Raw genomic sequence first — 56727 nt, forward strand, 5'->3', positions numbered from 1 at the left:
GGCAGGTGACCTGCGCTCGCGGGGCCACGATCGCGCTGAGGTCGGCACGGAAGATCGACGTCGAGCAGTCGCTGGTGGCGCACGTGTAGCGCGGCACCGTCAGGTGCAGCCGGGTCGGGTGCCCCACGATCGGCAGATCAGCGACCTCGCGGTCGACATGATCACGCAGCCGGCCCGCCTGCCCGCACGTCGGGCAGGTGTTCTTTGGGTCCAGGAGCTGGCAGAACAGGTGGGTGCGGTCCTCGCCGTCGATGGCGGCATCGGTGATCGTCACACCGAGCTCGATGGTGCGGCAAATCGTGTCGGCAATAGCGCTACGCTGCGTCATGGGTCCTGTTGGTGTGAGCGGTGGTTGTGTAGGAGCTTTCATCCTCACACCACAGGACCCGCCCACATCACGCAGGCTCACACCGCAAATCCGACCTACATCTTGGGGTCAGTAGAACCTGTTTCACGCACCGTCAATCCGGAAGAGCCGGATTGTTGCGCGCCGACCAGTCGTCGGTCCACGTATTGCCGACCCCGCGTGGCGCACCTCGTCGCTCGATTGGCGTCATCGATCGTCTCTTCGCAGCACTTTTGATCTGCTGCGATCACGGACCGCTTTTAGACTGGCCGAAGTCGAATTGAGTAGTTGAGGAGCGCGGATTGACTTGTCAAGTCTCGGCAATCGGTGCGCGATTTCGTCGTATGCCTATCGGGGTGGCCGCGGGTCGGCATTACGGCAGTGTGGTGATGCAGTGCGACGCGGACGACGGCGACACCGTTGCACGAGGCGGGGTGGTCGCGGACCTGTTGCTCGACACGCTGACCAAGCCGCTGTCGGCCGAAGGGTTGGAGGTGACGGTATCGGGCCTGCAGATCGAGTATCTGCTGCCGGTCCCGCTCGGGGTGGTGCTGACCTATGCCGCTTGGCGTACCCAGCGTCTCGGCCTGCAGGTGTCCGCGGCGGTGACGCTCTACAGCGACAGCTGCGTCTATGCACAGGCCACCGGCGACTTCGTCATCACGTTGTCGTAGTGATCACCGATCACGTCGGCGTCTGCGATATTCGGTGGGGTTGGTACCGAACTGTCGACGGAACGCTCGCGTGAGCTGATCAGGGCCGCCGAATCCGAACTCTCGGGCGATCGTCGCGATGGTGACGTCGCTATCGCCTCGCTCGAGCTCACGGGCCACGCCGTGCAGGCGATACTCGCGGATCAGGTTGGCCACCGATGTGCCGGTGCCTTCGAACGCCCGAAATACGCTGCGTGTGCTGACATGCAAGGTTGTCGCAATCCATTCCGGCGAGAGCCTCGGGTTGGTCGACTGTGCCTCGACCACCATCAATACCGCGCGTCGCAGCTCCTGGTCGGCCGTTTCGGATGCGTCGCGCGGGGGCAGGCCGTCGTTGATGATCAGCATCGCGCTCCGAATCGCCGCTCCGTCAACCCAGGCAGCCTGCGTCGCAGGCAGGTCCGCGCAGTGGTGCAGGGCCTCGGTGAGGAATCGAACGCAGGCTTGTGACAGCTCGGACAACGGCCAGCTGTGTCCACTGATGGCGGCGGGGTCAACGCCGCATACATGCAGGTGACGTCGGGGTATGAACACCTCCACGATGTCGAAGTGGCGGTCGGGATGCAGTGGGCGTGAGGTGAAGGGTTCGTCGAACCGGATCGCAGCCGCCTCGCCCGCCCGCACCCGGCAGATGTCGGGGCCCTGGCGCATCTCGAGCCCGCTCCCGGACAGCGGGAAGGTGAGTCGAATCTGCGGTCCGAAGATGTCGTTGAGGTGCTCGGCGCGCCGAGCGGACGATACGGCCGTGCCGACCCAGTGCGAGTAGAGGACCAGGCCCGTGTAGTTGGTCCAGACCGTGGCCTCGAAGTCATCGGACTCACTGGTGAGATCGAAGGGGACCGATGCCGCGCGTAGATCGGCCTCACCGGCGAGACTGACGCCGTTGGCCCATGCGCTGCGTGACCGGAATCGATAGCTGATTACCCGCTGTCCTGAACCCAATTCGATCACCCTCGTGCTGTCGTGGTCCATGGTGTTGCTGGCATGGATGGCCGCTGTAGTGGCGTCCGATGTCGGATACACGATCGCGGACGAAGACTACACTCTGACGATGCCCGTACGCCAGAAGTCCGCGATAACCGAGGCGCAGAGAATGCCACTGATCAGCAGTGAAGGTGTGAATGCCGTGAGTACTCTCGGTGATTCGCCCACGTCTGAAGATTCCTGCGACAGTGATGGTCGCACGAGAAACGAAACCGTCGAGGCGTTGGAAGTCGATTCATCCGATAAAACGGTCTCGGAACGGGAACAATCGCTTCCTGCGGTCGGTGAGTCAGCCGAACCGGAAACGGAGTCGATAGGTGATGCCCGCGACGACGAGATCCCCCTACCCGAAGCCCGACGCCAGGGTTTCTGGACAGCGGGAGGTATAGCGCTGCACGAGGTCGCGGGCCGCTTGCACGGGACCGTGTCACTCGGCGTCGCACAAGCGGCTCCGGATGTCCCTGCCTCGAGCGCGGCCATCTCGGTGTTGATCGACGACTTGCTGGGTGCGGCCGCGTCGGCGGTGGCGATTCCGACGGCCGCGCTGCGTCTCGAGGTCGACTTCATGGCGCCCGTCGCCCGAGGTGAGTCGTTGAGCCTGACCACCTGGATCACGCACTGCGACGAGCGTCGCGTGTACGCCGCCGCTGTGGTGAGCGCGCGGCAGAGGGTCGTCGCGCAGGGCCACGGGGTCTTCTACGGCCACGGAGGCAACGAATGACGGTTACTGCCGAACGGCAGATGGGTGTCCGGGAACCGATCACGACACCCGCCGCGATCGACTACCGAATCCCGAACGGCATTGCGATGGAGCGTATCCACGATCGCCTCTACGGCACGGTGGCGTTCAGTCGGCAACACGAAGGCCGACCGGGATGGACGAACGCCACGGCGGTCGCGGCGCTCCTGACCGAACTGGTACAGGGTGCGGTGCTGCCGCGTCACCTCGACGCCCGTGAAACTCGGCTGGCGATTGACTATTTTGCCCCGGTGCCCGTGCTCGAACGAATTGCGCTGCGCACGTGGATAACACACCGAGCGGGCCGCGAGATCTCTGCGATTGCCACCATGCACATGGGACCGCGGATCTTGGCACATTGTCAGGGATCGTTTTGCATCGACGACGTTGCGGAGCCAGATGTCGTGTCTCGGTGAGATCGAAGAACTGGAATCGTCCCCGCCCGAACCGCCGGTGAATGGTACGACCTCGGAGACCACCTCGGCGGCCTTCCACACTACGCCGACCGGCGTTGCCGCAGGGCGCTACTACGGTACTGCTCACGTGGAATGCGATGTCGCCGAAGCTGAGTCGCCGGCGCGAGATGGCGTCGTCTGCGACTTGCTGCTCGAAACGCTCCGCACACCGTTGTCCGCCGAAGGCCTGACGGCGACCGTGGTGGGCATGCAGGTTGAGTTCCTCCAACCCGTACCGGCCGGGGTGCGGTTGGACTACGTTGCGTGGCAGACGCAGCGCCTTGGTCTGCGCGTCACCTCGGCGACGACACTCTACGGCGGCGACTCGGTCTACGCTCAGGGCACCGCCGAATTCCTCATTGACCAAGCCATCTGAAGCGCGATGCCGCCGATCAGACCTCCCAGCTATGGACGGGCTCGCCCTCGTGCATCAGCGCCACGTAGTCGGACAGCATGCCGCGCAGTGCATCTGGGCGTGACTCGCCGGCCTTCTCGCGCGCCAGTACGGAGCGACGCTGCCACACCGACCCGCTCTGTCGTGTCAGGCACCGGCCCTCGATCACCGACATGTACCGCGCCCGCGCTCTGTCGGAGACGCCGTAGGACCGTAAACCCTTGTCGGCCAACGGCAACAGTCGGCGCAGCGTGAGTTCGTCGGGGCGTACCCAGCCGACGTCGGGCCAGTAGAGCTGACTCTCGAAGCCCGCCCGTGCGCCCGAGTGCAGATTCTCGGCGGCGGCGTTGAACGACATCTGCGACCACAACGGCAGGTCGGATTCGACGAGGCCGCGCACCGCGCCGTAGTAGAAGGCCGCGTTGGCCATCGTGTCGACGACGGTGGGTCCCGCGGGCAACACCCGGTTCTCCACGCGCAAGTGTGCGTGGCCGTCGACGACGTCGTAGACGGGTCGATTCCACCGGTACACCGTGCCGTTGTGCAGCCGCAGTTCGTCCAGGGTGGGGATCTCGCCCGCGTCGAGTTGGGCGAGGGGATCGTCGTCGGTCGACACCGGCAGCAGCGCCGGAAAGTACCGGGTGTTCTCCTCGAAGAGATCGAAGATCGTGTTGATCCACCGTTCGCCGAACCACACCCGGGGCCGCACCCCCTGATTCTTCAACTCCAATGGCCGGGTATCGGTGGCCTGTTCGAACACCGGGATGCGACTTTCGTGCCACAGCGCGGTGCCGGCCAGGAAGGGGGAGTTGCCCGCGATGGCCACCTGTAACCCGGCGATCGCCTGTGCGGCATTCCAGTGTGCCGCGAAGTCTTCGGGCGCCACCCGCAGATGCAATTGCAGCGAGGTACAGGCGGCCTCGGGCAGGATCGAATCGGTTGACGTGTGCAGTCGTTCGGTGCCGTGGTCGTCGCCGAGTGGCACCCCGGTGATGTCGAGCTCGATGTCCTCGCCGCGGGCGGCGAAGATCTGCTGATTGAGCAGGTCGTACCGCGGGTTTGTCGAGATCCATTGGTGCGCAAAGTGTTCGGTCCGCAGTGTGGGGAGCATCCCGATCATCACCAGGTGGTTGTCGGTCTGCGCGGCGCGTTTCTCGGCGCGATTGAGTGATGTGCGCAACGCCTGCTCCAGCGAGATGGTGTCGTCGGTGACGAAAGGCCTTGGGGAGACGTTGATCTCGATGTTGAATTGGCCGAGTTCGGTCTGGTAGTCGGGATCGGCGATGGCATCGAGGACCGTCGCGTTGGCCATGGCCGGGTTCATCGCGGCGTCGATGAGGTTGAGTTCGACCTCCATCCCCAACAACGGTTCGGGGGGTCGGCCGTGATCGGTGAACAGGCCGTCGGCCAGCATCCGCGCGATGGCCTCGGTGCCTCGGGACACCTGCCGCCGGAATCGGACCCGGTCGGCGCCGGTGAACTGCTGCTCTGCCACTTCGGCTCCCATGAATCCATGGTGCATGATGGCGAGCATGCCGGCGCGTAAACCCATCGATCCCGCGGAGGTTCGTGCCGCGGTGCTCGATGTGGCGCCGTGGTTGCGCGACGACTCGTTGCCGGTCCCCCCGCGGCCGGCGCTCGCGGCGGCGGTGCGCCTGACCGCGCGCACGTTGGAGGATCTGGCGCCGGGCAACGCGGTCGAGGTGCGGGTGCCGCCCTTCGTCGCGGTGCAGTGCATCGAAGGCCCGCGGCACACCCGGGGTACGCCACCGAATGTGGTGGAGGCGTCGCCGCGTGACTGGCTGCTGATCGCCACCGGGTTGCGCGAGTTCGACGAGGCCGTCGCACACGGCTCGGTCAGCGCGTCTGGTCAGCGTGCGGGCGAGATCGCCTCGGCGTTGCCCATCGTGCGGGTCGGACCGTTGAATGACCCCCGGTAGGACGACGCACCGGACACGTGTCAGTGTGGGCACTCGTCAGGACGGCCAGTCGGCGATCCGATAGCACAACCACAGGGGGAACGGGCTTGCGATGACGTATCAGCACGGGCAGTCGCGGCAGGACAACCTCCGCCGGGCAAGTCGATCCGACGGCCTGGCGAGGCTGGGCTTGTTCGTCGGTATGTTCTTCGGCCTGGCGGCGGTGATCGCCGCGGGCTTTGTGATCGACGACCCGGCGGCGGTGCCCGCGTGGATCGCGTTGCTGATCCTCGGTTCGATCAGTGCAGGGGGAATCGTCGTGGCGCGCACACAGTTCGCCAAGTCCCGCTACCGGGTCACCGTCGCCTATTCGCCGCTGATTCTGACTGGCGCGTTACTCGGTTTCGCGGTGGTGTTCGGCGGAATCATCGCAGCCTTGCAGGCGAGCGACGCCGCAGCGTCCCGGCCCCTGGGCACGGTGCTGCGTGGAGTGCTGATCTTCGGAGTGCTCGTGATCATCCGTGTGCACGGGGCCAAGGCGACGCTGCTCATGGCGGGCGCGCACGCCATTCGGTTACGCGGGACCACTGCGGTGTGGCCGCAGGTGGCCGGCGTGGTGGTGGTGTCGGGCAGTACACCCGGAACGGTGGAGGTGGGCGTTGCACCCCGGCCCGGTGCGACCCTGCCGTCGATGCCGGTCCGTGCCGGCGAGACCCTGACCGACCTACCGATGCGCGTGGTGATACCCGACTCGCGCCTGGACATGGAGCGGCTTCGCGCCGCCGTTGCCGAATCCGGGCTCGGCATCGTCGTTCACGACCGGCGGGCCCACGCTCCGGCTGTCGCGACCCAGCAGTTCGGGCAGGCACCGCAGTTCGGGCAGGCACCGCAGTACGGGCAGGCACCCCAGCAGTTCGGGCAGGCACCGAAGTTCGGGCAGGCACCGCAGTTCGGGCAGGCACCGCAGCAGCCGCAGTACGGCTGGTCGCCCGCCTACGGTCAGCCGCCCGCGGGGTATCCGCGCCGACCGGATCAAGGGTGGTGAGCGGGCGCCGGCACGCCTGCGGGTGGCACGGGTCACAGCCCGGAATATCCGCGGACGCCGCGCCGCTGCACGAATGGAAATCAGAAGCTACCGGCACGTAAACTCAAGGGCGTTGCCGTAGGCCGCCGATGCGTTGACCCGCCCAGTCTCCAGGGAGCTTGCCGAATGACCGATCTGTCGATCACCAGTCGCAATCTGTTGGCCCCTACCCAGAGCGGCTGCCCGGGAGCGCCGGCGATCGATGAACCCGAGAACGAACCCCGCGAGGAGTGCGGCGTCTTCGGCGTCTGGGCGCCCGGCGAGGACGTCGCGAAACTGAGCTACTACGGTCTCTACGCCCTGCAGCACCGCGGTCAGGAGGCGGCGGGTATCGCCGTCGGCGACGGTTCGCAGGTCCTCGTCTTCAAGGATCTCGGACTCGTCAGCCAGGTGTTCGACGAGCAGACCCTCGGCGCCATGGTGGGCCACGTGGCGATCGGCCACTGCCGTTACTCCACCACCGGATCCACCACTTGGGAGAACTCCCAGCCGATCTTCCGTACCACCGCTGCAGGCACCGGGGTTGCGTTGGGGCACAACGGCAATCTGGTGAACACCGCGGATCTGGCGAGCCGGGCACGCGAACTCGGGGTGCAGAGCACCGCGGCCACCTCCGACTCCGATCTGGTGGGTGCGCTGCTGGCCCACGGAGCCGCCGATTCCACTATCGAACAGGCCGCGATGGAACTGCTGCCCACGTTGCGCGGTGCGTTCTGTCTGACCTTCATGGACGAGCACACCCTGTACGCGGCCCGCGACCCGCACGGGGTGCGCCCGCTGTCGCTGGGTCGCCTCGACCGCGGTTGGGTGGTCGCCTCGGAGACCGCCGCCCTCGACATCGTCGGTGCCTCTTTTGTGCGCGACATCGAGCCCGGCGAGTTGCTGGCCATCGACGCCGACGGTGTGCGCAGCAAGCGTTTCGCCGAGGCCACCCCCCGCGGTTGTGTGTTCGAGTACGTCTATCTGGCCCGGCCCGACAGCGTGATCCATGGGCGGTCGGTGCACTCGACCCGGGTGGAAATCGGGCGGCGGCTGGCGCGCGAACATCCCGCGGAGGGCGATCTGGTGATCCCGGTGCCCGAGTCGGGTACGCCCGCGGCCGTGGGCTTCGCCCAGGAGTCCGGCATTCCCTACGGCCAGGGCCTGATGAAGAACGCGTACGTCGGTCGCACGTTCATCCAGCCGTCGCAGACGATCCGTCAGCTCGGTATCCGCCTCAAGCTCAATCCGCTCAAAGAGGTGATCCGGGGCAAGCGCCTGGTGGTGGTTGACGACTCGATCGTGCGCGGTAACACCCAGCGCGCCCTGATCCGGATGCTGCGCGAGGCCGGTGCCGCCGAGATCCATGTGCGCATCGCGTCGAGCCCGGTGCGCTGGCCGTGTTTCTACGGCATCGACTTCGCCTCACCCGCCGAACTCATCGCCAACGGCATGGATTCCGAGGAACACATGGTGGAGGGTGTGCGCCAAGCGATCGGTGCCGACTCGCTCGGGTACATCAGCATCGACGAGATGGTGGCGGCCACCGAGCAGCCCGCGTCGGCGCTGTGCGCGGCCTGCTTCGACGGCGATTACCCGATCGAGCTCCCCGAGGAGACGTCGATGGGCAAGGCGGTGCTCGAGCAGATGCTGGCCAACACCGCGGTGAGCACGGGAGTGGACCCGCTGACCGTGCCCAACGACAATGTGAGCCCGGTGATGCGGCCCTAGCGTCGCCGGACGTCTCCGGTAGCGTGTGATCCGACCATGGGTCGGGGTCCTGGCCGGACCGCGCCCGCCCAGAATGTGACGAAGGGTGCACCGCCAGATGCCCGAGCAGGATTCGGCTGCCGACGATCGTGACTCCACGCCTGGTGGGGCCTCATACGCGGCCGCGGGAGTCGACATCGACGCCGGTGAACGCGCGGTGGAACTGTTCGCCCCACACGCCAAGCGGGCATCTCGCCCGGAGGTGATGGGCGGGCTCGGCGGATTCTCCGGGCTGTTCGCGCTCAAGGGCAACTATCGTGAACCCCTCCTGGCTGCGGCCAGCGACGGTGTGGGTACGAAACTCGCTGTCGCGCAGGCGATGGGAAAGCATGACACCGTCGGACAGGATCTGGTCGCGATGTGCGTCGACGACCTCGTGGTGTGCGGCGCCGAACCGCTGTTCCTGCAGGACTACATCGCCATCGGCAAGGTGATTCCCGAGGTTGTCGCGGAGATCGTGTCCGGGATCGCCGACGGCTGCGTGGCTGCCGGATGCGCGCTGCTCGGCGGAGAGACGGCCGAGCATCCCGGCCTCATGCAGGCAGATCACTACGATCTGTCCGCGACCGCGGTGGGCGTGGTGGAAGCCGATCGGGTGCTCTCACCGGAGAAGGTCCGTGCCGGTGACGTCGTCGTCGCGATGGGATCGTCGGGTCTGCACTCCAACGGGTATTCGCTGGCGCGCAAGGTGCTCCTCGAGTGGGGTCACATGGACCTGTCCGGCCATGTGGAGGAGTTCGGCCGCACCCTCGGTGAGGAACTGCTCGAGCCGACGCGGATCTACGCGCGGGACTGTCTGGCGCTGGCCGCCGAGGCCGATGTGCGCACCTTCGCCCACGTCACCGGCGGTGGGTTGGCGGAGAACCTGGCCCGGGTGATCCCGGACGGGCTGGTGGCCGAACTCGAACGCAACACGTGGACGCCCGCGCCGATCTTCGCGATGATCGCGCAGCGGGGTCGTGTGCCGCAGGCGGAGATGGAACGCACCTTCAACATGGGTGTCGGCATGGTGGCGGTGGTGGCACCCGAGGACACCGACCGCACACAGGCCGTGCTCACCGCCCGCCACGTTGACAACTGGGTGCTGGGAACCGTCAAACGCTCACCGGAACCCAAGAATCACAGCTTGCCGCGCGTGACTCTCACCGGAGAACATCCGCGCTTCTGAGCGACCGATGGTGGCCATGCTGCCCGGGAGCACCGGGGGGCATGGCCACCATCGAGCAAGAATCAGACTGCTCGTGTGAGTGTCGACACCTGGAATGGTGTGCGAGTCACCGCAGAGACGTGGACGCGCGCGTCAGGCGCGTCGCCACTCCTCGTCATCGGTCCACTCGTCCGCCGGATCCGGGCGGTCAGCCGAATCGTCTACTCCGGACAGCTCGCGCTGGAGGCTGTCGAAGTCGGTATGGGGAGTGGAGTACTTGAGTTGACGAGCAACTTTCGTCTGCTTTGCTTTCGCCCGGCCGCGGCCCATATGGGACCCCCTCGCACAATGACGGGGCGGCCAATCGAGTGGCGGCCCCGTTCTCTAGGTAGTGAATCTGTCGTGGGGACCAGTTTAGCGCGCTCTTCCAAATTCTGTGGATTGCGCTGCTCGCGCCGCGCCGGGAGCGAAGCGAGCGGGCGGAATCGAGTACCGCGCCGGGAGCGAAGCGAGCGGGCGGAATTGAGTACCGCGCCGCGCCGGGAGCGAAGCGAGCGGGCGGAATTGAGTACAGCGCCGGGAGCGAGGTTCACCGCTGAGCGGTGCGTAGCTTCTTGGATGCCTCGCGGCGCACCTTGGGGGCGAGATCGGTGCCGGCGAGAAGCAGTTGCAGCGCGTCGGCGTCGGTCCCGGTGATGAGGTGACGCACCCGGACCCCGTGCTCGGGCCGGTGCATCACCCGGATGGTGTCGCCGGCGCCCACCGTGCCGCTGTGCAGAACCCGCAGATAGGCGCCGACGTCGGCGCGGTCCATGAACCGTTTGATCCACCGGGGTTCCCCGGCCCATGCGGCGAACGTGGTGCACGGGATGCGGGGGATCGTGGTCTCCACCACCAGCCCGTCGTCGCCGATCTCCCAGCGTTCGCCCACCAGGGCGTCGGTCACCGGCAGTCCGCTGACGCGCAGGTTCTCGCCGAACCATCCGTAGGGCAGGTCCCGGCCGAGTTCTTCGGCCCAGCGCCGCGCCTCGGCGTCGTCGTAGGCGTAGACGGCCTGGTCGAGGCCGCCGTGGTGTTTGGTGTCGCAGACGTGATCGGTGCTCAATCCCTCCGGCCCCACCGGCACGCGCCCGTCGTGCGCCCGTTTGTCGATGGCGCTGATGCCGACCCGTCCGCCCAGGTCGACGTCGTGTTCGGTGGCGCAGACGGCGAGTACGCGGCCTGTCTGTGCGCCGGTCATACGGTGCGGCTCGGCTCGTCGGGGTTGCGGAGGCGGTCGATCGCGGCCCGGCCGGCCTGCACCCGGTCGTCGTCTCGTACCGAGTCGGGATCGATGCGCGCGGCGATCGGGTTGGGGCTGCCGACCAGCAGGTCGACGTCGGCGCCGATCCCGCGTTTGACGAGTGCGAGTGCGATGGGGCCGAGGTCGAAATGGTCGACAACGGTGCCGACGCGGCCGACGGTGCGTCCGCCCGCGACGACCGGATCCCCCGGCGTGGGGCGGTCGTCGGCGCTGCCGTCGAGGTGCAGCAGCACCAGCCGACGCGGCGCTTTGCCCAGGTTGTGGACCCGGGCGACGGTCTCCTGGCCGCGATAGCACCCCTTGTCGAGGTGTACGGCACCGAAGACGTCGGGTCCGCCGATCCAATAGACCTCGTGCGGGATGGTGCGTTCGTCGGTGTCGATGCCGAGCCGCGGGCGCAGTGCGGCGACCCGCAGCGCATCGAACGCCCACGTCCCGGCGGGCTGGGCGCCCGCTTCATGCAGTGCATCCCACCAACTCGTCAGCAGGAAGTCGGGGACCACGAGGTCGACCACCGGCAGCGGGTCCCCGCCGTGCGGACCCTGCGGCAGCGGCGGCATCATCCGCCAGAACCCGAGCGGCTCGTCCTCGTGATGGGATTCGGGCAGATCCCCGGCGGTGTACGGCAGCGCGTTCGGGTCGAGTTCGATGAGTTCGGCGATCGGTCCACGCACCACGTCGGGCCCGATCAGGGTGAGCACCGCCATGTCGTGACGCGCGGCCGGCGACACGTCGGACCAGAACACCATCTTGGTGAGGAAGTCGAGGAGCGTCTCACCTCGTTCGCCGTGGGTGTCGATCCAGGTGACCTCGTCGACGTCGGTGAGCACGAAGTGTTCCTCGACGCGGCCGTTCGCGTCGAGTGACAGGCTTTCGGCGCCGGTGCGGTCCGGCAGTTCACTGACGTGCTGACTGCAGATGGTGTGCAGCCAGGAGAGGCGGTCGCGTCCGGGGACCTCGATGACGGCACGGTCGGAGCGGTCGATGATCACGGCGCCCGTGGTGGCCGCGCGTTGTTCGCCGAGCGGATCGCCGTAGTGCCAGGCGACCGTGGTGCGGGCCGCCGTGCGGGTGTCGGGCACCGCGCCCGCGCCGGAATGGCTGGTCAGAATGGGTGATGCGGCCACGGTCCGATTCTACGCACCCGACTCCGATAGCCTCGTCGGCATGTCGGACTCGATTGTGGTGACCCTCGACGGCGACGTCCTCGACCCGGACGCGCCGCTGCTGTTCGCCGACGACCTGGCCGCGGTGCGCGGCGACGGGATCTTCGAGACGCTGCTGGTGCGCGGTGGCCGCGCGCGCTGCGTCGAATACCACCTCGAGCGTCTAACCCGCAGCGCCGCCATGCTCGACCTGCCCGAGCCCGATCCCGACCGGTGGCGTGCGGCGATCGAGATCGCGGCCAAACAATGGACCGCCTCCGCGCCGCACGGCGCCGAGGCCGCGCTCCGGCTGGTGTGTTCGCGCGGCCGGGAGAGCGCGGGAGCCAACGCGGTACCGACCGGCTATCTCACCGTGTCGCCGGTGTCCGACCGGGTTGCGTCCGCCCGCGCCGACGGTGTTTCGGTGGTGACCCTCGACCGTGGGTACTCGATCGACCTCGCGGCCGCCGCGCCGTGGCAGCTCCTGGGTGCCAAGACCCTGAGTTACGCAACCAACATGGCCGCCCTGCGGCATGCCGCCGCCGAGGGATTCGACGACGTCATCTACCTCAGCAGCGAGGGTGCGGTACTCGAGGGGCCACGCTCGACGGTGATCGCCGTCTTCGACAAGACACTGGTGACGCCTCCGACGGAGATCGGCATCCTGCCAGGCACCACGCAGCGGGCCACCTTCGCACTCGCCGAGAAAGAGGGGTGGCAAACCCGGACACGGGTGCTCCGTCCCGCCGACCTGATCGCGGCCGACTCGTTCTGGCTGGTCAGCAGCGTCACCCTGGCGGCTCGGGTCACCGCGCTCAACAGATACGTGACGCCGGTCCCACAACATGCTGACGAATTTGCCGATCTCGTCGACCGGGCGATTTGCGGTGATTCAGAATAGGCTGGTCCGGGGATTTCGTTATGCGAACTTCCCGAACGACGTGAGATGCAGCCCACAGTGGCACCGCCGGTGGCGGGACCAAGGTCGCTTGTCCTAGAGCAACGGCCGCGCGTAGCGTCCCCGGTAGCGGTTACGACGTCACGTAGTACGGCGTGGTGACCTTCCGTACTGGTACGCGGCTCCCAGCCCGGAGTCGCGGCTACGCGATTCGAGGCGCGATGAACGCACTGGATGTCTCCCGGTGGCAGTTCGGTATCACCACCGTCTACCACTTCATATTGGTTCCGCTGACGATCGGGCTCGCCCCGATGATCGCGGTGATGCAGTCGGTGTGGCATGTCACCGGCAACGAGCAGTGGCTGCGGGCCACCAAGTTCTTCGGGAAGCTGTTCCTCATCAACTTCGCGCTCGGTGTCGCCACCGGCATCGTGCAGGAGTTCCAGTTCGGCATGAACTGGAGCGAATACAGCCGTTTCGTCGCCGACGTGTTCGGCGCTCCGCTTGCCCTCGAGGGTCTCATCGCATTCTTCCTCGAATCGACCTTCATCGGGCTGTGGATCTTCGGTTGGGACCGCCTGCCACGACGCGTGCACCTGGCCACCATCTGGCTGGCTGCGATCGGCGTGAACGCGTCGGCGTATTTCATCATCGCGGCGAACTCGTTCATGCAGCATCCGGTCGGTGTCGCCTGGGACGACACCCGCAACCGCCCGGCGATGAACAACTTCTGGGCCGTGATCACCAACAACACCACCCTGGCCGCCTTCCCACACGTCGTGGCGGGTGCCTTCCTCACCGCGGGCACGTTTGTCGCCGCGATCGGATGCTGGTGGATGGCACGCAACATGTATCGCGCCAAGAAGCTGCGGGAGGCCATCGAGACCGGTGACGCCTCGGGCATGCCCAAGACCAGCTCGCCGAGTCACATCGACGCCACGCCCGAAGATCTCGAACGCGACGCCCGCCAGTTGTGGCGCCCGGTGACCCGGTTCGCACTCTGGGTGACCATCGTCGCGGGTATCGCGGTGATCATCACCGGCGACCTGCAGGCCCAGATCATGTTCAAGCAGCAGCCGATGAAGATGGCCGCCGCGGAATCGCTGTGCAACACCGCGGACAATCCGGGCTTCTCGATATTGTCGGTCGGCCGGCAGAACAACTGCGAGAACATCGATCACGTGGTCGAGGTTCCCGGCATGCTGTCGTTCCTGGCCACCCACCGCTTCGGTGAGACGCTGCAAGGCGTCAACCAACTGCAACAGCAGTACCAGGAAGCGCTGAACATGCCGAACCAGAACTTCGCGCCCAACCTGTTCGTGACCTACTGGGGCTTCCGCGCCATGATCACCTGGGCGCTGGGTTCGGTGATCGTCGCCCTCGGCGGGCTGTGGCTGACCCGGAAGAAGAAGGTGGTGGAATCGAGGCGCTTCGGCACCTTCGCGCTGTGGATGATCCCGACGCCGTTCCTGGCGAACTCGTCGGGCTGGATCTTCACCGAGATGGGCCGCCAGCCGTGGGTGGTGGCACCCAACTGGCAGGACAACCTCGATCCGCTCCGGATTCACATGCTGGTGCAGGACGGCGTCTCCAATCACACCGCCCCGGTGGTGTGGGTGACCCTGATCGGCTTCACCGTGCTCTACGGCGCACTCGGCGTCGTCTGGTTCCTGCTGCAGCGCCGCTACGTGATCGAGGGGCCGAGCGCCTACGACGCAACACCCCCATCGGAGCCGACGGATTCCGATGAGCCCAAGCAACTTTCGTTCGCTTACTGAGGAGTGGACCGATGGGACTTCAAGAATTCTGGTTTCTGATCATCGCGGTTCTCTTCGTCGGGTACTTCGTGCTCGAGGGATTCGACTTCGGGGTGGGCATGCTGATGCCGTTCCTCGGGTCGAGCCACACCGGCGGCGACGAGAAGGTGGGCAAGCACGAGGACGCCGCCGACCCCGACAAGCGACGTCGCGTGCTGCTCAACACGATCGGCCCGGTGTGGGACGGCAACGAGGTGTGGCTGCTCACCGCCGGCGGTGCGTTGTTCGCCGCGTTCGGCGGGTGGTACGCCACGATGTTCACCGCGTTCTACCTGCCGCTGTTCCTGATCCTGGTCGGACTGATCACCCGTGTCGTGTCGATCGAGTGGCGCGGCAAGATCAACGACCCGAAATGGCGCACCTGGTGTGACATCGGCATCGGACTGGGGTCGTGGATTCCCGCGATCCTGTGGGGTGTGGCGTTCGCCAACGTGATCCGCGGCATCCCCATCGACGCCAATGCGCAGTACACGGGCGGCTTCTTCAACCTGCTGAACCCCTACGCGCTACTCGGCGGGCTGACCACGCTGCTGGTCTTCCTCACCCATGGTGCGGTGTTCCTCGCGCTCAAGACCGGTGGGGTGCTGCAGCAGGACGCGATGGTCTACGCCAAGCGTCTGGCGATTCCGACCCTGGTGGTGGCCGCGGCGTTCCTGCTGTGGACGCAATTCGCCTACGGCAACGGATGGACCTGGATTCCGGTGCTGATCGCCGCAGTGGCCGCCGTGGGAATGGCGGCCGCCACCCAGGTGGGCCGCGAGGGTATCGCGTTCCTGTGCACGTCGATCGCCATCGCCGGCACCGTCGCGACGCTGTTCGCGGTGCTGTACCCGAACGTGCTGCCGTCGAGCACCAACCCCGCCTACAACCTCACCATCGACAACACGTCGTCGAGCCACTACACGCTCACGGTGATGACCTGGGCCGCGGTGCTCGTCACGCCGGTGGTGATCTGCTATCAGGCGTGGAGCTACTGGGTGTTCCGCAAGCGCATCAGCGTCGATGACATCCCCGCCCCGAGCGGCCTGTCGTCGCTGAAGGTCGACGCGGAGTGACGGACACGGCGCCGACCGACCGGGCCGACCGGGCGGTCGGCGCCGTCGCGTCCGGATCAGGTCCGGGCGACGCCCCGGCCCGGCGCCGTGGGCGACCACCGCTGGACCCGCGGCTGCTGCGTTATTCGCCGACCACCCGCATCTACGTGGTGGTCACGGCGCTGCTCGCCGCGGTCACGGTCGGCGCGGTGATCGTCGCCGCCGCGATGACCGCGTCGATCCTCTCCGAATTGATCACCGACCCGTCCCGGCGCTCCGTCGCGGCGCAGGCCACCCACCTGTGGGTGCTCGGCGCGGCGCTGCTGGTGCGGGTGGCCACGAGCTTCGCGCACGACCGCTACGCGCATCGTGCGTCGGCGGCGACGATCGCCGAACTGCGGGCACGGGCGCTGGCGGTGCTCACCGACCCGGAACGTATACCGCCCCGAGACCTGTTGCGGCGCCGCGAACATGCCACCACGGTGCTGTTGCGCGGCCTCGACGCGCTGCGGCCCTACCTGTCCGGGTATGTGCCCGCGCTCATCGTCACGGTGCTGGTGACGCCGACGGTGGTGCTGGTCATCGGACTGACCGACTGGCCGTCGGCGGTGATCATCCTGGTGACCCTGCCGCTGATCCCGCTGTTCATGATCCTGATCGGGCTGATGACCCGCGACCGCACCACCCGCAAGCTGGAAACGATGAGCAGGCTCACCGCGCAGCTGCTCGACCTCGTCACCGGCCTGCCCACGCTGCGCGCACTCAACCGCGCCAAGGCGCCCGCCGCGCGGGTGGCCGAACTCGGTGCCGCCCACAAACGCAGCACCATGTCGGCGCTGCGGGTGGCGTTCCTGTCCGGTGGGGTGCTCGAGCTGCTCTCGACGCTGTGCGTGGCGCTCGTCGCGGTGGGCATCGGTCTGCGTCTGGTGTACGGCGAGATGAGTTTGTACGCAGGCGTTCTCGCGCTCATCCTGGCCCCCGAGGCCTACCTGCCGTTACGGCAGGTAGGCGTGCAGTTCCACAACTCCAGCGACGGGGTGACCGCCTCGGAGCAGGTGCTCGATCTCATCGAGTCCGGTGACGCACCGGTCGCATCCACCGCGGGCCGCACCCGCACCTGTTCGGTGGCCGGTGAGCCGATCAGCCTCCTCGACGTCGGAGTGCACGGACGCGACGGCTGGGCGCCCTATGCGCTCACCGCGACGGTGCGGCCCGGCGAACTGACCGTCTTCACCGGACCCAACGGCTCGGGCAAGTCGACCACGCTGGCCGCGATCCTCGGCCTGCTCACCCCCGACGACGGATCGGTGCTCGTGGGTTCGATCCCGGTGACCGAACTCGAACCCACCGCCTACTTCGAGCAGGTGGCATGGCTGCCGCAGCAGCCGGTGGTGGTGCCCGGCACCGTGGCCGACAATCTGTCGCTGTTCGGAGTGCTCGGCGAGGACGCACTGCGACGTGCCGCTGCCGCAACGGGTTTCGACGACGTGCTGGCCACGCTGCCGGATGGGCGCGAGACCGTGCTGGGGGCGGGCGGGGTGGGACTCTCGGCCGGGCAGCGTCAGCGATTGGCGCTCACCCGGGTGCTGGCCTCACCGGCACCGCTGCTGCTACTCGACGAGCCCACCGCCCACCTCGACGCGGGGTCGGAGACGGCGCTGCTGGCCGCTCTCGCTGACCGTGCCCGGGCGGGTGACACCGTGATCGTGGTGGCCCACCGCGACATCGCCCGCGACTTCGCCGACGCGGTGATCGAGTTCCCGGAGGTGATCGGTGTCGGCTGAACCGAAGGCCCCCAAGTCCCCGGAGGACCCGCTGCTGCGCGCGCTGCGCTTCCTCGGTCTGCGCGGATGGCCGGTGGCCAAGTCGCTGTTGCTCGGTGTGGCGGGCGCATTGTCGGCGCTCGGGCTGGCCGCATTGTCGGCGTGGCTGATCACCCGGGCCTGGCAGATGCCGCCGGTGCTCTTCCTGTCGGTGGCCATCACCGCGGTGCGCGCGCTGGGTATCTCCCGCGGGTTGTTCCGCTACCTGGAACGACTCGCCACGCACGACCTCGCGCTCGGTGCGATGGCCACCGCGCGCGAAAAGCTCTATCTCGCACTGGCATCCGGTTCGCCTGCATATTCGGTGACGCTGCGTCGAGGCGATCTGCTCACCCGCACCGGCGACGACATCGACGAGATCGGCAACGCGCTGATCCGCGGACTGATCCCCATCGGGGTGGGACTGACCACCTCGGCGGCCGCCGTCGCGATCATGGCGCTCGTCTCCGGCTGGGCGGCGATCGTGCTGGCCGTCGCATTGATCGTCAGTGGTGTCATCGCACCCTGGCTGGCCGCCCGCGGATCGGCCCGCGCTATCGCCGACGGCGCGCAGGCGTCGGCACGCTCGGCCGAGGCCACGTCGGCGGCGCTGTGGCACGCTTCCGAACTCGTCGTGGCGCGTCGACGCACGTCGGTCCTCGATGAGGCGCGCCGGGCCGACCGTGACGCCATCGCCGCCGCCGACCGTGGCGTGCGCACCGAATCGCTGGCCGCCGCCGCGACCCCGCTCTCATTGGGCGCCTCGCTGATCGCCGCCTGCCTCATCGGAATCCATCTGGCGTCGGCGGTACCCGGGTCGCTGGCATCGGTGGCCAGCGGTGAGGGACTCACCCCGATGATCCTCGGCGTGCTGATCCTGCTGCCGCTGTCGGCGTTCGAATCGACCGCACCGCTCACCGAGGCGGGCATCCAACTCGAACGCAGCAGGCAGAGTGCCGCCCGGGTGATGGCGCTGGTCGACGGCGCGCACGATGGGGCCGACGAGCCGGGGACGGACACCACGATCGACGTACCCGTGCACGACGGCCCGGTGCAGATGCGGCTCGACGCACTGCGCTGGGGCTGGCCCGCCGACGGCACTGTGGTCCCACCGGTGCTCGGTCCCGAGGGCGGGGTGTCGGCCATCCTCGAACCGGGCGCCCGGATCGGGGTGATCGGGCCGAGCGGCATCGGGAAGTCGACACTGCTGCTCACCCTCGCCGGACTGCTGGCGCCCCGCGCCGGCGCGATCGAGTGCGTCGACACCGACGCGGCGCCGGTCGAAATGCGTTCGGCAGCATGCTATTTCGCCGAGGAAGCCCACATCTTCTCCACCTCGGTGGGGGAGAACCTGCGGGTGGCCCGCGGCGACGTCACCGACGCGGAGATGCGCGCTGCACTCGCCGACGTGGGTCTCGCGGAGTGGCTCGACGCGCTGCCCGACGGCCTCGACACGGTGCTGACCGGCGGTGCGGAGGCCATCAGCGGTGGGCAGCGTCGCCGGTTGCTCCTTGCGCGAGCGTTGCTGCACCGCGCGCCGGTGGTGCTGCTCGACGAACCCACCGAACATCTCGACGTCGCCGACGCGGAAGCCCTGATGCGACGCATGCTGGCCACCGACGGCGGCATGTTCGGCCGCGACCGCATCGTGGTGGTGGTGACTCACCAACTGCCGCCGGAGCTTCGCCGGAGTCCTCGAGGTGTCACCGTCATCGACCTCGAACCCGCCCCCGCCGCCGGTTGAGCGTCCCCGCTCGCTGGTTGTGCGTGCCCGCCGCTGGTTGAGCGTCCCGACCGCTGGTTGAGCCTGTCGAAACCACCCCCGCCCGCTGGTTGTGCGCCCCCGCCCGCTGGTTGAGCTTGTCGAAACCACCCCGCCGGCATAAATGCGTTGCCGGGTCCCGACCGCGGGCGTACGTTCGTCGGTACACGAGAGAGGAGGTGGTCTGAAGTTGTATGACATACGGACACGTGAGGTGACCATCCGCTGACGCGGACCGCCTGAAAGCACTCGGCCCGTTCGCCTCGGTGAATACCAGGTGGCCACCCGACCCCCGCATCCGACCGTCCGGTCGACGCGCCCGACGCACTCGGGTGATGCGGGGGTCGTTCCGTGTCCGGGGCGCCGGGTGAGTATGCGCGTCCACCCGGGCGCCGTCACCGCCTCAGATGGGGTAGTGCACTACGCATGCCCTTGTCGTCCCTAAGTAATGGAATGGGAACACAGGAATCCAACAGGAGGTTCGGTGATGAGGACCATGACAATGGTGACCCAACGCAGTCGACGGCTGGGGGCCGGCCAGGCCGCGGTGATCCGATCGCGCTTCCTGGCCCCGGGTGATCGGGAATGGACCAACGACGGTGCGGCGAACTGGGTGATCGGTCATGTCTGTGGACTCGCCTACAGTCGCCTCGGCGCACATGACGGTGACACCGGACATCTGGTGCTGCACAACGACAGTGACAGCGACCTCGCGGTGCTGTCGGTGCCGGGCACGGCGGGCACCGAGGGCACCAGGTTCACCTACGTCCCGCGCGGGAGCGCCCGGATTCTCCCGGAGACCGAGTTGCATATCGTCCAGGCCGAACGCCTCAACGGCCACCCGGTCCTGATCGGCGAGATCATCGACGACGACCCGCTGCCCGTGCAATTCCTCTTCGACGGACCCGCGCCAACCCTGCGATGCCGAGACGTGCGCGCGTGCTGACCGGGTGCGCTTATCCGACGTGGCGACGCAGCTTTGCCGAAAGTCGGGGGATGAGGTCGCCGTCGGGGTCCACACGCTCCTCGACGTAGGCGAGGTCGCCGTCGGGCACGATGCCGTAGAGGCGCTTGGCGTTACCCGCATGCCGCGCGGTCTCCGACCGCACCACGGCATCGGTGGTGAGGTTCCACGACGTCTGGTTCAGCGGGCGTCCGTAGAACAACTCCACCCAGCCCTCGGCGTGGGCGAGCAGAAGTTCGATGGAATCGTCCTCGGTGATGCGCCAGTAGCCGGTCTCCCGCAGGTCGGGCCGGACGAACTTGGCGTCCTCGTCGATCACCCACGACCGCGATTCCCAGTTCAGGAAGTCCTGGCCGTCGTGGCTGACCACGATCTGCTGGGCGAAGTGATAGTCCTCGCCGGTCTCCGGATTGTTGGCCTCGCCCTCGCCGCGCCATACCCCCACCAGGGGTAGCAGCGCCAGCAGGCCGGGGTGCAGGTCGGCACCACGACGGAGGTTGGCGGTGTCGGCAGGCAGCGGGAGGTCGTCCCACGAAGGGACGTTGCGCTCGCGGCTGCCGCTCTCGGCGGCGCGTGCCTCGGCCTGACTGATCGCCTCGTCACCAGAACGGCGCGGCTGACCTCCGGGGAAGGCGTCGTCGGACACGTTCTCCTCGGGGGAGGTCACGACTCGTCGGTCACCAGTCGATAGAGCACGTACACGGCGAACCAGGTGATCAGGATCGCCGCCAGGACCAGCAGGATTTCGAAGAAGAGGACCACACCCGGATTCTACAACCAGCACGTCCGGGTTCTCCGGGTGAGGTGGAGATGCACGACGCCGCGACGGGGATCGGACCTTGATTGTTGTCACGACAACCATTAATGTTGTCTCGACAACAACCTGAGGAGCTCGTCATGTACCGATTCCTTGCCGACGCCATCATCGAGGCCCCCCGCGACGCGGTATGGAAGGTGTGGACCGACGTCGATGCGTTTCCCGAGTGGGACCCCAGAGAGCAACGTGCGGCGCTGACCGGCGCGTTCGCGGTGGGCAGCACGATCGATTCGAAGCAGAAGGGCAACCCTGGCGGAACCGCCACCATCACCGAGGTGAGCGCGCCGGCGCGGTGGGTGGCATCGAGTCCGCTGCCCGGCGGCGAACTACGGATCGAGCACGATCTCGAGGAACGCGGAGACGCGACCTTCGTGCGTAAGACCTACACGGTCACCGGACTCCTGCAAGTGCTGTTCCGGCTGTGGTGGGGGCCCCGGGTGATTGCGGCGATGCCCGCCACCTTCGACGCCCTCGAGCGGCGCGCCCACGACGTGTCGGGCACGCGATGAGCCAAACCCCGGTCGGGCCGTCGCCTTCCGGTCCGCGTGGACCGCGGGCGAGTGCGGGTTTCTGGTTGCACCACGCCGCGCTGGCGTGGCGGGCGGCCGTCGATGCCGCGCTGCGCGACGCCGGCCTCACCATGACCCAGTTCACGATCCTCGCGTCGGCCAATTACCTTGCGGCGCAGAGTGAATCGCCAACCCAGCAGGACGTCGCCGACATGGCGGGCGCGGATCGGATGATGACGTCGAAGGTGTTGCGCACGCTCGAGGGGCGGCACCTGGTGCGCCGCGAACCCGCCCCGGGTGATGCGCGGTCGAACCGGATCGTCGTCACCCCGGCCGGATCCGAACTGGTGCACCGCTCGGTGCGAACGGTCGCCGAGGTGGACGCACGCTTCTTCGGGTCCGATCGCGACGACATGCGGGGGCGGCTACGTGAACTCACCGAACGAGCCCGCGTCCCCGACGACCGAGGCCCGGTCACCCACGCGGGGTGACCGGGCCTCGGGGACTCGGTGAGTCGGCGTTATCGCGCGCGGCTCACTTCGCGACGGCGATGTCCTGATCGTGCACGCCGGGGCCTTCCGGGCTGACGGTCTGCTCGCCGTTGCCGACTGAGCTGAGCGCGCGCAGCGTCCAGGTGCCCGGTGCGGCGAAGAAGCGGAAATCGCCGGTGGGGCTGGCGACGACCTCGGCGGTGAACTCGCCGGTCGAATCGAGCAGACGCACGAAGGCGCCGGCCACGGGGTTACCGGAGCCGTCGGTGACCTGTCCGGTCAGGACGGTCTCCTTCTCCACGTCGACGCCCGCGGGCAGTTTCTGTCCCTGTTTGGGTGCAGCACACATGATTACTTTCCTTCTCCCAGCTCGACCGGCACGCCGACCAGCGAACCGTATTCGGTCCAGCTGCCGTCGTAGTTCTTGACGTTCTTGTGGCCCAGCAGCTCCTGGAGCACGAACCAGGTGTGGCTCGAACGCTCACCGATGCGGCAGTAGGCGATGGTCTCCTTCTCGCCGTCGAGACCGGCGTCGGCGTAGATCGCGGTGAGCTCGTCGTCGGAGCGGAAGGTGCCGTCCTCGTTGGCGGCCTTGCTCCACGGCACGTTGATGGCGCCGGGGATGTGGCCGGGACGCTGGCTCTGCTCCTGGGGCAGGTGGGCGGGGGCCAGGATCTTGCCGGAGAACTCGTCGGGGCTGCGCACGTCCACCAGGTTCTTCACGCCGATGGCGTCGACCACCTCGTCGCGGAACGCGCGGATCGAGACGTCGGGGTCGGCGGCCTTGTACTCGGTGGCCGGGCGGGTGACGGCGTCGGTCGACAGCGGGCGACCGTCGAGCTCCCACTTCTTGCGTCCGCCGTCGAGCAGCTTGACGTCCTGGTGGCCGTAGAGCTTGAAGTACCAGTACGCGTAGGCGGCGAACCAGTTGTTGTTGCCGCCGTAGAGGACGACGGTGTCGTCGTTGGCGATGCCGCGCTCGGAGAGCAGCTTGGAGAACTGCTCGCGGTCGACGAAGTCGCGGCGGACCGGATCCTGCAGGTCGGTCTTCCAGTCGAGCTTGACGGCGCCTTCGATGTGGCCGCCGTCATAAGCGCTGGTGTCCTCGTCGACCTCGACGAACACCACCTTGTCGGTGTGCAGATTCTGCTCAGCCCAATCGGCGCTGACCAGGACGTCGGAACGTGCCATTTTTCTCGGATTCCTTCCGGAGATTTTCTCGGTGGGGGATGGATGAAGTGCCGACACGGCATGGCCGAACACTTCGGCAGGTGATGGCGGCAGGTGCATCATCGTGCGAGATCTCGCAGGCAGCGTCCGTGGACGCACAATCCGCACCGGCCGTCATCGAGGTGAACGTGCCGGTACCGGCGACACTCACCCCTCTAGAGACAGCAACAATCGACGACGCGACAGAAGTCGATCGCCCGTCGGCGGGTGAGCATGAACTCACGGCGCGGTTGCATGACCCGAGGGTACAACAGGGCCACCCACACCCCAATCGGGGTGCCGGGTTGCGGTCAGAACGAGTCGGGACGCAGTGTGCGCGGTCCGGTGTCGGCGACCAGCAGCACATCACTGCCCTCGCTGTGCGCTCCGGTCGGCGTCACACCCCAGGGCAGCGGGATCGGCGGCAGCGTGATCGAGAAACGACGCAGCACCGCGGTGCGCAGCGCGTCGTCGCCGCCGGAGACCGCGGGGTCGGTCACGTGCTCCTCCGGGCCGGTGTAGAAGCCGGTGGCCTCCAGATGTAGCCGTCCGTCGCGTACCGACAGGTCGACGTCGACGCTGACCTTCGCGGTGGCGCCGGGATATGCCGCCGCCGACGGGGTGTCGGCGGGAGTCGGGTAACCGGTCACCGGACGGGCCGGTGTCGGCGGCAGGGGGACGGTACCGGTGAGCAGCACCCCGGACGAGCGCCGCAGCAGGCCGTCCTGCGGCCCTCCTGCCCCCGCCCTCCCGGTGGGTGCCGGGGTGTTCACGGTGAGATCGAGGATGCCCAGGAAACGTCCGAGATTGACCGAATCGAGGCGGGTGTAGGCCTGCAGCGACGCGGTGCGCAGTTCATCGGTGGCGCCGATGGACCAACCGTCGGCAACCTCGAACGGTCCGAGCGTCGCCCCCAGTTCGGCGGTGCAGCCGCCGTGGATGTCGCAGCCGGCCACCGAGACGCCGCGTGCGGTGATCACCGCGCCGGGGAAGCTGCCGTCGGCGGCGTGCCGGACATAGGGGAAACCGCGTAGCGTGACCTCCGGATCGAATCTCACCCGCGGCGAGGATTGCAGCGAGCGCGAGAAGCGGTACTCGCCGCCGGCCGCGGCGGCGAAGTCGGCGACGACGACGATCACGAGGACCACCGCGACGGCGACGATGAGACCGCGCCGAACCCGGCGGGAGGGGCGGGCGTCGGCGTCCGCATTCGCCTCTACGCCCTCGGGCGCTGCCTTGTTAACAGCAGAACGCGACATTGGCGCTATTCTGTCATCTATCGCGCACACAACGGTAAGCCGACGTAAACAAAGACGTTCGTCGTCGAGCGCGATGACGACCGGGCGCGGAAGGCGAGTGTCCCGGCGGTACGAGTTCGGGGTGGGACAACGAGATCGGAGTGGTACGTGGATCTCTTACTATTGACAGCCGATCCCAATCCGGAGTCGGTTTTGCCGTCCCTGTCGCTGCTCGCGCACACGGTCCGGGTGGCGCCGACGGAGGTGTCGTCGCTGATGGAGGCCGGAAACGCCGACGTTGCGCTCGTCGACGCACGGACCGATCTGGCCGCCGCCCGCGGGCTGTGCCGACTGCTCGGGAGCACCGGATCGTCGGTGCCGGTGGCCGCGGTGCTGACCGAGGGGGGCCTGGTTGCGGTGAACGCGGACTGGGGATTGGACGAGTTCCTCCTACCTGCCACGGGGCCTGCGGAACTCGACGCGAGGTTGCGTCTGCTGGTGGTGCGCACCCGCGGGGTGACCGCCGAGGAGTCCTCGGGCAAGGTGACGCTCGGTGAGCTGATCATCGACGAGGGTACCTACACAGCGCGTCTGCGGGGGCGGCCGCTCGACCTCACCTATAAGGAATTCGAGCTGCTCAAGTACCTGGCGCAGAACGCCGGCCGGGTGTTCACCCGCGCCCAGTTGCTCCAGGAGGTGTGGGGCTACGACTTCTTCGGTGGCACGCGCACGGTGGACGTGCATGTTCGTCGGCTGCGGGCCAAACTCGGCAGTGAGCACGAATCCTTGATCGGTACGGTTCGCAACGTCGGCTACAAGGCGGTCCGTCCCACCCGAGGGCGTGGCGGCGGTGCCGACAGCGGGTTCGACGAGCTGCCGGCCACCGATGCCGTAGACGTCGTGGGGGGACCGTCCGGCGACGCGTTCGACGACGCCGACGTGGTCGAGGAGATCCGTGCCGGCGGAAGCTGACGCCACACCCGACTCCCCGTCGGTGGTGACGCGGCTCGATGCCGACACGAGACGCCTCGCGCATCGTCTGGTGGAGCAGGCGACGATTGCCGACGGGGTGTCGCCGCTGTCCGAACAGGCAGTGCTGGCCATCGGCTCCGATGACACCGACGTCCGTCATGTCGCCTCCGCGGTCGGCTACGCCAACATCACGGCCGGGCGCGACGGTGAACCGGCGATGATCGAGGCGGTCGTCGACCCTGCGCACCGCCGCCGCGGACACGGACGCCGACTTCTCGACACCGCCTTCGCCGCCGCGCACGATCTCGGCGGCGTCCAGCAACCCCCGCCGCGCGCCTGGGCCCACGGCGATCTGCCGGGTGCAGCGGCACTGGCTGCGGCGATGGGATTGAGTCCGGTGCGCGAGCTGCTGCAGTTGCGCCGCCCGCTCTCGCCCGGCACATCGGTCCCGCTCGAGCCGCTCGTCACCGACCCGTCGATCCGGTTGCGCACGTACTCCGGTCCGGCCGACGACGCGGAAATCCTGCGGGTGAACAACGCCGCCTTCGCCTGGCATCCCGAGCAGGGCGGCTGGACCGACGCACAGATCCGTGAGCGCGTCGAGAGCGACTGGTTCGATCCCGCGGGCCTGTTCCTGGCTTTCGACGCCGCCGACGAATCGACGTTGCTCGGATTCCACTGGACCAAGCGTCAGGACGCCGATCTCGGCGAGGTGTACATCGTCGGCGTCGACCCGCAGGCCCAAGGCCGTGGACTCGGTCGCATGCTGACGCTTGCCGGACTGCACTACCTCGCCGAGCAGGGCATTCGCACCGTGATGCTGTACGTCGAAGGTGACAACACCGCGGCGCTGCACACCTACGAAAGGCTGGGATTCACCCGGTACGCGGTCGACGTCGCCTACGGGTGATCGCCTCGGACGTCAGGAGGATGTCCAATTCATCTTCCGTTCACCTTCGATGCGCGAGGCGTCCACCAGCGAACTTTAGGGTCGGATCGACCGGGCGTCACCCGAGGGGGGAACGCCGTGTTCTGATGCTGTGGAGGAACTTGAAGTGAAATTGAGTCGTACAGGTGCTGTTCTCGCCACGATGGCGGCCAGCTCTTCCCTCGTTCTCGGTGCTTGCAGTAGTAATGCGGACAAGGGTGACACGAGCGCTGCGCCGGCGTCGGCCGTCTCCGACATCAAGTGCGAGGGCAAGCAGTCGCTCAAGGCCAGCGGTTCCACCGCGCAGGCCAACGCGATGAAGATCTTCTCCACCTCGTTCGCCAAGACCTGCCCCGGCTTCGAATTGGCCTATGGTGGCGGCGGTTCGGGCCAGGGTGTGTCCGACTTCATCCAGGGCCTCACCGATTTCGGCGGGTCCGACTCGCCGCTGAAGGGTGACGAGATCTCCAGAGCCGCGCAGCGGTGTGGCTCCGAAGCCTGGCAGCTGCCGCTCGTGTTCGGCCCGATCGCGGTGGCCTACAACGTCGACGGCGTGAGCAACCTGGCGCTGTCGGGTGCCACGCTGTCCAAGATCTTCAGCGGCGAGGCCAAGACCTGGAACGATCCGGCGATCGCCGCGGACAACCCCGGTGTCACCCTCCCGTCGACTCCGATCAACGTGATCTACCGCGCCGACCAGTCCGGCACCACCGACAACTTCCAGAAGTACCTGACGGCAGCCGGCGGATGGACCAAGGGTGCAGGCAAGACCTTCAACGGCGGTGTCGGTGAGGGCAAGCAGGGCAACCCGGGCGTTGGGTCGGCGGTCAAGCCGACGCCGGGTTCGATCGCGTACGTCGAGTGGGCTTACGCACAGTCCAACGGGCTGTCGATGGCGAAGATCATCACCGATCAGGACAAGCAGGGTGTGGAGCTGACCGCCGAGACAGGCGGCAAGACCATCGAGTCGGCCACCCTCAAGAACGGCCCCGACAACCACAACATGGTCATCGACACCGAGTCGTTCTACAAGCCCGCCGAAGCAGGCGCATACCCGATCATGCTGGCAACATATTCCATCGTGTGCTCCAAGTATTCGGACACCGCGACCGGTCAGGGCGTCAAGACGTTCCTGTCGGTGGCCGCGGCCCCGCAGAACCAGGGCCAGGATCTGATCAATGCCGGCTACATTCCCCTGCCGGATCGTTTCCAGCAGAAGCTGCAGGCATCGATCGACGCGGTCCAGTAGCGGGAACCACCCCAACCCCGAGGCGAGATAAGAGATATGTCTGTGGATGACACCACCGGTGTCGGCCGGAACCAGGCGGAGACCCCGCCGGGTTCCGGCCCCCTGCCGGACGAGCCCGACCAGCTGCCACCCGAGCAAGAGCGGGAAATCGACGAACAGATCCATCCCGGCCTGCGCAGTCACCGGGGTGCGACAGGCGACCGCGTCTTCTCCTATCTCGCCCGGGGTACCGGGTTCTTCGTGATCGTGCTGATCGCGGGGATCGGCGTCTCGCTGGTCGTCGACGCCATCCCGTCGATCGCGGCCAACAACGCCAATTTCCTGTTCTCCTCGGAGTGGAATGTCGGCCGGAGCAACTTCGACGACGGCACGGTCCGATTCGGCGTGTGGGAACTGTTCCGCGCCACCGTGCTCACCTCGTTCTTCGCGCTGGTCATCGCCACCCCGATCGCGATCGGCATCGCGGTGTTCCTGGTCGAGTACGCGCCACGGCAGGTCTCGCGGCCGCTCGGCGCGGTCATCGACCTGTTGGCCGCGGTGCCCTCGATCATCTTCGGTCTGTGGGGCATCTACGTTCTCGCGCCGTTCATCGCCCCGTTCGCCGTGTGGCTCAATGACACCTTCGGCTGGTTTTTCCTCTTGAGTTCCGGCAGCACATCGGTCGCAGGTGGCGGCACGATCTTCACCGCGGGCATCGTGCTGGCGATCATGATGCTGCCGATCATCACCTCCATCACCCGTGAGGTGCTGCGGCAGACACCGAGTGGCCAGAAAGAGGCCGCACAGGCCCTCGGCGCCACCAAGTGGGAGGTCATCCGGATGACCTCGTTCCCCTACGGCCGCTCCGGCATCATCGCGGCCGCGATGCTGGCGCTGGGCCGAGCGCTCGGCGAGACGATCGCGGTGATGATCATCCTGAGCGCGGCCGTCGGACGCCTGAAGTGGTCGCTGTTCGAGGGTGGCGACACCTTCGCCTCCAAGATCGCGCGTGACGTCGGCGAGTTCGTGGGCAGCAGAGACACGCAGAGCGCCTACATCGCGGCCGGCCTGGTGCTGTTCCTGCTCACATTTGTGGTCAATGCGATCGCCCGCGCGGTTGCCGGCGGAAAGGTGAACGGATGACCGTCACAGTGGAGGAGGCCGCCGGCGGCGGTCCCGTCAAATCCTCGCCCTCGGCGTTCCGGGAGATCTCATTCAGCCGGAAGTTCCGGAACAACATCGCCCGGGGTGTCTTCATCGCCTGCTTCGTCGCCGGTGTGATCCCGCTGGTCTGGCTGCTGTGGACGGTCATCTCGCAGGGGGTCGGCGCGATCACCGACCCCAACTGGTGGTTCGGCGACGCCTACGGGATCGACACCACCACCCAGTACGGTGCCGGTGTGGCGCCGGCGATCGTCGGCTCGATCATCCAGGCGCTGATCGCCGCGATCATCTCGGTGCCCATCGCCGTGCTCACCGCCATCATGCTCGTCGAGTACCCGACCTCCAAGCTGGTCAAGCCGGTCAGCTTCATGGTCGACATCCTCGCCGGGGTGCCGTCGATCGTCGCCACCCTGTTCATCTTCACCGTGTTCGTGATCGGACTGTCGATGGGGCAGAGCGCCTTCATGGTGAGCCTCGCCCTGATCCTGCTGATGATCCCGATCGTGGTGCGCTCCACCGAGGAGATGCTCAAACTCGTCCCCGACGAACTCCGTGAGGCGTCGTACGCGCTGGGTATCCCGAAGTGGAAGACCATCATGCGCATCGTGGTGCCCACCGCCCTGTCGGGCATGCTGTCGGGCATCTTCCTGGCCATCGCCCGCATCATGGGTGAGACCGCCCCGGTGCTGATCCTCGCCGGCCCGGCGAGTTCGCTGGTGAAGACCAATCCGTTCGAGGGTGGCATGAACTCGCTGCCGCTGTTCATCAAGGACATGTGGTCGGCCAGCCAGCCCGCCTCGTCGTTCTACTACTGGGGCGCCGCGCTCACCCTGATCATCATCATCGCCGTGCTCAACGCGATCGCCGCGCTGCTGGCGAAGTACCTGGCCCCCAAGACCAAATAGAACAGCGAAGGTAGACAGACCATGGCCAAGCGCCTCGACATCAAAGATCTGAACATCTACTACGGCAAGTTCCATGCCGTGAAGGACGTGACGCTGTCGGTGCCGCCGCGCAGTATCACCGCATTCATCGGTCCCTCCGGCTGCGGCAAGTCGACCGTGCTGCGCACGCTCAACCGCATGCACGAGGAGGTGCCGGGCGCCTACGCGGTGGGCAGTGTGCTCCTCGACGGCGAGGATCTCTACGCCAAGGACGTCAACCCGACCGCCGTGCGCACCACCATCGGCATGGTGTTCCAGCGCCCCAATCCGTTCCCCACCATGTCGATTCGCGACAACGTGGTGGCCGGTCTCAAACTGCAGGGCGTGCGCAACAAGACACAGCTCAACGAGGTGTGTGAGCGCAGCCTGAAGGGCGCGAACCTGTGGGACGAGGTCAAGGACCGCCTCGACAAGCCGGGCGGAGGTCTCTCCGGCGGCCAGCAGCAGCGCTTGTGCATCGCGCGCGCGATCGCGGTGTCGCCGGACGTGTTGCTGATGGACGAGCCCTGCTCGGCGCTCGATCCGATCTCCACGCTGGCGATTGAGGATCTGATGGGTGAGCTCAAGAAGGACTACACCATCGTCATCGTCACCCACAACATGCAGCAGGCCGCCCGCGTGAGCGATCAGACCGCGTTCTTCAACCTCGAAGCGGTGGGGCAGCCGGGACAGTTGGTGGAGATCAACGATACCGAGACCATCTTCTCCAAACCCACCAAGCGTGAGACCGAGGACTACGTGTCCGGCCGCTTCGGCTGAGAGACCGATCGAACACGACGACCCGCGACGTCCGACGTCGCGGGTCGTCGTGTTCTGGGGGTCGTCGTGTTCTGCGGGGGTCGGTCACATGTTGATCAGCAAGATGACCAGCAACGCCAGCAGTGAGGCGATCACCCCCGCGTAAACGAGGTATTGCCGGCTGTGTGGAGCATGGACCGGCTCGTCCGGTTCCGCATTGAAGTCCGGTTCCGCCGGATAGTGCACGCCCATGGTTGACCACCATAAACAAACGCGGCCCGCCTGCGCACATCCGTGCGCAGGCGGGCCGCGGCGAACCGACCGAAGGCGTCGGTCAGGAAGCGTCCTGGAACTCCTCGGGGGTCTGGCCGGTCGCCTGGAACACCACACGCCGCCCGATGAGAACGGCGTGGTCGGCGAACCGCTCGTAGTAGCGCCCGAGGAGGGTCACGTCGACGGCCGCGGCAACTCCATGTTGCCAGTCACGGTCCATCAGCACGGTGAACAGGTGCCGGTGCAGGTCGTCCATCGCATCGTCGTCGTCCTGCAGCCGCGCTGCGGCCTCGGGGTCCTGGCTGGCAAGCACCTCGCGGGCGTTCTCGGCCAGTTGCACCGCGAGCCGACCCATCTCGGCGAAATAGCCGTTGACCTCTTCGGGCAGTGCCTTGGCCGGGTGACGGCGCCGGGCCACCTTGGCAACGTGGAGGGCGAGAGCGCCCATGCGGTCGACGTCGGCGACGATCTGGAATCCGCTGACCACTCCGCGCAGATCGCCGGCGACCGGCGCCTGCAGCGCGAGCAGGGCGAACGCCTGCTCCTCGGCACGAGCGGTCAGTTCGCTCATCCGGTCATTCTCCGACAGCACCTCCTCGGCGATGGCGAGGTCGGCTTGCAGGAGAGCCTGGGTGGCGCGGTCCATGGAGGATCCGGCGAGTTCACACATTTCCCCGAGCACAGAGTTCAGCTCATGGAGCTGCTCTTGATAGGCAGTACGCATAGGACAAGATTACTTGGGGTGGGCAAGGTCACTGACCGCTGCACGGTGAACTCCCCGTGAACGAGTGGTTCGGGCGACCCAGTCGGCGCCCATCCGGCCCGGCGAAGCGGCCGCCAGGGTCACGAGCAGGTGGTGTCGCCCGCGTTCGTCACGGCGAGGTCATTGGGGAGATTGCTCGAATTGTTCGCGGGCGGCAACTGCTCGGCCGACAGCGTGGTGCCGGTGGCGGGGGCGGTACCGACCGACCCGGAGAACTCCGAGCCCAGGATCACTTCGACACCCGATTTGACGGTGCGGTCGCTCTGGATGGTCGCGCCCGGGAACATCGCGGCCAGTGTTGCCGCCGAGTCCTGCTCGCCCGGTCCGTAGCGGACGACGGTGTCCGATCGGTTCTCCGAGGCGTCGGCGACGCCGCGGACGTCGAAGCCCTGCGCGACGAGTTGGTCGGACACCTCGGCGGCCTGACCGCCTCTACCGGTCCCGTTGAGCACCCGTACGCCCACGTTGCCCGGATTCTGCGCGGTCGCCGACACCTTGCTCGGGTTCGCGGGGGCGGTGGTCTGGTCACCTGCCGCCGAGGTCTGCTTGCTGGTGGACGAGGACGCCTTCTTCTTGGCGGCCTCACCGGGCAGCGGCTGGTCGTCGATGATGGCGTTGAAGATCGCGTTGATGTCGTCGGTGCGGGGTATCTCGTTGTTGCTGCCGTCGGTGGCGGTGCCCGACGTGGGGATGGTCAGGAAGGTGACGCGTCCCGCTTCGATGCCCTGCATGGAGTCGGCGAGCTTCAGCAGCGACTGGGTGTCGACGCCGTCGACGTAGCTGTACTCGATGAAGGTGTTGACGATGCTGTTGAGCTTGGCCGGGTTGGACAGCACATTGCCCGACAGGGTGGAACGCAGCAGCGACGACATGAACAACTGCTGGCGTTTGATGCGGCCGTAGTCGCCGTTGCCCTCGGTGGAGATCGTGCGGGCGCGCACGTAGTTCAGAGCACGTCGGCCGGTGAGCTTCTGTTTGCCCGGCTTGGACAGGATCTGCCCGAGTTCGTAGTCGTAGAGCGGGGTGGTGGAGCACACCTCGACGCCGCCGACCGCGCGGACGACCTTCTCGAAGCCGTAGAAGTCCATGCCGATGAAGTGGTTGATGTTCAGGCCACTCATCTCGGTGATGACCTTCACCAGGCACTTCGGGCCGCCGTCGGCGTAGACGCTGTTCAGTTTCACGCCCTGGGCGGCGGGCAGGGTGCCGCTGTAGGTGCCGGTGGCGTTGTCCCACTGCTCGCAGTCGGGCCGGTCGACCTGCAGGTCCCGGGGGAACGACACGGCCACCACGCGGCTGCGGTTGGCGGGAATGTTGACCAGGATGACCGTGTCCGACCGGGCTCCGTCGGCGTCGGCGGTGGTACCCGCACCGACCGCGCTGTTCTTTCCGCTGCGGGTGTCGGTGCCGACGATGAGGTAGTTCTCGTCGCCGTACTGGGCGTCCTTGTTGCGAATGTTGGCGTCGTCGGGATCGACGGCGTTGATGGTCCGCCAGTTGCCGTTCACCGACTGCAGGTAGCCCCAGACGAAGCCGGTGCCGACCAGGGCGGTGACACAGGCGATGGCGACCAGGACGCGGCCGGTGACGGTGGCGCTGTTCTTGAGTGACCGGTCACCATTGCGCCCGCCGACCCGGCGCGGGCGCGGCCGTGGCGCCGAGGCCAGCGATCGTGACAGATCCGGGGTGGGTTCGAGGGGCGGACCTCCGGCCGACGCCGCCGCGGTGGCGGGTGCTGCGGCAGTGGGCGCTGCTGCGGGGGCGGGTGGCGAGCCGGGCTCGGCGGCGCCTGCGGGCTCGACGGTGGCGGCCGGCTGTGCCGTGGCGGCCGACTGTGCCGTGGCGGCCGGCGGGGGCTCCGGGGCGTGGCTCTCCTGGGCACGGGATTCCTCCCGCACGCGCTCGGTGGTGGCCGCATCGCTGAGATCGACCGCCGGTGCGGCGCCGACCGTGGGGATCTTCTGGGTGACGTCGTTCGCGTTCCCGGGTGCGGTCGGCCGTTTGGTCGGCCGGTCCGACGCGGCACCCCGGTCGCGCGACTCGGGTGCACGGTCGGACTCGGATACGCGGGGGATTGCCTCGGTGGGTGCGGAGTCGCCATCCGGCGGCGTGGCCGCGGGGGTCGCCGCGGTTTCTGCCCCGGCGTTCATCTGCTCCATCAGCTCGCGCACGGTCATCCGGTTGCGGCCGCGGACGTAGCGATCGGCGGTGTGGGGTTCACGCAGCCGGCCGTGTGCGGGCACATCGTTGGCGGGCGGGGTGCCGAACATCGCGGTGAAATCGGTGGCGGCGCCCTCGCGTCCCGCACGTCGGGACGGACGCGATCCCCCTGCGCTCGCACCGTCAGCACCAGAACCGGACGGTCGCCGGCCGGTGGAGTCGTCGTCGCCCGGCTTGCGGCCGCGCGGCTTCGGTGTCCAACGACTCACGTGTGCAGTCCTCTACCCCGGAGCATCGCAGACCACCCGTCGGGGCTCAACGGTGCGGCGCGCATCACTATATGGATCCCGCCGAGCGGGATCATTCGGTCATAGTACTGACTGCACCTGAGAACACATCTCAGCCACGTGGCGATCTCCCGGTCGGATCATCCGCCCGAGTGCATCACCTCAGCGCCCGCGGGCACCACGTCCTCGAAGGGGTCGTCGAGCCAACCGTCGGGCAACGCCACCTTGGCGGGTGTTCCCTGCCGGCCCCGAGGGCCGTGGCCGTCCTCGGGGAAGGGGGTGTCGGCGGGCAGGCCGGCGACCAGTTCACGCAGTTCGGTGAGTGTGGTGACAAGCGAAAGCCGTTGTCGCAGATCCGATCCTGCGGGAAATCCGCGCAGGTACCAGGCCACGTGTTTGCGGATCTCACGCATGCCCTTGTCCTCGCCGTGGTGCGCCGCCAGCAACTCGCCGTGCCGCACAATGATCTGCGCCACCTCGCCCAGGGTCGGTGCCGCCGGAGTCGGTAGACCGCGCAACTCCGCGGCCAACTCCGCGAACAACCAGGGTCTGCCCAGGCATCCACGGCCGATGACGACGCCGTCGCAGCCGGTTTGTGCCATCATCGCCACCGCGTCGCGCGGCTCGAAGATGTCACCGTTGCCCAGGACGGGAACGTCGGTGACGTGCTCCTTGAGGCGGGCGATCTCACTCCAGTCGGCCTGGCCGGAGTAGCGCTGCGACGCCGTGCGGGCATGCAGTGCAACGGCTTTGGCCCCCTCGGCGGCGGCGATCCGGCCCGCGTCGAGGTGCGTGTGGTGGTCGTCGTCGATGCCGATGCGGAACTTCACGGTCACCGGGATGTCGGTGCCCTCGGTGGCGCGCACCGCGGCGGCGACGATGTTGCGGAACAACGTGCGCTTGTACGGGATCGCCGACCCCCCGCCCTTGCGGGTCACCTTGGGTACCGGGCAGCCGAAGTTCATGTCGATGTGGTCGGCGAGGTTCTCGTCGACGATCATCTTCGCGGCCTCGTAGGTGTAGCGCGGATCGACGGTGTAGAGCTGCATCGACCGCGGGTTCTCGTCGGGTCCGAAGGTGGTCATGTGCATGGTGACCGGATGGCGTTCCACCAGCGCCCGCGCGGTGACCATCTCGCAGACGTAGAGACCCGAGACCGTGCCGGTGCGCGCGAGTTCGAGTTCGCGGCACAGGGTGCGGAACGCGACGTTGGTGACGCCGGCCATCGGCGCGAGCACCACCGGGCTGGCGAGTTCGATCGACCCGATCCGCAGCGGGGCCTGCGACGCCGAACCGGCGCCTCCGTGGAGCTCGGGAGACGCCGGTCGGGTGGTTGGGGTGGTGACGGTGCTCAGGATGCCTGCCGCTCCCGCTTCTTGGCCTCACGGGCGAGAGCGCGGTCGCGCATCTCCTCGAAGCGCAGGGTGTCCTTCTCGAGCTGCTCGAGGAAGGTCGACAGTTCCTCGCGGGTCTGCTCGCCCTCGGGGCCGAAGTCGTCGCGGTTGAACACGTCCCACTTACGCAGCACCGGCATGATGACCTCTTCGAGGTGCTGGCGCAGGTCGTAGATGCCGTGCTTGGCCATCAGCACGCCGTGGCGGCGGAAGTTGGGCATCCCGGCGCCGGGCATCTGGAAGTTGGTCACGATGTCGGTGACCGCGCGCAACGTCTGATCCGGCGACACGTCCATACCCGCTCCGCAGATGTTGCGGTAGAAGATCATGTGCAGGTTCTCGTCGGCGGCGATGCGCTGGAGCATCTTGTCGGCGATGGGGTCGTTGCAGGCCTTGCCGGTGTTGCGGTGGCTCACGCGGGTGGCGAGCTCCTGGAACGTCACGTAGGCGACGGAGTGCAGCAATCCCATGTCGCCGCCCTTGGCCATCATCTCCTCGACGCGGTCGCCCGCGGCGGCCTCCGGCGAATAGCCGTTGGTCATGTGCACCATGCGGTCGGCCTCGAGTGCGGCGGGATCCACACCGCGGGTCACCACGAGGTAGTCGCGCATCACGATGCTGTGGCGGTTCTCCTCGGCCGTCCAGCGGCCCACCCAGTGACCCCACGCCGAGTCCATCGAGAAGTTGTCGGCGATCACCCGGTGATAGGACGGCAGGTTGTCCTCGGTCAGCAGGTTGGTGATCATCGCGGCCTTGGCGACCTCGTCGAGCTGCGACTGCTCGGGGTCGTAGTCCACGCCACCGAGGGCGGCGTAGTTGCGGCCCTCGTCCCACGGGACATAGTCGTGCGGGTTCCAGTCCTTGGCGATTTTCAGGTGCCGGTTCACGTTGTCCTCGGCGACCGGTGCCAACTCCTGGAGAAGTTCGAGCTGTGTCAGTTCACGTGCCATTGATGTCCTCCGAAGTTCTCACATGTCATTCGCGGTGTATCGACCGACATGGATTGATCAGTGCTTTAGGTTACGGCACAAGCCATGCAACCCCAAGTGCTCACCTACGGTGACGTAACCTCGCGCCTCGATGTTACGACCGCGGCCGGTCCCGACCCCTGTTCTCGACGACGTTCTCACCGAACCCGGCCAAATGCTCGGCCGGTGGTCTGCATCCAGGTGTTTGCCGCTGCGTCGAGCGTACCGAGTGCCTGCGCCTTCTGGCACCACCGCATCGCTGCGACGCCGAATTCGAGGGGGTTGTAGACGTCCTCCTCGCACCGCCACAAGCCGTCGCCGGCGTAGGTGAGGATCGTGATGTTGGTGGCGGTGATCACGCTCCCGTCGCCCGGGTCGCGCATCGGATTGTCGATCTCGCAGATCACCCGCCCGGTCGGTGGGTCGACGACGTGCCACAGCGGATCGAACGAGGTCATGTGGCTGCCCGGGAACGTGGTCATGGTGCGGACGATCCACTCGCCGATCTCGGCGCGCCCGTGCATCGTGCCCATCGCGTGCTCGACGTAGACGGCATCGGGGGTGAACAGGTCGGCGAATCGGTCCCAGTTCCTCGACGTCGCGATGCCCGACACGGTGGAGGCGAACTCACCGAACGCCTCGTCGAGCTCGTCTGCCGTGACGTGGGCACCCACGGGGTTCTCGGTCGGCACGAGCCCGATGGTAGAGACCCGACGGGCCGCCGCGATGCGGTTCGGTAGAGATGCGGTTCGCGAGATCGGACGGAACTCGCATGTGCGACCGTGTACTCGGTACCATGCGCGACGAAGCGCGTGGTCGGCGCGGTCGTGGCGGAGAGAGCAGATGTATCAGGTCGGGGATGTGATCGCGGGCTACCGCGTGCTCGCGGTCCTCGGTACCGGGGGCATGGGCGAGGTCTACAAGGTTGCCCACCCGCGACTCCCGCGGGCCGATGCGCTCAAGATCCTGCGCTCCGCGCACGCCACCGACCCGGTGTTTCGTGCGCGGTTCGAGCGCGAGGCCGATCTGGTGGCGCCGCTGCAGCACCCCAACATCGTCGCCGTCTACGACCGGGGAGTGGTCGACGACCAGTTGTGGATCGCGATGGAGTTCGTCCCCGGGACCGACGCCGCGCAGATGGTGGAGGACCACGGGGCCCTCGACCCCCGGCTGGCGGTGGCGATCATCGGCGGGGTCGCCGCCGGACTCGACGCCGCACATCGTCGCGGCGTCATGCACCGCGACATCAAACCGGCCAACATCCTGGTCACGCCCGGGGAGAGCCGCTTCCAACCGGACTCGGTGAAACTCACGGACTTCGGCATCGCGCAGGCCTTCGACGAGGCGACCTCGCTGACCGGTACCGGCACCACGGTGGGCACGCTGCGGTACTCCTCGCCCGAACAGATCGAGGGACGACGCCTCGACGCGCGCAGCGACATCTATTCGCTCGGCGCCACGGCATACGAACTCCTCACCGGCGCGCCGCCGTTCGACGCCCCGACGCTGCACGGCCTGATGAGCGCGCACATCTTCGCCGAGCCGCCCCGGGCGACGACCCGAAACCGAGGGCTGCCGCCCGCGGTCGACGACGTCCTGCGCCGGTCGATCGCCAAGGACCCCGCACACCGGTACGGCAGCGCCCGCGAGTTCGCGTCGGCCCTGCACGGAGCCTTCGACACCCGCGACACGCTCGTGGGCGCCGCCCCGCCGCGCCCGATGACGGCACCGCAGACCACAGCACCACAGACCACGGCACCACAGACCACGGCACCACCGACCATGCACGGTCCGGGGATGCCGGGTCCGGACACGATCCAGCGGGCGCACCCGATGCCGCAACCGCCGCCCCGGCTGATGCAGCATCCGCCGCGGCACCAGCACGTGCCGAACCCTCACCATGAGCCGGCCACAGTTCAGCCGGCCACAGTTCCTCCCGCCGACCGCCCCCGACCGTGGTATCGGCGCGCCGCGGTTCTCGGACCGGTCTTGGTGCTGCTCGCCGCGCTCGTCGGCGTCGGCGCAGGTCTCCTGCAGAACTCCGGCGCGGCGTTGGCCGCGCCCGACCGGCCCGACGCGACGGTGAACAAGCAGGCGGTGGCGCTGGCCTGGAACGCGGTGGACGGGGCCACCGACTACATCGTCAAGCAGAACGACACGGTGATCTACAGCGGTCCGGCCACCTCCTACGCGGTGCCGCTCCCGCTGCCCGGGACGTACTCCTACTCGGTGGCGGCCCGTCGGACGGGAGGTTCCGGTTCGGGCTTCTCACTGGCCTCGGCGCCGGTGACGGTGTTCCTCACATGGCGTGGCCTGCAGTGGATCGCCGACCTCTATCCCGACCTCGTGCCCTCGAGTCCGTTGAGCACCAACGGATTCGACAAGCTGAGCTGCTTCGGCGACAGCGGCTCGCTGTCCTTCGACACCACCCAGCAGTCGATCATCTGCAAGAAGATGGACGGCGATCTCACCACCTACACCGTCACCATCTACGGGTATGCCACCGCCGACGAGACCCGGTCGGCGGCCAAAGTGATGATCGTCGGCAGCAACCCGGGGACGACGTACACCACCTCGCAGGGCACCGTGGGTACCCGCACCCTGCGCCCGATGGTGCAGAATCCCGCGGGCGCCACCGCGGTCTTCACCTTCTCCACCGGTCCGCGCACCCGCACCTACGTCCAGGTGGACCTGGACAAGGGCACGCCCGCACAGGCCGGCGACATCCTGGCGAGGTTGCCGTTCTGATGAGCCATGCCCCTTACCCGTCACCGACGATGACCAGCCCCTCCGCACCGCGTCGTCGGCGTTTGCGGTGGCTGCCGTGGACGCTGATCGCGGCGCTGGCGGTGATCGCCCTGGTGGGCGGCTTCCTGGTGACCCGCAGCCTCGGCGCCGTCGACGCGCCCGCGTCGCCCACCGGACTGCAGCTCACCCGCGGTACCGGGCAGGTGACCGCGACGTGGCAACCCGTCGCCGGGGCCGACGGTTACCAGCTGGTCCGTGGTGACGTCGTGGTCTACGACGGCAAGGACACCAAGGCCGTGGATCAGACGGTCACCGCGGGTGCACACACCTACCGGGTGCAGGCCGTGCGCCGTGACGCCGTGTCGGCGCCCGGTGAGTCGCGCACGATCGACGCCGGGCAGGGATGGGGTCTGTACGCACCGCTGATCGCGGAGTTCCCCGCATTGCTGCCGCAGGCACCCGACGCCAAGGGCTGGGATGACCTGACGTGTTTGTGGATGCTGAACCCGGTGCGAGGGGAACGTGGCCCCAGCGAATCCGGGGTCGGCGAGGTCTGGACCAAGCTGCGTATCCGGTGCGCCGATCCGGGACTCACGATCGCGATGCATGTGTTCTGGTTCGACGACAAGGACGGCCTCGACGGAGCGCTGTCACAGTTCGCCGAGACCGGCACACCGATCAAGTGGAACCAGGGCACCGGTTATGTCGTGCCGGGTGATGGATCGATCTACGTCAAGTTCGACGACCCCGCCCGCCGCCTGGCGGTGATCGCGATGAAGGGTGTGACCTCGACAATGACTTCGAAGGAACTTCTCGACCTCGCCAATTCGTTGCCCCGATAGTCTGCTGGGCGGCACCATGGCCGGGAGCATGATGAATGTGTGGGCGATGGCGCGCACATGTCGTGAGGTGGAGGTTCGTCGATGGAGCGGTTGAGTGGGCTGGATGCCTCGTTCCTCTACATGGAGACGCGCTCGCAGCTGATGCACGTCGTGGGACTTCTCGAAGTCGATCCGTCCACGATCCCGGGCGGCTACTCGTTCGGCAGGCTCCGTGATGAGATGGGCCGGCTGGTGCGGGCCACACCGAAGTTCCGGCGCAAGCTCGACAACTCGTTGCTCAACATCGATCACCCGGTGTGGGTCGAGGACACACACTTCGACATCGATCGGCACGTGCACCGGGTGGCCGTACCCGCTCCCGGCGGCACCGCCGAGGTCGACGAGCTCATCGGTCACCTCGCCGGCCAAACCCTCGACCGCGCCAAGCCGCTGTGGGAGCTCTGGGTCATCGAAGGACTCGCCAATGGCCGCATCATGGTGATGCTGCGCATGCACCACGCCGCGGTCGACGGTGTCGGCAGCGCGGAGGTGTTGGCTCAGCTGTGCTCCATCTCGCCGACGGAGACCGACCTCGATCCCGAACTGGTCCGCAAGAACGCCGGTGGCGGTTCGCACGCCGCGCTCGCCGTCGCGGGGGCGTTGCACTATTTCCTGCAGCGCCCGGTGGCGATGGCCCGGCTGCTGCCGCCGACCCTGGCGATCCCGTTCGAGTGGGCGCGGCGCGCCCGGTCGCAGTCGGCGATGCCCGCGCCGTTCCAGGCTCCGCGCACACGGTTCAACGGGCCGATCACCCCGCACCGGTCGGTCGCGCTGACGCAGGTGTCGCTGTCGGACGTCAAGCGCGTCAAGAACCGTTTCGGGGTCAAGGTCAACGACGTGGTGCTCGCGATGACCGGCGGGGCGCTGCGCGACTATCTGCTGTCCCACGACGAACTGCCCGAGCGGCCGCTGATCGCGATGGTGCCGGTGTCGGTGCACGGATCCGACGAGACCACGATCATGGTGGAGGGCACCAACAAGGTGTCGGGCATGTTCACCCAATTGCCCTCCGACATCGCCGATCCGGTGGAGCGGGTGGAACGCGCCGCGGAACTCTCCCGGCGTTCCAAGGAACATCACGCCGAGATCGACGCCAACATCATGCGTGCGTGGGCGCAGTTCGCTCCCGGCGCCACCATGTCGTCGTTGATGAAGTTCTACGGCGACCGCAAGTTCGCGCTCAAGCATCCGCCCATTTACAACGTCACCGTCTCCAACGTCGCCGGTGCCGACGTGCCGGTGTATTTCTGCGGGGCCAGGGTCACCGCGATCTATCCGCTCGGTCCGATCTTCCATGGGCTCGGACTCAACATCACGGTGTTCTCCGTCGGCGGCATGCTCAACATCGGAATCCTGTCGTGCACCGACCAGGTTCCCGACGTCGCCGCCATCGCGAACGCGTTCGACGAGCAGCTCAAGACACTGCTCGAGGTGTGTGGCGACTGACCCGGACCGCATGGCCATCTAGGCTGAGTGGCGTGTCCATCTACGATCACGGATTCGCGCGCGTCGCCGGTGCGGTGCCGGTCGTCTCGATAGCCGATCCGGCGGCCAACGCGCAGGCCACGATCGGCCTGATGCGCAGTGCCGCGGCGGCCGGTGCCGCACTCGTCGTGTTCCCCGAGATGGGACTGAGCGGCTACAGCATCGACGACCTCGTGCAACAGGACGCGATCATCGAGGCGTCGCTGACCGCTCTGGCCGCGGTGGTCGACGCCAGTCGCGGACTGGCCCCGGTGATCGCGGTGGGGCTGCCACTGGTGGTGGGCAACGGTCTGTTCAATTGCGCCGCGGTGATCCACGACGGCGCCGTGCTCGGGGTGGTGCCCAAGGCATATCTGCCCGAGTACCGCGAGTTCTACGACAAGCGGTACTTCACGGCCGCCCGCGACACCCCGCTCGACACCGTGGCGCTGTTCGGCGCCGACGTGCCGTTCGGCACCGACCTGCTGTTCGAGGCGGGCGACATTCCCGGTTTCACCCTGCATGTCGAGATCTGCGAGGACGGGTGGGTGCCGATCCCGCCGAGCACGTGGGCGGCTCTCGGCGGTGCCACCGTCCTGGCCAATCTCTCCGGCAGTCCGGTCACCATCGGCAAAGAGGCCTACCGACGCGACCTGTGTGCCGGGATCTCCGCGCGGTGCATCGCCGCCTACGTGTACGTCGCAGCCGGATACGGGGAATCCACAACGGATCTGGCATGGGACGGCGACGCGCTGATCGCCGAGAACGGGACCCTGCTCGCACGCAGCGAGCAGTTCGCGCCGAACGAGCAGCTGATCGTCGCCGACGTCGACCTGGATCGCCTACGGCAGGAGCGAATCCGGATGAGCAGCTTCGGTGATCAGGTGGGCGATCATGCGCAGCGGTTGAAGTCGTTGCGCCGCATACACTTCGACTTCGGAAACCTCGGCACCGACGACGAGTTGCGCCGCACGGTACCGCGGTTCCCGTTCGTGCCTGCCGGTGCGGCCGACCGCGACGAACGGTGCCGCGAGGTGCGCAACATCCAGGTGCAGGGACTGGCCGCGCGGTTGCGCGCCACCGGCATCGACAAGGTGGTCATCGGTGTCTCCGGCGGACTCGATTCGACGCTCGCACTGCTGGTGGCGGTGGACACCTTCGATCGCCTCGGCCTGCCACGCGCCAACATCCTCGCCTACACGATGCCCGGATTCGCCACCGGCGGAGCCACTTTGCGCCGTGCGCACGTGCTGATGGATTCGCTGGGGGTCAGCGGCAGCGAACTCGACATCCGTCCGTCGTGCGAGCAGATGCTCGCCGACATCGGGCACCCGTATGCGAACGGGGAGCCGCTCTACGACGTGACCTTCGAAAACGTGCAGGCCGGTGAGCGTACCTCGCATCTGTTCCGTCTCGCCAATCATCACGGCGGCATCGTGCTGGGCACCGGCGACCTGTCCGAACTGGCGTTGGGCTGGTGTACCTACGGTGTGGGCGACCAGATGTCGCACTACAACGTCAACACGTCGGTGCCGAAAACCCTGATCCAGCATCTGATCCGGTGGATGATCACGGTGGGCGAGTACTCCACGGAGACGTCCGATGTGCTCGCCGAGATCCTCGACGACGTGATCACCCCCGAACTCGTGCCACCCGGTGCCGACGGCGTCGTCCAGAGCACCGAGGACGCCGTCGGGCCCTACGAACTACACGATTTCTTCCTGTATCACCTGACGCGCTTCGGTTTCCGGCCCACCAAGGTCGCCTATCTCGCGCGGCAGGCCTGGGGTGATCCGGATCGCGGCCCGTGGTCCGATCTGATCGCCACCGATCGTCGTAACTCTTACGATGCGCAGACCATCGAGCGGTGGCTGTCGGTGTTCCTGAAACGCTTCATGGGCAACCAGTTCAAACGCACCGCCATGCCGAACGGGCCCAAGATCGGTTCGGGTGGTTCGCTGTCGCCGCGCGGTGACTGGCGTTCGCCGTCGGATGCGTCCGCGCGGGCCTGGCTCGATCAGCTGTCCGGGCGGTGAGGCGCGGCGGGGGACTGCTCGGTCCGGATCGACCAGCGCACTGGCACCTCGCCGTGCGACTCGATCACTCCGCGCTCCGCGAGCACGGTGAGGTGGGCGGCGGTCTCCCGCAGCGCCATCCGGCCCAGCCCGATCGACAGTTCCCCGAACGGACGAGACCAGGTGACCGAACGCGTGACCTCCCACGCGGTGGACTCCGGTGACGCGGCGATCGCCTCGGTGATCTCGGTCAGCCGTTCCTCGTGATGGGCCAGTAACGCGCCCACCCGCGTCGCGAGTCCACGGAATCGGTACTCGTGTGACGGCAGTGCCTCGAGGTCGGGCAGATGTTCGGTGTGCGCCAACGAGATCAGGTATTCCGCGAGCGGACTCGGCGAGGAGAACGGGCTCGCCGAGACGTTCGGGCTGATTCGCGGCAGCAGATGATCACCGGTGAACACCACGTTCGCGGCGTCGTCGGCAAAGCAGAGGTGCCCCGCCGTGTGCCCGGGTGTCCACACCGTCCTCAGGTTCCAGCCGGGCAGGTCGAGCGGATCGTCGTCGTCGAGTTCCACGTCGATCCGACGATCCTTGGGAAGCCGGACGAACAGCCGCATGCTGAGGTCGGCCACGTCGGTCGGCGCGCCGAGCATCTCGAGATCGTCAACAGCAGAGGCGATTTCCCGTTCGATCGCGTCGTCGTCACGGTGCTGCAGGTGCCGCGCATCGTTGCGGTGCATGCCCAGGACGGGGTCGGTGTGCTCGAGTAGCCGCGGCACGTTGCCGAAGTGATCGGGATGCAGGTGGGTGATGAACACATGGGAGATGTCGGAGAGGTCGTGACCGGTCGCGTGCACACCGTCGACCAACAGCCGCCAGCCCTCGTCGGTGTTCCATCCGGTGTCGATGAGCGCGAGCGACCCGTCGGGCAGCGCGAGTGCGTAGACGAGGATGTAGCGCAACGGATTTCGCGGCATCGGGACCGGGATCGACCACAGTCCGGGCCGGACCTCCTCGACCGGCGGGAGAACCTTCTGTGCCCACGCCTCGCGCTGGCGGTGTCCGGTGATGTCGATCGCGGCGCTCACCGCCGCACCCACTCGCTCCAGCCCGTCAGGTCGGTCAGCGCGTCGGGGTCGGGGGTGATGCCGATTCCGGGCCCGGTGGGCACCGACATCCGCCCGCCGGCGGCCACGAACGGTGCGGTGATGTCGCGGGCGAAATACCGGTCGGTGCCCGAGATGTCGCCGGGCAGAACGAATCCCGGCATCGCCGCCAATGCGAGATTGGCGGCGCGACCCACCCCGGTCTCCACCATTCCGCCGCACCACACCGGAATGCCGTGTGCCGCACAGACGTCGTGCACGCGGGCCGCCTCGAGGTATCCGCCCACGCGTCCCGGTTTGATGTTCACGATGTCGCAGGCGCCCAGCGTGATGGCCTCGGCCGCCGAGCGCGCGGAGACGATCGATTCGTCCAGGCACACCGGGGTGCGCGACACCTCACGCAGCCGGATGTGGCTGCGGAGGTCCTCCTCGTCGAAGGGCTGCTCGACGAGGAGCAGTTCGAAGTCGTCGAGTCTCGCCAGGTGCCCGATGTCGGCGGGACCATAGGCGGTGTTGGCGTCGACCTGCAGGGCGATCGAGTCGCCGAACCGCTCCCGTACCGCGCGGGTCGGGTCGAGGTCCCATCCGGGTTCGATCTTCAGTTTGATGCGGTGATAACCGTTCTCGATGTGGGTGGAGACCTCGGCGAGCAGGTCGTCGATGCGGTCCTTGATGCCCACCGATACACCCACCGGTACCGATGACGCGGTGGCGCCCAGCCGTGCGGCCAGTGCCATACCGGCCTCTCGCAGTTCGGCGTCGAGGATCGCCGCCTCCAGGGCGGCCTTGGCCATGCGGTGTCCTTTGATGTGTCGCAGCAGCGGGGCCACCTGCGCCGCGGTGATGTCGCCGGCGTCGAATATTGCGGGGAGCAGGAATCGGCGGAGCACGTCGATCGCCCCGTCGGTGTATTCCTCGGAGTAGATCGGATCGTCGATGGTGACGCATTCGCCCCAGCCCTCGGCGGCGTCGGTGACCGCCCGCACCAGCAGCGCGTTGCGGCTGTATTCGATGCCGAACGACGTCCGGAACGGACTGACCAACGGCAGGTCGACGCGGCGCAGTTCGAAGCCGACCGGTTTCATGCCACCGAACCCGCCGTGTCGGTGGCGGCTTCGGGACCGAACACGTAATGGCCCGTGCGCAAGAACCGCACCGGGCGAACACCCGCACCGGCCGGTGCGAGTAGCGGGGAGAGTCCATCTCTCAGCGCACTGCGCCACCGCGACGCCTCGAGCGGATGCCGCCGACGCATCTCCTCGATGTCGGCGGGTACAGCCACCACCACTGTTGTCTCCGGTGCCGCCACCGCGCCGGTGGCCCGCGGGTGCGACGGATCGGTCAGATCGATGGCCTCGGCGGCGCCCTGCGCACGCAGGGTCGAGACATCGGGCGCCTCGGGTTCGCTTGCCGAAGTGTCGTCGAGCTGCCAGTACATCAGCACCCGGTCGGATTCGTCGGTGCCGCCGAGTTCATCGCCGACATCGCCGTAGAAGTCGCGGTAGTAGCGCGTCGGGCGGGCCCCGAGTTTGGCGATGTTGAAGTAGGCGTTGCGGGCGACGAGCGGATCGAAGGTCCAGGTGATCGCACCGATACCGCGGGCACGGGCCCAGTCGCGCTGGTGCATCTTCAGTGCGAACCCGACGCGGTGGCCGCGGCCGAGATGCGACACCCCGGTGATGTGGCTGTGCAGCACCTCGCCCACCGGCGCCGCGAAGAAGGCGACACTGCCGCCGGCCAAACGGCCGCCGACGAACGCGCCCGCCACGTAGTTGCCCGCATGTGACAGCGCCCGCAGCATGTCGGTGCTCACCGGACGATTACCGGGATCGGGATGCCACACGTCGTCGAAGATCCTGCTCAGCGCGACCAGGTCGTCGTTCGTGGTCAGCTCGCGGATCACCACCTCGGGGGACTCCTGCGTCATGACCTCATTGTGGTCCGCGCTGCTCCACGCCGGCGACCCGACCCTGTTGCCACACCGCGAGCAGTTCGTCGAGCACCTCGGTGGCCATGCCGAACGGGCTGAGGTGGCTTTCCCCGTGCAGCGTGAACAGTTTGGCGTCGGGCAGCAGCGACACCACGTGCTCGCCGTGGGCGAACGGCACGATGTGGTCGTGATCGCCGTGCCACCAGCGCACCGGTGTGCTGACGTCGGCGGCGCGAAATCCCCAGTCCCGGGCGAACACGACGACGTCGGTGAACGGGGCCTCCATCCGGTGGCTGCCGCCGTTGAGCAGGTCGTCGAGAAACATGGCGCGAAACTCTGGGCGGGCGAGGAGTTCGCGGTCGGCGACGGGCGAGAACCGGCCGTAGAGCATGATGCACGGCTCGGCGATGGGTCGGGCGAAACGCAGCGCCGTGCTGATCGTCCGGCCCACCGGGGCACCCGCCACCGACACGAGCGGCGCCAGGTGCCGGGTCACGCCCACCACGCCACCGGCGATGGCCTCCGGTCCGACGGTGGGTGCGACACCCCCGACGACGCCTGCCGCGCAGACGCGTGGGCCCAACGCGTGGGCGGTGGCCAGCGCGTAGGGCCCGCCGCCGGACACGCCGATCACCGCGAACTCGTTGACGCCGAGCGCGTCGACGACCTGCGTGAGGTCGTCGACGAAGTCGTAGACGCGTTGGTATCGGTGGGCGGTGGATGATCCGACCCCGGGCCGGTCGAGGCCGATGAGCCGGATACCGCACGTTTCGGCGTGGCGTCGGGCCTCGGTGGGGATCTGCCGGCGGGCACCCGGGGTGCCGTGCAGCCAGACGAACGGACGCCCCGACGGGCAGCCGTATTCCGCGAAGCCGATCCGCCGGTGACCGCCGCGACCATCCTCGACGGCGATCGAGCCCTCGATCTTGGGGCGATCGACCTCAATCATGTGATCAGCATCTCATGATCTGGATCACACTCGATCCCGGTTCGGCGACAACCGGTGTCGGTGGAGATGACCGTCGCCGCGAAAACCGGCAAGGTGGGACTCACCTCGAACCGACGGGAGCACACATGGCGTCAGCGTGGGAGCCGCTCCGGAACGCAACGTTCCGCAATCTGTTCATCGCGCAACTCGTCTCGAACGTCGGGTTGTGGATGCAGACCGTGGGCGCCCAGTGGTTCCTGGTGGAAAACCACGCCGGGCCGACGGCGATCTCGCTGGTACAGACCGCGAGCCTGCTACCGACCCTGCTGTTCTCGCTGCTCGCCGGGGTGCTCGCCGACATCCTCGACCGCAAGTGGCTGCTGGTGGTGATGTCGGTGTACTCGGCGGTGATCGGTGCGGTGATGGCGGTGCTGGCCTGGACCGGGCACCTCGACACCGCCGGCCTGCTCATCCTGACCTTCTTGCTCGGGGTGGGAGCGGCGCTCTCGTCGCCGGCCTTCCAGGCGATCACTCCCGAACTCGTGCCGCGCGAACAGATTCCCGACGCGGCATCGTTGGGCAGCGTTTCGGTGAATGCGGCGCGGGCGATCGGCCCCGCGCTGGCCGGTCTCCTCTTCGCCGCCGGCGGGGCCGGGACCGTGTTCGCGCTCAACGCCGCGTCGTATCTGGCCGTGGTCGTTGCGCTGCTCGCCTGGCACCGGCCGACGGCGCAGTCCCAGGTGGAACCCGAACATCTCGCCGAATCGATGGCGGCGGGTCTGCGGTACGTGGTGGCGGCACCCATCGTGCGCCGCATCCTGCTGCGATCGGCACTGTTCGCGGTGCCCGCGTCGGCGTTGTGGGCGCTGCTGCCGCTGGTGGTCAGCGACTATTTCCACCTCGGATCGACGGGTTACGGCCTGGTCCTGGGCGTGCTGGGGATCGGTGCGCTCGTCGGGGTGGCCCTGATGCCGTGGCTGCGTGACCATCTGGCCCCCAACGTGTTGCTCTCGTCGTCGGCGTTGCTGTTCGGTATCGCCACCATCGGCGCGGTGACCCTTCCGATGTGGGCGGCACTCGTGCTGTTCGTGCCGGCCGGGATCGCCTGGATCGTCACTCTCACCTCGCTGAACGCGGCCACCCAGCTCACCCTGCCGCAGTGGGTGCGTGCCCGCGGGATGTCGGCGTACCTGCTGGTCTTCATGGGGTCACAGGGCATCGGCGCGCTGCTGTGGGGGGCACTCGGCAGCCACCTCGGAACCCGGTGGGCACTGGTCATCGCGGGTGTCGCACTGGTGCTCACCGCGGCCAGCGTGCGAGTGCTCCCGTTGCATCCGGCCACCGGCACCCTCGACCGGGAACTGTCGATGGCATGGCCGGTGCCCACCCTCATCTTCGAGCCGGAGCCGCGCGACGGCCCGGTCGAGGTGATCGCACGCTACGACGTGCCGCCGTCGCGGCAGCCCGACTTCCTCTCGGCGATGCCCGCGGTGGCGCGGTCGCGGCGCCGCACCGGCGCCCGCAACTGGCGGCTCTACCGCAGCGCCGATGAGGCGAACAGATTCGTCGAGCAGTTCATCGTGCCGTCGTGGTCGGAGTACCAGCGCCAGCATCAGACGCGGTGGACCGGCTACGACCACGAGAACGTGGCCCGTGTGCTCGCGATGACCGAGACCGGTGTGCCCGACGAACGGCATCTGTTCAGTACCCCGGTCCGCTGAGCCCAGTCGATGTGACGTGGTCGGCGGGCCGATCGGGCCGTTCGACCCAGCCCGCTCTCAGTCGTCTCCCGTACGGTTGACCTCGTGGGTAGCGACAGGATCGAGGGCGTAGGAGTGTCGCCGGGTCGACGCGCTCGGCGCGCCATCGGGCACGTGATCAAGCCCTACCCGGTCCGCGATCTGCCGGCCGGCGCCATGGTGGAGATCCACGGACGCGGACGCACGTTCGTCACCGATTCCGGCCCGCGCGATGCGCCCGCGGTCTTCCTGCTGCACTCGGTGCTCACCACCGGACTGCTCTGCTGGTATCCGGTGATCCCGCAACTCAACTCGCGCTACCGGGTCATCACGCTCGACCATCGGTGGCACGGCCGGGGAATCCAGGTGGGCGGGTTCGATCTGCTCGATTGCGCCGACGACGTGGTGGGGCTGGCCGACGCGCTGGGCATCGAGCGTTTCGCCGCCGCGGGATTCTCGATGGGCGGCGGTATCGCCCAGCTCGTCTGGCAACGTCACCCCGAACGGGTCTCCGGGCTGGTGTTGTGCTCCACCGGCCCGTACTTCAGCGAACGTGATCGGCAACGCCGCAGCCGCGACGAGCGCATCGGCCGGGTCCTGCGGCCGATCTACGAAGCGCTGCCGCGACCGTCGGACCGCGCGCTCGACGCGCCCGCATCGCATCCCTCCATCTGGGCGATGCGACAGTTCCTGTCCACTCCGCTGTCGCACGCCGGCGACTTCGGCGCCGGGCTCGGCCGCTTCGATTCGCAACCGTGGCTGGCCGACATCGACGTGCCGACCTCCGTGGTGGTGTCGGTGCACGACCGGGTGGTGGAACCCGAGCGACAGCAGTTGCTGGTCGACGGCATCCCCGGCGCGCGCCGGTTCGACGTGGACGGCGGCCACGCCTGCTGCGTGCTGGGCGCCGAGAGGTTCATCCCGCCGTTCATCGAGGCCGTCGACGCATTGGCGCTCCCGGTCGCCGCGTCCGCCCCCGCGTCCGTCGTCGACCACTAACACCTCCACCGGCCTGCGCGCGGCAAGGCGCTTCGTCATGCCGGGAGCGTGTGCGGCATGCTGAGACGATGTCGCCCTGGGAGCTGATAGCGGTAGCCGCCGCAGGTTTCGGCGCCGGAGCCATCAACGCGCTCGTCGGCAGCGGCACCCTGATCACCTTCCCCACGCTGGTGGCCTTCGGGGTGCCGCCGGTGTCGGCGACGATCTCCAACGCCATCGGGCTCGTCGCAGGCGGGGTGTCGGGGACGTGGGGGTACCGAAGGGAGCTCGAGGGGCAGTGGCCGCGGCTGCGCTGGCAGATCCCCGCGTCGTTCTTCGGTGCACTCCTCGGGTGCTATCTGCTGCTGAACCTTCCCGAGAAGGTGTTCGAGTCGGTGGTTCCGGTGCTGCTGGTGGGCGCGTTGATCCTGGTGGTGGCACAGCCCTACATCCAGCGGTGGGCGTTGCGGCGAGCCCTGGGCGGCAAGTCTGCGGACCCGAACCGGTCACTGGCCGAGGCGTTTCCGTTGACGCCGGCCCGCGTCGGGGCGCTGACCCTGGCGACGTTCCTGATCGGCGTGTACGGCGGCTACTTCACCGCCGCCCAGGGAATCCTGCTCATCGCCGCGATCGGGATCATCGCCCCCGACGATCTGCAACGGGTGAACGCCGCGAAGAATCTGCTGTCACTGATCGTGAACGTCGTCGCCGCCGTCACCTACACGATCGTGGCATTCGACCGGATCGTGTGGCCGGCCGCCGCGGTGATCGCGGTGGGCTCGCTCGTCGGCGGCGTGGTGGGCGCGAAGTACGGCCGTCGCCTGTCGCCGACCGCGCTGCGCATCGTGATCGTGGTGGTGGGACTCATCGGCCTGTGGCGGTTGCTGGCCTGACCGATTCGGATGCGGGCACCTCCGGTTGCGTGAATCCGTGACGGCTGCAAGTGGTTACGTCGTACGGTTGGCCAGGGCCGGCGTCGATGCCGGTCACCGGAAGGAGCCACCATGTCCGCTGTGGTCGTCGTCGCCACCATCTCGCCCAAACCCGGACACGAGCAGGAGGTCCGCGACGCCATCCTGGCGGCGATCCCCAAGGTGCACGCCGAACCGGGATGCGAGCTCTACGCCCTGCACGAGGCGACGGGCGACGGCACCGATCTGGTGATGATCGAGAAGTGGGCATCGGCCGACGCCCTCGGTACCCATGGCAAGGGTGCGGCCCTGGCCGAACTCGGCGGTGCCATCGGGTCGCTGCTCGCCGCGCCGCTGGACGTCAAGACGTTCGGCGCGGTGCCCGCCGGCGACGCCGACAAGGGCGCCGTCTGATCCTCGGTATCGGCTGTGCCGTAGATCAGTGTCACCAGGCGGCACCGATCTACGGCAGTAGCTGCCCGCACACCGGTCCGTGATTAGACTCGGCAACGTGCCCTCCTTCAGCCCCCTGGAGTGGCCGGTGTTCCGGCAGTTGCGCACCGGCGACAAGTTCGGTCGTGGTCCGGCCGTGCAGTCGGCCCGCACCCGCGCGATCGAACCCCGCACCGCCACCGCCGACCGTGTGGTGCAAAGCGTCTGCCCGTTCTGCGCGGTCGGGTGCGGGCAGAAGGTGTACGTCACCGACGAGAAGGTCGTCGCGATCGAGGGTGACCCCGATTCACCGATCTCACGCGGCAGGCTCTGCCCCAAGGGGGCGTCGAGCGAACAGCTCGTCAACAATCCGTTGCGCCAGAAGAAGATCCGCTATCGGGCGCCCTTCGCCACCGAGTGGACAGACCTGGACCTGGACACCGCGATCGACATGATCGCCGACCGGTTCGTCGAATCCCGCCGCCGTACGTGGCAGGAGGTCGACGACCAGGGCCGCCGGCTACGGCGGACGATGGGGATCGCCTCGCTCGGCGGGGCCACCCTGGACAACGAAGAGAACTACCTGATCAAGAAGCTCTTCACCGCGGCCGGTGCGATCCAGATCGAGAACCAGGCCCGCATATGACACTCCGCAACCGTCCCCAGTCTGGGGGCTTCGTTCGGACGCGGCGGCGCCACGCAATCACTGCAGGACATGGCCAACGCTGATTGCATCGTGCTCATCGGCGGCAACATGGCCGAGGCGCATCCGGTGGGATTCCAGTGGGTTGTCGAGGCACGCGCCCGGGGAGCCCGGGTGATCCACGTCGACCCGCGGTTCACGCGAACGTCGGCCAACGCCGACAAGCACATCTCGATCCGTGCGGGTTCCGACGTCGTGCTGCTCGGTGGGCTGATCAACTTCATGCTCACCCACCAGAGGTACTTCCACGACTACGTGGTGGCGTACACCAACGCGGCGACCATCGTCAACGACGACTTCCGCGACACCGAGGATCTCGGTGGCCTGTTCTCCGGCTTCGACCCCGAGACCGGGCAGTACGATCCGTCGACCTGGGCCTACGCCGACGCGCAGGACGGAAACATCGACAGCCCACGAAACGAACACGGTGCGTCGGCCTCCGGTCGCGCGGCGGGCGACGAGCACGGTTCCGGCGGTCCGCCGCTGCAGCACGCCGACGTACTTCGCGACGAGACCCTGCAGGATCCGCACACCGTGTTCCAGATCCTCACCCGGCACTTCTCGCGCTACACGCCGGAGATGGTGCGCGACATGTGCGGCATCTCCGTCGACGATTTCACCTACCTCGCCGAGTCGATCGTCGACAACTCGGGCCGCGACCGCACCACGTGTTTCGGCTACGCCACCGGCTGGACCCAGCACACCCTGGGCGCACAGTTCATCCGCACCGCGGCCGTCCTGCAGTTGCTGATGGGCAACGTCGGGCGTCCCGGCAGCGGCATCATGGCGCTGCGCGGCCACGCGTCCATCCAGGGCTCCACCGACATTCCGACGCTGTTCAACCTGCTTCCCGGCTACCTGCCGATGCCGTCGGTCGGGCAGCACGACACCCTCGCCGACTATCTCGGGGCCGTCGGATCCCCGGCGGAGAAGGGGTACTGGGCGTACGCCGACACGTACATGATCAGCCTGCTCAAGGCGTGGTTCGGTGACGCCGCCACCGCCGGGAACGACTGGTGCTTCGACCATCTGCCACGGCTCAACGGCCCCGCGGGCACCTATCAGACGACGGTGTCGATGCTTGCCGACGAGGTCGAGGGCTACTTCGTGCTCGGCCAGAACCCGGCCGTCGGGTCGGCCAACGGCCGCCAGCAGCGGCTCGCGATGAGTCACCTGAAATGGCTGGTGGTGCGCGATCTGAACATGATCGAGTCGGCCACCTGGTGGAAGGAGGGGCCCGAGATCTCGTCGGGCGAACTGCGCACCGAGGACATCGGCACCGAGGTGTTCTTCATGCCCGCGGCCACGCACGTCGAGAAGGCCGGATCGTTCACCCAGACCCAGCGGATGGTGCAGTGGCGACACCAGGCCGTCGCCCCGCCCGGGCAGGCGCAGAGCGAACTGGACTTCTTCTACGAACTCGGCCGACGCATCCGGGCACGGCTGGCCGACTCCACCGACGAGCGCGACCGGCCGCTGCTCGACATGACCTGGGACTATCAGCTCGACGAGCACGGCAATCCCGAACCGGAGTCGGTGCTCGCAGAGATCAACGGATACATCACGTCGGGGCCCGACGCGGGTGACGCACTCACCTCGTACACCCAGATGAAGGCCGACGGCTCGACGGCGGGCGGATGCTGGATCTACACCGGCGTCTACGCCGGCAAGGTCAATCAGGCGGCGCGCCGCGTCCCGCACGGCGGCGATTCGGTCAGTCAGCACGAGTGGGGTTGGGTGTGGCCCGCCGACCGGCGCATCCTCTACAACCGTGCCTCCGCCGACCCGCAGGGACGCCCGTGGAGCGAACGCAAGAAGTACATCTGGTGGGACGCCGACGAGGGCCGCTGGGTCGGCGACGACGTACCCGATTTCCCCGTCGACAAGGCCCCCGACGCGCCAGGGGACCCGAAACTCGGTGGTGCAGAAGCATTGTCGGGCACCGATCCGTTCATCATGATGTCCGACGGTAAGGGGTGGCTGTATGCCCCGAAGGGGCTCGTCGACGGCCCGCTGCCCGCACACTACGAGCCGCAGGAATCGCCGGTCGCCAACGCGCTCTACCCGCAACAGCAGGCGCCCGCCCGAATCATCTTCGCGCGCACCGACAATCTCGACGCACCCAGCGCCGGTGCGCCCGGTGCCGACGTCTACCCGTACGTGTTCACCACCTACCGGCTCACCGAACACCACACCGCGGGCGGCATGAGCCGCTGGTCGCCGTACCTGGCCGAACTGCAACCCGAGATGTTCTGCGAGGTGTCGCCCGAACTCGCCGCGCAGCGTGGGCTGGTCAACGAGGGATGGGCCACCATCGTCTCGCCGCGCGCCGCCATCGAGGCGCGCGTGCTGGTCACCGACCGGATGACGGCGCTGCGGATCAACGGACGCGACGTTCACCAGGTGGGTCTGCCCTACCATTGGGGCGTGGGTAGCGACGCCGTGGTCAGTGGTGACGCCGCCAACGATTTGCTCGGCGTCACACTCGATCCCAACGTCCAGATCCAGGAATCCAAGGTGGGCTCGTGCGACGTGATCGCCGGGCGCAGACCGCAGGGGCAGGCACTGCTCGATCTGGTGCGCTCCTATCAGCAGCGCGCCGGGGTGACCGTCGAGACCGACAACATCCGGATCACCGACCCACAGGCCGAGGGGTATACGTGACGAGCCACCAACTGTCGGGACCCACCGACCCCAGCGGCGACGCGCATTGGGGCGATGCCGAACGCCCCCGCAAGGGATTCTTCACCGACACCTCGATCTGCATCGGCTGCAAGGCCTGCGAGGTCGCGTGCAAGGAGTGGAACCACAACCCGCGCGACGGTGATCTGGAACTGACCGGCATGTCCTACGACAACACCGTCGCCCTCGGCGCCAGCACCTGGCGGCACGTGGCCTTCATCGAACAGGGCCGCGAAAGTATCGACGCGGCACGGGAATCGGGACGCGAGCTCATCGAGCTGGGGATGCCGGGGATGCCGGGGATGCGGGTCGGCGAAGGTGGTCTCGACAAGCTCGACCAGCGGGGGGACACCACGCCGCCCGATACCCCCGAGTTCCGGTGGCTGATGTCCTCGGACGTGTGCAAGCACTGCACGCACGCGGGCTGCCTCGACGTCTGCCCCACCGGGGCGTTGTTCCGCACCGAGTTCGGCACCGTGGTGGTGCAACACGACGTGTGCAACGGCTGCGGCACCTGCGTCGCGGGATGTCCGTTCGGCGTCGTCGAACGCCGTTCAGACGGTACCGTCGAACCCACCACCCGGGAGGGGGAGCGCAAGGGCGAGCAGCCGCCCGTGCCCAAACGTGGTGTGGCACAGAAGTGTACGCTCTGCTACGACCGCCTCGTCGACGACGAGACGCCCGCCTGCGCCCAGACATGCCCTACCACGTCGATCAAGTTCGGCGACCACGACGGCATGGTGGCCACCGCGCGCGAACGTGTCGCGCAGCTGCACGCGCAGGGCATGACCGAGGCCCGGCTCTACGGCGCCAACCCGAACGACGGTGTGGGCGGCACCGGTTCGGTGTTCCTGCTGCTCGACGAACCCGAGGTGTACGGCTTGCCCCCGGACCCGCGGGTGTGCACCGCGGACCTGATGTCGATGTACCGGCGCGCCGGGGTGGCCGCCGCCGGAATGCTTGCCGCCGCGGCGATCTCATTCCTCACCGGACGAGCACGGTGAGGTCGCGATGACGTCCGAGTACGATTCGCTGCGTCCGCCGGAACCGCCCCGGCGTCGCCGCACACGTGGCCGCGGCCGGCGCCGGCCCGGATTTCTGGGCGGTGGCGACGGCAGTCGCGAGATGTCGATGGTGCCCGACGTCGAATTCGAAAGAGTGGAAGGCTATTACGGGCACCCGGTGGTCAAGCCGGCCCCGTGGGGTGACGAGGTGGCCCTCTACCTGTTCCTCGGTGGCGTGGCCGGCGGGTCGGGTATCCTCGCTGCCGGTGCCCAGCTCACCGGGCGGGATGTGTTGCGCCGCAACGCCCGGATCGGTGGACTGGCCGCCACCGGGCTGGGTGCGGTGGCACTCGTCGCCGACCTCGGCCGACCCGACCGCTTCTACAACATGCTGCGCACCTTCAAGATCACCTCGCCGATGAGCGTGGGTTCGTGGATTCTGTCCGCCTTCGGCGGGGGTCTGGGTGTTGCCGCCGCCGCCGATGTCGATCGTCTTCTGCGCGAACGACTTCCACTCGGCCCGTTACGCCCGGTGCTACGTACTGTGGAGCCGGCCGCGGGACTGGCTGCCGGTGCATTCGGATCGCTGCTGGCCGTGTACACCGCGGTACTGCTCAGCGACACCGCCACACCCACCTGGAATGCGATGCACCGCGATCTGCCATTCGTCTTCGTCAGTTCGGCGAGCCTGGCCGCGAGTGGACTCGCGCTGGTGACCACCCCGGTCGAGCAGACTGCTCCCGCACGGACTCTGGCCGTGCTCGGTGTCGTCGGCGACATCAGCGCCACCCGCCTGATGGAACGCCGGATGGATCCGGTGGCCGCCGAACCGCTGCATCACGGCACGCCCGGCACGCTGATGCGCATG

The 56727-nt window shown here is 67.7% G+C and carries 53 protein-coding genes (1 of these 53 only partly in view); 33 read left to right on the top strand and 20 right to left on the bottom strand.

What is annotated here, in order from left to right; genetic code table 11:
* A partial coding sequence (locus ACWDSI_RS00005; RefSeq protein WP_449755253.1) for a transposase family protein occupies window positions 1–328 on the bottom strand: 328 nt, incomplete at its 3' end.
* 362 nt (window positions 329–690) lie between these two features.
* Here ACWDSI_RS00005 and ACWDSI_RS00010 point away from each other — a divergent pair.
* A complete protein-coding gene (locus ACWDSI_RS00010; protein ID WP_449755254.1) occupies window positions 691–1020 on the top strand; it encodes a hypothetical protein in 330 nt (109 codons plus the stop codon).
* A 3-nt stretch (window positions 1021–1023) separates the two neighbouring features.
* Here the strand turns inward: ACWDSI_RS00010 and ACWDSI_RS00015 are convergent, their stop codons facing one another.
* Window positions 1024–2001, bottom strand: a complete 978-nt coding sequence (locus ACWDSI_RS00015) for a helix-turn-helix domain-containing protein (RefSeq protein WP_449755255.1) — start codon at window positions 1999–2001, stop codon at window positions 1024–1026.
* A 13-nt stretch (window positions 2002–2014) separates the two neighbouring features.
* Between ACWDSI_RS00015 and ACWDSI_RS00020 the strand changes: the two genes are divergently transcribed.
* The 3 genes from ACWDSI_RS00020 to ACWDSI_RS00030 are packed head-to-tail and all read left to right on the top strand — an operon-like array spanning window position 2015 to window position 3613.
* Entirely contained in the window at window positions 2015–2764 is a 750-nt protein-coding gene (locus tag ACWDSI_RS00020) for a PaaI family thioesterase (protein WP_449755256.1), read from the top strand.
* On the top strand, window positions 2761–3198 hold the full coding sequence (locus tag ACWDSI_RS00025) for a hypothetical protein (protein ID WP_449755257.1): 438 nt from the start codon (window positions 2761–2763) through the stop codon (window positions 3196–3198). The genes ACWDSI_RS00020 and ACWDSI_RS00025 overlap by 4 nt, the downstream gene beginning before the upstream one ends.
* Entirely contained in the window at window positions 3182–3613 is a 432-nt protein-coding gene (locus ACWDSI_RS00030; protein WP_449755258.1) for a hypothetical protein, read from the top strand. Before ACWDSI_RS00025 ends, ACWDSI_RS00030 begins: the two co-directional genes overlap by 17 nt.
* A gap of 16 nt (window positions 3614–3629) precedes the next feature.
* On the opposite strand, the gene ACWDSI_RS00035 is transcribed toward ACWDSI_RS00030, so the two are convergent.
* Complete coding sequence (locus tag ACWDSI_RS00035; RefSeq protein WP_449745797.1) at window positions 3630–5138, bottom strand: glutamate--cysteine ligase; 1509 nt, start codon at window positions 5136–5138, stop codon at window positions 3630–3632.
* Between the two features lie 25 nt (window positions 5139–5163).
* Between ACWDSI_RS00035 and ACWDSI_RS00040 the strand changes: the two genes are divergently transcribed.
* The 4 genes from ACWDSI_RS00040 to purM all read left to right on the top strand — a co-directional run bounded on the left by ACWDSI_RS00040 (window position 5164) and on the right by purM (window position 9551).
* Window positions 5164–5571 (top strand): sterol carrier family protein, encoded by a 408-nt coding sequence (locus tag ACWDSI_RS00040; protein ID WP_449745938.1) that lies wholly within the window; start codon window positions 5164–5166, stop codon window positions 5569–5571.
* 91 nt (window positions 5572–5662) lie between these two features.
* On the top strand, window positions 5663–6595 hold the full coding sequence (locus ACWDSI_RS00045) for a hypothetical protein (protein WP_449755259.1): 933 nt from the start codon (window positions 5663–5665) through the stop codon (window positions 6593–6595).
* 165 nt (window positions 6596–6760) lie between these two features.
* The gene (purF, locus tag ACWDSI_RS00050; RefSeq protein WP_449755260.1) at window positions 6761–8344 is read left to right on the top strand and encodes an amidophosphoribosyltransferase; all 1584 of its coding nucleotides are present in this window, start codon (window positions 6761–6763) and stop codon (window positions 8342–8344) included.
* A 97-nt stretch (window positions 8345–8441) separates the two neighbouring features.
* Window positions 8442–9551 carry a phosphoribosylformylglycinamidine cyclo-ligase gene (purM, locus tag ACWDSI_RS00055; RefSeq protein WP_449755261.1) on the top strand — a complete coding sequence of 370 codons (1110 nt, stop codon included), beginning with the start codon at window positions 8442–8444 and terminating at the stop codon, window positions 9549–9551.
* Between the two features lie 132 nt (window positions 9552–9683).
* Here purM and ACWDSI_RS00060 read toward each other — a convergent pair whose 3' ends face one another.
* From ACWDSI_RS00060 to ygfZ, 3 genes are all read right to left on the bottom strand, one after another.
* A complete protein-coding gene (locus tag ACWDSI_RS00060; protein ID WP_449745793.1) occupies window positions 9684–9860 on the bottom strand; it encodes a DUF3073 domain-containing protein in 177 nt (58 codons plus the stop codon).
* Window positions 9861–10119: 259 nt separating this feature from the next.
* Entirely contained in the window at window positions 10120–10770 is a 651-nt protein-coding gene (locus tag ACWDSI_RS00065; RefSeq protein WP_449755262.1) for an MOSC domain-containing protein, read from the bottom strand.
* A complete protein-coding gene (gene ygfZ, locus ACWDSI_RS00070; RefSeq protein ID WP_449755263.1) occupies window positions 10767–11960 on the bottom strand; it encodes a CAF17-like 4Fe-4S cluster assembly/insertion protein YgfZ in 1194 nt (397 codons plus the stop codon). The genes ACWDSI_RS00065 and ygfZ overlap by 4 nt, the downstream gene beginning before the upstream one ends.
* A 40-nt stretch (window positions 11961–12000) precedes the next feature.
* Between ygfZ and ACWDSI_RS00075 the strand changes: the two genes are divergently transcribed.
* The 6 genes from ACWDSI_RS00075 to ACWDSI_RS00100 all read left to right on the top strand — a co-directional run bounded on the left by ACWDSI_RS00075 (window position 12001) and on the right by ACWDSI_RS00100 (window position 20237).
* A complete protein-coding gene (locus ACWDSI_RS00075; RefSeq protein WP_449755264.1) occupies window positions 12001–12879 on the top strand; it encodes an aminodeoxychorismate lyase in 879 nt (292 codons plus the stop codon).
* A gap of 218 nt (window positions 12880–13097) precedes the next feature.
* A complete protein-coding gene (locus ACWDSI_RS00080; protein WP_449745789.1) occupies window positions 13098–14654 on the top strand; it encodes a cytochrome ubiquinol oxidase subunit I in 1557 nt (518 codons plus the stop codon).
* A gap of 11 nt (window positions 14655–14665) precedes the next feature.
* Window positions 14666–15748, top strand: coding sequence for a cytochrome d ubiquinol oxidase subunit II (cydB, locus tag ACWDSI_RS00085; protein ID WP_449745788.1), 1083 nt, complete (start codon window positions 14666–14668; stop codon window positions 15746–15748).
* A gap of 101 nt (window positions 15749–15849) precedes the next feature.
* Entirely contained in the window at window positions 15850–17511 is a 1662-nt protein-coding gene (gene cydD, locus ACWDSI_RS00090; protein WP_449755682.1) for a thiol reductant ABC exporter subunit CydD, read from the top strand.
* Window positions 17512–17542: 31 nt separating this feature from the next.
* Window positions 17543–19273, top strand: a complete 1731-nt coding sequence (gene cydC / locus ACWDSI_RS00095; protein ID WP_449755683.1) for a thiol reductant ABC exporter subunit CydC — start codon at window positions 17543–17545, stop codon at window positions 19271–19273.
* 505 nt (window positions 19274–19778) lie between these two features.
* The gene (locus ACWDSI_RS00100; protein WP_449745787.1) at window positions 19779–20237 is read left to right on the top strand and encodes a hypothetical protein; all 459 of its coding nucleotides are present in this window, start codon (window positions 19779–19781) and stop codon (window positions 20235–20237) included.
* 10 nt (window positions 20238–20247) lie between these two features.
* Here the strand turns inward: ACWDSI_RS00100 and ACWDSI_RS00105 are convergent, their stop codons facing one another.
* Window positions 20248–20922 carry an FABP family protein gene (locus tag ACWDSI_RS00105; RefSeq protein ID WP_449745786.1) on the bottom strand — a complete coding sequence of 225 codons (675 nt, stop codon included), beginning with the start codon at window positions 20920–20922 and terminating at the stop codon, window positions 20248–20250.
* A 230-nt stretch (window positions 20923–21152) separates the two neighbouring features.
* Between ACWDSI_RS00105 and ACWDSI_RS00110 the strand changes: the two genes are divergently transcribed.
* On the top strand, window positions 21153–21581 hold the full coding sequence (locus tag ACWDSI_RS00110; RefSeq protein ID WP_449755265.1) for an SRPBCC domain-containing protein: 429 nt from the start codon (window positions 21153–21155) through the stop codon (window positions 21579–21581).
* A complete protein-coding gene (locus tag ACWDSI_RS00115; RefSeq protein WP_449755266.1) occupies window positions 21578–22072 on the top strand; it encodes a MarR family winged helix-turn-helix transcriptional regulator in 495 nt (164 codons plus the stop codon). The genes ACWDSI_RS00110 and ACWDSI_RS00115 overlap by 4 nt, the downstream gene beginning before the upstream one ends.
* A gap of 43 nt (window positions 22073–22115) precedes the next feature.
* Here ACWDSI_RS00115 and ACWDSI_RS00120 read toward each other — a convergent pair whose 3' ends face one another.
* From ACWDSI_RS00120 to ACWDSI_RS00130, 3 genes are all read right to left on the bottom strand, one after another.
* Entirely contained in the window at window positions 22116–22421 is a 306-nt protein-coding gene (locus ACWDSI_RS00120) for a DUF1416 domain-containing protein (protein ID WP_449745783.1), read from the bottom strand.
* Window positions 22422–22423: 2 nt separating this feature from the next.
* The gene (locus ACWDSI_RS00125; protein WP_449745782.1) at window positions 22424–23263 is read right to left on the bottom strand and encodes a sulfurtransferase; all 840 of its coding nucleotides are present in this window, start codon (window positions 23261–23263) and stop codon (window positions 22424–22426) included.
* Between the two features lie 329 nt (window positions 23264–23592).
* Window positions 23593–24540 (bottom strand): LmeA family phospholipid-binding protein, encoded by a 948-nt coding sequence (locus ACWDSI_RS00130; protein WP_449755267.1) that lies wholly within the window; start codon window positions 24538–24540, stop codon window positions 23593–23595.
* Window positions 24541–24687: 147 nt separating this feature from the next.
* On the opposite strand from ACWDSI_RS00130, the gene ACWDSI_RS00135 reads away from it, so the two are divergent.
* The 6 genes from ACWDSI_RS00135 to pstB all read left to right on the top strand — a co-directional run bounded on the left by ACWDSI_RS00135 (window position 24688) and on the right by pstB (window position 30514).
* On the top strand, window positions 24688–25491 hold the full coding sequence (locus tag ACWDSI_RS00135; RefSeq protein WP_449755268.1) for a winged helix-turn-helix transcriptional regulator: 804 nt from the start codon (window positions 24688–24690) through the stop codon (window positions 25489–25491).
* On the top strand, window positions 25475–26401 hold the full coding sequence (mshD, locus tag ACWDSI_RS00140; RefSeq protein WP_449755269.1) for a mycothiol synthase: 927 nt from the start codon (window positions 25475–25477) through the stop codon (window positions 26399–26401). The genes ACWDSI_RS00135 and mshD overlap by 17 nt, the downstream gene beginning before the upstream one ends.
* Window positions 26402–26546: 145 nt before the next feature.
* Window positions 26547–27668 carry a phosphate ABC transporter substrate-binding protein PstS gene (gene pstS, locus ACWDSI_RS00145; protein WP_449755270.1) on the top strand — a complete coding sequence of 374 codons (1122 nt, stop codon included), beginning with the start codon at window positions 26547–26549 and terminating at the stop codon, window positions 27666–27668.
* A 36-nt stretch (window positions 27669–27704) separates the two neighbouring features.
* On the top strand, window positions 27705–28790 hold the full coding sequence (gene pstC, locus ACWDSI_RS00150; protein WP_449755271.1) for a phosphate ABC transporter permease subunit PstC: 1086 nt from the start codon (window positions 27705–27707) through the stop codon (window positions 28788–28790).
* The gene (pstA, locus tag ACWDSI_RS00155; RefSeq protein WP_449745777.1) at window positions 28787–29716 is read left to right on the top strand and encodes a phosphate ABC transporter permease PstA; all 930 of its coding nucleotides are present in this window, start codon (window positions 28787–28789) and stop codon (window positions 29714–29716) included. Before pstC ends, pstA begins: the two co-directional genes overlap by 4 nt.
* Before the next feature lie 21 nt (window positions 29717–29737).
* Window positions 29738–30514: a phosphate ABC transporter ATP-binding protein PstB gene (gene pstB / locus ACWDSI_RS00160; RefSeq protein WP_449745776.1), complete on the top strand. Its 777-nt coding sequence runs from the start codon at window positions 29738–29740 to the stop codon at window positions 30512–30514.
* A gap of 84 nt (window positions 30515–30598) precedes the next feature.
* On the opposite strand, the gene ACWDSI_RS00165 is transcribed toward pstB, so the two are convergent.
* The 6 genes from ACWDSI_RS00165 to ACWDSI_RS00190 form a co-directional block, all read right to left on the bottom strand.
* Window positions 30599–30745: a hypothetical protein gene (locus ACWDSI_RS00165; RefSeq protein ID WP_449745775.1), complete on the bottom strand. Its 147-nt coding sequence runs from the start codon at window positions 30743–30745 to the stop codon at window positions 30599–30601.
* 82 nt (window positions 30746–30827) lie between these two features.
* Window positions 30828–31490 (bottom strand): phosphate signaling complex protein PhoU, encoded by a 663-nt coding sequence (phoU, locus tag ACWDSI_RS00170; protein ID WP_449755272.1) that lies wholly within the window; start codon window positions 31488–31490, stop codon window positions 30828–30830.
* Window positions 31491–31609: 119 nt separating this feature from the next.
* The gene (locus tag ACWDSI_RS00175) at window positions 31610–33958 is read right to left on the bottom strand and encodes an LCP family protein (protein WP_449755273.1); all 2349 of its coding nucleotides are present in this window, start codon (window positions 33956–33958) and stop codon (window positions 31610–31612) included.
* 158 nt (window positions 33959–34116) lie between these two features.
* Entirely contained in the window at window positions 34117–35250 is a 1134-nt protein-coding gene (dusB, locus tag ACWDSI_RS00180) for a tRNA dihydrouridine synthase DusB (RefSeq protein WP_449745934.1), read from the bottom strand.
* A 77-nt stretch (window positions 35251–35327) separates the two neighbouring features.
* Window positions 35328–36320: an acyl-ACP desaturase gene (locus tag ACWDSI_RS00185; protein WP_449755274.1), complete on the bottom strand. Its 993-nt coding sequence runs from the start codon at window positions 36318–36320 to the stop codon at window positions 35328–35330.
* A 176-nt stretch (window positions 36321–36496) separates the two neighbouring features.
* A complete protein-coding gene (locus ACWDSI_RS00190; RefSeq protein ID WP_449755275.1) occupies window positions 36497–37030 on the bottom strand; it encodes a nuclear transport factor 2 family protein in 534 nt (177 codons plus the stop codon).
* A 151-nt stretch (window positions 37031–37181) separates the two neighbouring features.
* On the opposite strand from ACWDSI_RS00190, the gene ACWDSI_RS00195 reads away from it, so the two are divergent.
* The 4 genes from ACWDSI_RS00195 (at window position 37182) to ACWDSI_RS00210 (ending at window position 43467) form a co-directional block, all read left to right on the top strand.
* Entirely contained in the window at window positions 37182–39086 is a 1905-nt protein-coding gene (locus tag ACWDSI_RS00195; protein WP_449755276.1) for a protein kinase domain-containing protein, read from the top strand.
* Window positions 39086–39928, top strand: a complete 843-nt coding sequence (locus ACWDSI_RS00200; protein WP_449755277.1) for a fibronectin type III domain-containing protein — start codon at window positions 39086–39088, stop codon at window positions 39926–39928. The genes ACWDSI_RS00195 and ACWDSI_RS00200 overlap by 1 nt, the downstream gene beginning before the upstream one ends.
* A gap of 81 nt (window positions 39929–40009) precedes the next feature.
* Entirely contained in the window at window positions 40010–41413 is a 1404-nt protein-coding gene (locus ACWDSI_RS00205; protein WP_449755278.1) for a WS/DGAT/MGAT family O-acyltransferase, read from the top strand.
* A gap of 32 nt (window positions 41414–41445) precedes the next feature.
* Window positions 41446–43467, top strand: coding sequence for an NAD(+) synthase (locus tag ACWDSI_RS00210; RefSeq protein WP_449755279.1), 2022 nt, complete (start codon window positions 41446–41448; stop codon window positions 43465–43467).
* Here ACWDSI_RS00210 and ACWDSI_RS00215 read toward each other — a convergent pair.
* The 4 genes from ACWDSI_RS00215 to ACWDSI_RS00230 are packed head-to-tail and all read right to left on the bottom strand — an operon-like array spanning window position 43449 to window position 47431.
* Complete coding sequence (locus ACWDSI_RS00215; RefSeq protein WP_449745766.1) at window positions 43449–44534, bottom strand: MBL fold metallo-hydrolase; 1086 nt, start codon at window positions 44532–44534, stop codon at window positions 43449–43451. The two genes, ACWDSI_RS00210 and ACWDSI_RS00215, sit on opposite strands and share 19 nt — an antisense overlap.
* Window positions 44531–45637 carry an o-succinylbenzoate synthase gene (menC, locus tag ACWDSI_RS00220; RefSeq protein ID WP_449755280.1) on the bottom strand — a complete coding sequence of 369 codons (1107 nt, stop codon included), beginning with the start codon at window positions 45635–45637 and terminating at the stop codon, window positions 44531–44533. Before menC ends, ACWDSI_RS00215 begins: the two co-directional genes overlap by 4 nt.
* A complete protein-coding gene (locus tag ACWDSI_RS00225) occupies window positions 45634–46479 on the bottom strand; it encodes a GNAT family N-acetyltransferase (protein ID WP_449745764.1) in 846 nt (281 codons plus the stop codon). Before ACWDSI_RS00225 ends, menC begins: the two co-directional genes overlap by 4 nt.
* Before the next feature lie 4 nt (window positions 46480–46483).
* Entirely contained in the window at window positions 46484–47431 is a 948-nt protein-coding gene (locus ACWDSI_RS00230) for an alpha/beta fold hydrolase (protein WP_449745763.1), read from the bottom strand.
* A 125-nt stretch (window positions 47432–47556) separates the two neighbouring features.
* Here ACWDSI_RS00230 and ACWDSI_RS00235 point away from each other — a divergent pair, with 125 nt between their 5' ends.
* The 7 genes from ACWDSI_RS00235 to nrfD all read left to right on the top strand — a co-directional run.
* Window positions 47557–49131 (top strand): MFS transporter, encoded by a 1575-nt coding sequence (locus ACWDSI_RS00235; protein WP_449755281.1) that lies wholly within the window; start codon window positions 47557–47559, stop codon window positions 49129–49131.
* 195 nt (window positions 49132–49326) lie between these two features.
* Window positions 49327–50148, top strand: a complete 822-nt coding sequence (locus ACWDSI_RS00240) for an alpha/beta fold hydrolase (RefSeq protein WP_449755684.1) — start codon at window positions 49327–49329, stop codon at window positions 50146–50148.
* 68 nt (window positions 50149–50216) lie between these two features.
* Window positions 50217–51020, top strand: a complete 804-nt coding sequence (locus ACWDSI_RS00245) for a sulfite exporter TauE/SafE family protein (protein ID WP_449755282.1) — start codon at window positions 50217–50219, stop codon at window positions 51018–51020.
* Between the two features lie 111 nt (window positions 51021–51131).
* Window positions 51132–51452: a putative quinol monooxygenase gene (locus tag ACWDSI_RS00250; RefSeq protein ID WP_449745761.1), complete on the top strand. Its 321-nt coding sequence runs from the start codon at window positions 51132–51134 to the stop codon at window positions 51450–51452.
* Between the two features lie 97 nt (window positions 51453–51549).
* Window positions 51550–54837: a formate dehydrogenase gene (gene fdh, locus ACWDSI_RS00255; protein WP_449755283.1), complete on the top strand. Its 3288-nt coding sequence runs from the start codon at window positions 51550–51552 to the stop codon at window positions 54835–54837.
* On the top strand, window positions 54834–55859 hold the full coding sequence (locus ACWDSI_RS00260; RefSeq protein ID WP_449755284.1) for a 4Fe-4S dicluster domain-containing protein: 1026 nt from the start codon (window positions 54834–54836) through the stop codon (window positions 55857–55859). The genes fdh and ACWDSI_RS00260 overlap by 4 nt, the downstream gene beginning before the upstream one ends.
* 7 nt (window positions 55860–55866) lie before the next feature.
* Window positions 55867–56727: the 5' portion of an NrfD/PsrC family molybdoenzyme membrane anchor subunit gene (gene nrfD / locus ACWDSI_RS00265; RefSeq protein WP_449755285.1), read on the top strand. 240 nt of this gene lie beyond the right edge of the window; the window shows 861 of its 1101 coding nt (coding positions 1–861); the start codon lies at window positions 55867–55869; the stop codon falls past the right edge of the window.

Source organism: Gordonia sp. NPDC003429, assembly GCF_053588575.1.

Excerpts from the sequence above, each read along its gene's own strand:
- ACWDSI_RS00010 (WP_449755254.1), top strand. The coding sequence starts at position 691 with ATGCCTATCGGGGTGGCCGCGGGTCGGCATTACGGCAGTGTGGTGATG.
- ACWDSI_RS00025 (WP_449755257.1), top strand. The coding sequence starts at position 2,761 with ATGACGGTTACTGCCGAACGGCAGATGGGTGTCCGGGAACCGATCACG.
- ACWDSI_RS00030 (WP_449755258.1), top strand. The coding sequence starts at position 3,182 with ATGTCGTGTCTCGGTGAGATCGAAGAACTGGAATCGTCCCCGCCCGAA.
- ACWDSI_RS00035 (WP_449745797.1), bottom strand. The coding sequence starts at position 5,138 with ATGGGAGCCGAAGTGGCAGAGCAGCAGTTCACCGGCGCCGACCGGGTC.
- ACWDSI_RS00040 (WP_449745938.1), top strand. The coding sequence starts at position 5,164 with ATGCCGGCGCGTAAACCCATCGATCCCGCGGAGGTTCGTGCCGCGGTG.
- ACWDSI_RS00045 (WP_449755259.1), top strand. The coding sequence starts at position 5,663 with ATGACGTATCAGCACGGGCAGTCGCGGCAGGACAACCTCCGCCGGGCA.
- purF (WP_449755260.1), top strand. The coding sequence starts at position 6,761 with ATGACCGATCTGTCGATCACCAGTCGCAATCTGTTGGCCCCTACCCAG.
- purM (WP_449755261.1), top strand. The coding sequence starts at position 8,442 with ATGCCCGAGCAGGATTCGGCTGCCGACGATCGTGACTCCACGCCTGGT.
- ACWDSI_RS00060 (WP_449745793.1), bottom strand. The coding sequence starts at position 9,860 with ATGGGCCGCGGCCGGGCGAAAGCAAAGCAGACGAAAGTTGCTCGTCAA.
- ACWDSI_RS00065 (WP_449755262.1), bottom strand. The coding sequence starts at position 10,770 with ATGACCGGCGCACAGACAGGCCGCGTACTCGCCGTCTGCGCCACCGAA.
- ACWDSI_RS00075 (WP_449755264.1), top strand. The coding sequence starts at position 12,001 with ATGTCGGACTCGATTGTGGTGACCCTCGACGGCGACGTCCTCGACCCG.
- ACWDSI_RS00080 (WP_449745789.1), top strand. The coding sequence starts at position 13,098 with ATGAACGCACTGGATGTCTCCCGGTGGCAGTTCGGTATCACCACCGTC.
- cydB (WP_449745788.1), top strand. The coding sequence starts at position 14,666 with ATGGGACTTCAAGAATTCTGGTTTCTGATCATCGCGGTTCTCTTCGTC.
- ACWDSI_RS00100 (WP_449745787.1), top strand. The coding sequence starts at position 19,779 with ATGAGGACCATGACAATGGTGACCCAACGCAGTCGACGGCTGGGGGCC.
- ACWDSI_RS00110 (WP_449755265.1), top strand. The coding sequence starts at position 21,153 with ATGTACCGATTCCTTGCCGACGCCATCATCGAGGCCCCCCGCGACGCG.
- ACWDSI_RS00115 (WP_449755266.1), top strand. The coding sequence starts at position 21,578 with ATGAGCCAAACCCCGGTCGGGCCGTCGCCTTCCGGTCCGCGTGGACCG.
- ACWDSI_RS00120 (WP_449745783.1), bottom strand. The coding sequence starts at position 22,421 with ATGTGTGCTGCACCCAAACAGGGACAGAAACTGCCCGCGGGCGTCGAC.
- ACWDSI_RS00125 (WP_449745782.1), bottom strand. The coding sequence starts at position 23,263 with ATGGCACGTTCCGACGTCCTGGTCAGCGCCGATTGGGCTGAGCAGAAT.
- ACWDSI_RS00130 (WP_449755267.1), bottom strand. The coding sequence starts at position 24,540 with ATGTCGCGTTCTGCTGTTAACAAGGCAGCGCCCGAGGGCGTAGAGGCG.
- pstC (WP_449755271.1), top strand. The coding sequence starts at position 27,705 with ATGTCTGTGGATGACACCACCGGTGTCGGCCGGAACCAGGCGGAGACC.
- pstA (WP_449745777.1), top strand. The coding sequence starts at position 28,787 with ATGACCGTCACAGTGGAGGAGGCCGCCGGCGGCGGTCCCGTCAAATCC.
- pstB (WP_449745776.1), top strand. The coding sequence starts at position 29,738 with ATGGCCAAGCGCCTCGACATCAAAGATCTGAACATCTACTACGGCAAG.
- ACWDSI_RS00165 (WP_449745775.1), bottom strand. The coding sequence starts at position 30,745 with ATGGGCGTGCACTATCCGGCGGAACCGGACTTCAATGCGGAACCGGAC.
- phoU (WP_449755272.1), bottom strand. The coding sequence starts at position 31,490 with ATGCGTACTGCCTATCAAGAGCAGCTCCATGAGCTGAACTCTGTGCTC.
- ACWDSI_RS00185 (WP_449755274.1), bottom strand. The coding sequence starts at position 36,320 with ATGGCACGTGAACTGACACAGCTCGAACTTCTCCAGGAGTTGGCACCG.
- ACWDSI_RS00195 (WP_449755276.1), top strand. The coding sequence starts at position 37,182 with ATGTATCAGGTCGGGGATGTGATCGCGGGCTACCGCGTGCTCGCGGTC.
- ACWDSI_RS00200 (WP_449755277.1), top strand. The coding sequence starts at position 39,086 with ATGAGCCATGCCCCTTACCCGTCACCGACGATGACCAGCCCCTCCGCA.
- ACWDSI_RS00205 (WP_449755278.1), top strand. The coding sequence starts at position 40,010 with ATGGAGCGGTTGAGTGGGCTGGATGCCTCGTTCCTCTACATGGAGACG.
- menC (WP_449755280.1), bottom strand. The coding sequence starts at position 45,637 with ATGAAACCGGTCGGCTTCGAACTGCGCCGCGTCGACCTGCCGTTGGTC.
- ACWDSI_RS00225 (WP_449745764.1), bottom strand. The coding sequence starts at position 46,479 with ATGACGCAGGAGTCCCCCGAGGTGGTGATCCGCGAGCTGACCACGAAC.
- ACWDSI_RS00230 (WP_449745763.1), bottom strand. The coding sequence starts at position 47,431 with ATGATTGAGGTCGATCGCCCCAAGATCGAGGGCTCGATCGCCGTCGAG.
- ACWDSI_RS00235 (WP_449755281.1), top strand. The coding sequence starts at position 47,557 with ATGGCGTCAGCGTGGGAGCCGCTCCGGAACGCAACGTTCCGCAATCTG.
- ACWDSI_RS00240 (WP_449755684.1), top strand. The coding sequence starts at position 49,327 with ATGGTGGAGATCCACGGACGCGGACGCACGTTCGTCACCGATTCCGGC.
- ACWDSI_RS00245 (WP_449755282.1), top strand. The coding sequence starts at position 50,217 with ATGTCGCCCTGGGAGCTGATAGCGGTAGCCGCCGCAGGTTTCGGCGCC.
- ACWDSI_RS00250 (WP_449745761.1), top strand. The coding sequence starts at position 51,132 with ATGTCCGCTGTGGTCGTCGTCGCCACCATCTCGCCCAAACCCGGACAC.